General features: G+C 39.0%; 52 protein-coding genes (2 of these 52 cut by a window edge). 7 read left to right on the top strand and 45 right to left on the bottom strand.

The annotated features are described in order from the left end of the window. The 33 genes from JWR61_RS25530 to JWR61_RS25370 form a co-directional block, all read right to left on the bottom strand. On the bottom strand, positions 1-776 hold the 5' portion of the coding sequence (locus JWR61_RS25530; protein ID WP_301930494.1) for an FkbM family methyltransferase. It extends 40 nt beyond the left edge of the window; only the first 776 of its 816 coding nucleotides appear in the window; its start codon is at positions 774-776; its stop codon lies off the left edge, out of view. Positions 777-868: 92 nt separating this feature from the next. Further along, the gene (locus tag JWR61_RS25525) at positions 869-2,248 is read right to left on the bottom strand and encodes a hypothetical protein (RefSeq protein WP_301930493.1); all 1,380 of its coding nucleotides are present in this window, start codon (positions 2,246-2,248) and stop codon (positions 869-871) included. A gap of 54 nt (positions 2,249-2,302) precedes the next feature. After that, the gene (locus JWR61_RS25520; RefSeq protein ID WP_301930492.1) at positions 2,303-3,421 is read right to left on the bottom strand and encodes a hypothetical protein; all 1,119 of its coding nucleotides are present in this window, start codon (positions 3,419-3,421) and stop codon (positions 2,303-2,305) included. Further along, positions 3,414-4,439 carry a glycosyltransferase gene (locus tag JWR61_RS25515; protein ID WP_301930491.1) on the bottom strand — a complete coding sequence of 342 codons (1,026 nt, stop codon included), beginning with the start codon at positions 4,437-4,439 and terminating at the stop codon, positions 3,414-3,416. Before JWR61_RS25515 ends, JWR61_RS25520 begins: the two co-directional genes overlap by 8 nt. A 9-nt stretch (positions 4,440-4,448) precedes the next feature. Beyond that, positions 4,449-5,198, bottom strand: coding sequence for an FkbM family methyltransferase (locus tag JWR61_RS25510; RefSeq protein ID WP_301930490.1), 750 nt, complete (start codon positions 5,196-5,198; stop codon positions 4,449-4,451). After that, the gene (locus JWR61_RS25505; RefSeq protein ID WP_301930489.1) at positions 5,195-6,088 is read right to left on the bottom strand and encodes an alpha-1,2-fucosyltransferase; all 894 of its coding nucleotides are present in this window, start codon (positions 6,086-6,088) and stop codon (positions 5,195-5,197) included. The genes JWR61_RS25510 and JWR61_RS25505 overlap by 4 nt, the downstream gene beginning before the upstream one ends. Further along, positions 6,085-7,284, bottom strand: a complete 1,200-nt coding sequence (locus tag JWR61_RS25500; protein ID WP_301930488.1) for a glycosyltransferase family 4 protein — start codon at positions 7,282-7,284, stop codon at positions 6,085-6,087. The genes JWR61_RS25505 and JWR61_RS25500 overlap by 4 nt, the downstream gene beginning before the upstream one ends. Positions 7,285-7,387: 103 nt before the next feature. Continuing rightward, positions 7,388-8,296, bottom strand: coding sequence for a hypothetical protein (locus tag JWR61_RS25495; RefSeq protein WP_301930487.1), 909 nt, complete (start codon positions 8,294-8,296; stop codon positions 7,388-7,390). Between the two features lie 6 nt (positions 8,297-8,302). Next, complete coding sequence (locus JWR61_RS25490; protein ID WP_301930486.1) at positions 8,303-9,709, bottom strand: MBOAT family protein; 1,407 nt, start codon at positions 9,707-9,709, stop codon at positions 8,303-8,305. A gap of 133 nt (positions 9,710-9,842) precedes the next feature. Next, the gene (locus tag JWR61_RS25485) at positions 9,843-11,210 is read right to left on the bottom strand and encodes a glycosyltransferase (protein ID WP_301930485.1); all 1,368 of its coding nucleotides are present in this window, start codon (positions 11,208-11,210) and stop codon (positions 9,843-9,845) included. A 34-nt stretch (positions 11,211-11,244) separates the two neighbouring features. After that, the gene (locus tag JWR61_RS25480; RefSeq protein WP_301930484.1) at positions 11,245-11,700 is read right to left on the bottom strand and encodes an acyltransferase; all 456 of its coding nucleotides are present in this window, start codon (positions 11,698-11,700) and stop codon (positions 11,245-11,247) included. Between the two features lie 153 nt (positions 11,701-11,853). Next, positions 11,854-12,798, bottom strand: a complete 945-nt coding sequence (locus tag JWR61_RS25475) for a glycosyltransferase (RefSeq protein WP_301930483.1) — start codon at positions 12,796-12,798, stop codon at positions 11,854-11,856. 32 nt (positions 12,799-12,830) lie between these two features. Continuing rightward, positions 12,831-13,583, bottom strand: coding sequence for an FkbM family methyltransferase (locus JWR61_RS25470; RefSeq protein ID WP_301930482.1), 753 nt, complete (start codon positions 13,581-13,583; stop codon positions 12,831-12,833). 42 nt (positions 13,584-13,625) lie between these two features. After that, entirely contained in the window at positions 13,626-14,345 is a 720-nt protein-coding gene (locus JWR61_RS25465) for an FkbM family methyltransferase (protein WP_301930481.1), read from the bottom strand. Beyond that, a complete protein-coding gene (locus JWR61_RS25460) occupies positions 14,345-15,271 on the bottom strand; it encodes a glycosyltransferase family A protein (RefSeq protein WP_301930480.1) in 927 nt (308 codons plus the stop codon). The genes JWR61_RS25465 and JWR61_RS25460 overlap by 1 nt, the downstream gene beginning before the upstream one ends. Then, positions 15,268-16,314: a glycosyltransferase gene (locus tag JWR61_RS25455; protein WP_301930479.1), complete on the bottom strand. Its 1,047-nt coding sequence runs from the start codon at positions 16,312-16,314 to the stop codon at positions 15,268-15,270. Before JWR61_RS25455 ends, JWR61_RS25460 begins: the two co-directional genes overlap by 4 nt. Next, a complete protein-coding gene (locus tag JWR61_RS25450; protein ID WP_301930478.1) occupies positions 16,311-17,150 on the bottom strand; it encodes a glycosyltransferase family 2 protein in 840 nt (279 codons plus the stop codon). The genes JWR61_RS25455 and JWR61_RS25450 overlap by 4 nt, the downstream gene beginning before the upstream one ends. A gap of 21 nt (positions 17,151-17,171) precedes the next feature. Continuing rightward, positions 17,172-18,053, bottom strand: a complete 882-nt coding sequence (locus JWR61_RS25445; protein ID WP_301930477.1) for an alpha-1,2-fucosyltransferase — start codon at positions 18,051-18,053, stop codon at positions 17,172-17,174. Between the two features lie 22 nt (positions 18,054-18,075). Next, entirely contained in the window at positions 18,076-18,867 is a 792-nt protein-coding gene (locus tag JWR61_RS25440; RefSeq protein ID WP_301930476.1) for an FkbM family methyltransferase, read from the bottom strand. Between the two features lie 95 nt (positions 18,868-18,962). Then, positions 18,963-19,946, bottom strand: a complete 984-nt coding sequence (locus tag JWR61_RS25435; RefSeq protein ID WP_301930475.1) for a hypothetical protein — start codon at positions 19,944-19,946, stop codon at positions 18,963-18,965. Positions 19,947-19,984: 38 nt separating this feature from the next. Beyond that, positions 19,985-20,773 (bottom strand): glycosyltransferase family 2 protein, encoded by a 789-nt coding sequence (locus JWR61_RS25430; protein WP_301930474.1) that lies wholly within the window; start codon positions 20,771-20,773, stop codon positions 19,985-19,987. Between the two features lies 1 nt (position 20,774). After that, a complete protein-coding gene (locus JWR61_RS25425; protein WP_301930473.1) occupies positions 20,775-21,602 on the bottom strand; it encodes a DUF5672 family protein in 828 nt (275 codons plus the stop codon). A 38-nt stretch (positions 21,603-21,640) separates the two neighbouring features. Further along, a complete protein-coding gene (locus JWR61_RS25420) occupies positions 21,641-22,450 on the bottom strand; it encodes a glycosyltransferase family 2 protein (protein WP_301930472.1) in 810 nt (269 codons plus the stop codon). A 1-nt stretch (position 22,451) separates the two neighbouring features. Next, a complete protein-coding gene (locus JWR61_RS25415) occupies positions 22,452-23,768 on the bottom strand; it encodes a glycosyltransferase (RefSeq protein ID WP_301930471.1) in 1,317 nt (438 codons plus the stop codon). Positions 23,769-23,791: 23 nt separating this feature from the next. After that, on the bottom strand, positions 23,792-24,757 hold the full coding sequence (locus JWR61_RS25410) for a glycosyltransferase family 2 protein (protein WP_301930470.1): 966 nt from the start codon (positions 24,755-24,757) through the stop codon (positions 23,792-23,794). Positions 24,758-24,826: 69 nt separating this feature from the next. Next, positions 24,827-25,564: a hypothetical protein gene (locus JWR61_RS25405; protein ID WP_301930469.1), complete on the bottom strand. Its 738-nt coding sequence runs from the start codon at positions 25,562-25,564 to the stop codon at positions 24,827-24,829. Continuing rightward, complete coding sequence (locus JWR61_RS25400) at positions 25,561-26,829, bottom strand: polysaccharide ABC transporter ATP-binding protein (protein WP_301930468.1); 1,269 nt, start codon at positions 26,827-26,829, stop codon at positions 25,561-25,563. The genes JWR61_RS25405 and JWR61_RS25400 overlap by 4 nt, the downstream gene beginning before the upstream one ends. Before the next feature lie 507 nt (positions 26,830-27,336). Further along, complete coding sequence (locus JWR61_RS25395; protein ID WP_301930467.1) at positions 27,337-28,215, bottom strand: FkbM family methyltransferase; 879 nt, start codon at positions 28,213-28,215, stop codon at positions 27,337-27,339. 130 nt (positions 28,216-28,345) lie between these two features. Next, positions 28,346-29,191, bottom strand: coding sequence for an FkbM family methyltransferase (locus tag JWR61_RS25390; protein ID WP_301930466.1), 846 nt, complete (start codon positions 29,189-29,191; stop codon positions 28,346-28,348). 94 nt (positions 29,192-29,285) lie between these two features. After that, positions 29,286-29,924, bottom strand: coding sequence for an alpha-1,2-fucosyltransferase (locus JWR61_RS25385; RefSeq protein ID WP_301930465.1), 639 nt, complete (start codon positions 29,922-29,924; stop codon positions 29,286-29,288). Between the two features lie 388 nt (positions 29,925-30,312). Beyond that, entirely contained in the window at positions 30,313-30,477 is a 165-nt protein-coding gene (locus JWR61_RS25380) for a hypothetical protein (RefSeq protein WP_301930464.1), read from the bottom strand. An 85-nt stretch (positions 30,478-30,562) separates the two neighbouring features. Continuing rightward, the gene (locus tag JWR61_RS25375; RefSeq protein WP_301930463.1) at positions 30,563-31,441 is read right to left on the bottom strand and encodes an ABC transporter permease; all 879 of its coding nucleotides are present in this window, start codon (positions 31,439-31,441) and stop codon (positions 30,563-30,565) included. A gap of 229 nt (positions 31,442-31,670) precedes the next feature. After that, the gene (locus JWR61_RS25370) at positions 31,671-31,898 is read right to left on the bottom strand and encodes an AlpA family transcriptional regulator (protein WP_301930462.1); all 228 of its coding nucleotides are present in this window, start codon (positions 31,896-31,898) and stop codon (positions 31,671-31,673) included. A gap of 557 nt (positions 31,899-32,455) precedes the next feature. On the opposite strand from JWR61_RS25370, the gene JWR61_RS25365 reads away from it, so the two are divergent. Continuing rightward, the gene (locus tag JWR61_RS25365; RefSeq protein ID WP_301930461.1) at positions 32,456-33,094 is read left to right on the top strand and encodes a DUF6266 family protein; all 639 of its coding nucleotides are present in this window, start codon (positions 32,456-32,458) and stop codon (positions 33,092-33,094) included. A 139-nt stretch (positions 33,095-33,233) separates the two neighbouring features. On the opposite strand, the gene JWR61_RS25360 is transcribed toward JWR61_RS25365, so the two are convergent. The 9 genes from JWR61_RS25360 to hutU all read right to left on the bottom strand — a co-directional run bounded on the left by JWR61_RS25360 (position 33,234) and on the right by hutU (position 50,271). Then, positions 33,234-33,800, bottom strand: coding sequence for an acyltransferase (locus JWR61_RS25360; RefSeq protein ID WP_301930460.1), 567 nt, complete (start codon positions 33,798-33,800; stop codon positions 33,234-33,236). A 272-nt stretch (positions 33,801-34,072) separates the two neighbouring features. Beyond that, positions 34,073-35,182: a glycosyltransferase family 4 protein gene (locus tag JWR61_RS25355; protein WP_301930459.1), complete on the bottom strand. Its 1,110-nt coding sequence runs from the start codon at positions 35,180-35,182 to the stop codon at positions 34,073-34,075. Next, positions 35,175-36,962: an asparagine synthase (glutamine-hydrolyzing) gene (asnB, locus tag JWR61_RS25350; protein ID WP_301930458.1), complete on the bottom strand. Its 1,788-nt coding sequence runs from the start codon at positions 36,960-36,962 to the stop codon at positions 35,175-35,177. The genes JWR61_RS25355 and asnB overlap by 8 nt, the downstream gene beginning before the upstream one ends. A gap of 613 nt (positions 36,963-37,575) precedes the next feature. Continuing rightward, entirely contained in the window at positions 37,576-38,148 is a 573-nt protein-coding gene (locus tag JWR61_RS25345) for a UpxY family transcription antiterminator (protein ID WP_301930457.1), read from the bottom strand. A gap of 184 nt (positions 38,149-38,332) precedes the next feature. Further along, positions 38,333-40,744 carry a polysaccharide biosynthesis tyrosine autokinase gene (locus JWR61_RS25340; protein WP_301930456.1) on the bottom strand — a complete coding sequence of 804 codons (2,412 nt, stop codon included), beginning with the start codon at positions 40,742-40,744 and terminating at the stop codon, positions 38,333-38,335. Between the two features lie 17 nt (positions 40,745-40,761). Beyond that, on the bottom strand, positions 40,762-41,589 hold the full coding sequence (locus JWR61_RS25335) for a polysaccharide biosynthesis/export family protein (protein ID WP_301930455.1): 828 nt from the start codon (positions 41,587-41,589) through the stop codon (positions 40,762-40,764). A gap of 200 nt (positions 41,590-41,789) precedes the next feature. Further along, positions 41,790-42,044: a PID-CTERM protein-sorting domain-containing protein gene (locus JWR61_RS25330; protein ID WP_301930454.1), complete on the bottom strand. Its 255-nt coding sequence runs from the start codon at positions 42,042-42,044 to the stop codon at positions 41,790-41,792. A 1,405-nt stretch (positions 42,045-43,449) separates the two neighbouring features. Continuing rightward, positions 43,450-48,174 (bottom strand): autotransporter-associated beta strand repeat-containing protein, encoded by a 4,725-nt coding sequence (locus JWR61_RS25325; protein WP_301930453.1) that lies wholly within the window; start codon positions 48,172-48,174, stop codon positions 43,450-43,452. 417 nt (positions 48,175-48,591) lie between these two features. Beyond that, positions 48,592-50,271 carry a urocanate hydratase gene (gene hutU, locus JWR61_RS25320; RefSeq protein WP_301930452.1) on the bottom strand — a complete coding sequence of 560 codons (1,680 nt, stop codon included), beginning with the start codon at positions 50,269-50,271 and terminating at the stop codon, positions 48,592-48,594. Positions 50,272-51,195: 924 nt separating this feature from the next. Between hutU and JWR61_RS25315 the strand changes: the two genes are divergently transcribed. Beyond that, complete coding sequence (locus JWR61_RS25315) at positions 51,196-51,804, top strand: sugar O-acetyltransferase (protein WP_301930451.1); 609 nt, start codon at positions 51,196-51,198, stop codon at positions 51,802-51,804. Next, positions 51,794-52,192: a hypothetical protein gene (locus JWR61_RS25310; RefSeq protein ID WP_301930450.1), complete on the top strand. Its 399-nt coding sequence runs from the start codon at positions 51,794-51,796 to the stop codon at positions 52,190-52,192. The genes JWR61_RS25315 and JWR61_RS25310 overlap by 11 nt, the downstream gene beginning before the upstream one ends. A 255-nt stretch (positions 52,193-52,447) precedes the next feature. Here the strand turns inward: JWR61_RS25310 and groL are convergent, their stop codons facing one another. Together groL and groES are read right to left on the bottom strand one after the other, a co-directional pair. After that, the gene (gene groL / locus JWR61_RS25305; RefSeq protein ID WP_367881826.1) at positions 52,448-54,091 is read right to left on the bottom strand and encodes a chaperonin GroEL; all 1,644 of its coding nucleotides are present in this window, start codon (positions 54,089-54,091) and stop codon (positions 52,448-52,450) included. 83 nt (positions 54,092-54,174) lie between these two features. After that, positions 54,175-54,456, bottom strand: a complete 282-nt coding sequence (gene groES, locus JWR61_RS25300; RefSeq protein WP_290337198.1) for a co-chaperone GroES — start codon at positions 54,454-54,456, stop codon at positions 54,175-54,177. A gap of 283 nt (positions 54,457-54,739) precedes the next feature. On the opposite strand from groES, the gene nusB reads away from it, so the two are divergent. The 4 genes from nusB to coaE all read left to right on the top strand — a co-directional run bounded on the left by nusB (position 54,740) and on the right by coaE (position 57,391). Next, complete coding sequence (gene nusB, locus JWR61_RS25295) at positions 54,740-55,672, top strand: transcription antitermination factor NusB (RefSeq protein ID WP_301930448.1); 933 nt, start codon at positions 54,740-54,742, stop codon at positions 55,670-55,672. A 108-nt stretch (positions 55,673-55,780) separates the two neighbouring features. Then, positions 55,781-56,215, top strand: a complete 435-nt coding sequence (locus JWR61_RS25290; protein ID WP_301930447.1) for a DUF1573 domain-containing protein — start codon at positions 55,781-55,783, stop codon at positions 56,213-56,215. A 36-nt stretch (positions 56,216-56,251) separates the two neighbouring features. Further along, on the top strand, positions 56,252-56,593 hold the full coding sequence (gene yajC / locus JWR61_RS25285) for a preprotein translocase subunit YajC (RefSeq protein WP_290337201.1): 342 nt from the start codon (positions 56,252-56,254) through the stop codon (positions 56,591-56,593). Positions 56,594-56,770: 177 nt separating this feature from the next. After that, the gene (coaE, locus tag JWR61_RS25280) at positions 56,771-57,391 is read left to right on the top strand and encodes a dephospho-CoA kinase (protein ID WP_301930446.1); all 621 of its coding nucleotides are present in this window, start codon (positions 56,771-56,773) and stop codon (positions 57,389-57,391) included. Positions 57,392-57,513: 122 nt separating this feature from the next. Here the strand turns inward: coaE and JWR61_RS25275 are convergent, their stop codons facing one another. Beyond that, positions 57,514-57,671, bottom strand: the 3' portion of a protein-coding gene (locus tag JWR61_RS25275; RefSeq protein WP_290337203.1) for a pyridoxal phosphate-dependent aminotransferase. Its footprint extends 1,033 nt past the window's final position; the window shows 158 of its 1,191 coding nt (coding positions 1,034-1,191); its start codon lies off the right edge, out of view; it ends in the stop codon at positions 57,514-57,516.

Genomic DNA, 57,671 nt, shown 5'->3' with positions numbered 1-57,671 from the left:
ACAATCTCAGTTAATCTTTTGCCCTTAATGTCAAATAAGTGATACCCCATATCCAATAAAAACTGTTGTGCTGCACCCTTTTCAACACCTGCCCATTCCTCTGCCCAGTGCTCGAATTCGAATAAAATATTGTCAACTTTTTTATTTAGCAAGAGTTGCTTCATACCCTTAAAAACAGATAATTCAAAACCTTGTACATCAACTTTCATCAGGTTAATACGCGTTAAATTTCTTTCGATGCAAAAAGTATCTAAAGTAACCGAGTTTACAAAAACATAATGATCGGTAAATGTGGGCGCTAATGAACCTTCTCCATACTTGTCAGTTTCATAAAATTTTGTTGAAAAATTATCGCATTCATAAACAAGGTTATTATGAAGCTCATAATGGTGAAAATTATTCTGCTGAAAATTTAATTTTAAATACTCAAAAGTAGTTGGAGAGGCTTCAAAACCGAAGTACTTTACGTTCTTCTTTTTTTTAATGACCGGCATTCCAAGCGCGCCAATATTAGCACCTATGTCAAAATAAATATCTCCTGGCTTTAAATGATTTTGTAAAAACGCAACCATGTCTTTTTCATAAATCCCATTAAATAATAATTCTACACCCAGACTTTCAATTGTATTAGGTATGTTATATTTTATCTGTTGATGCGCTTTCAGTTGTATTGGAGTATCCTGATTGATCAGTTTTTTAAAAAGTATCCTGCCCAGGCTTAGTTTTCCTTTAAATGCAGGCAATTGTCTGTAAAACCGAAGAAATAGATTTGGCATTAAATTCTAGTGTTAATTCAGGATGATATTCCCCGGTGATTTGCAAAGTGCAGGTGCAGGCGTGAAGATAATATAACCTCGCTTTTTAAAATTCAGGTTGCCTGCACATCTGCCGGACTTTTGATACGTTTAAATTCGTACTTCCAAAATTGTATTACCACATATACAAGAAAGGTTGACTTTACCAGATGCCCGAGCGAAGTTTGCAACTCACAATCCGCCCTGATGGGATAATAAAAAACCAATGGTACAAATAAAAGCAATACAGGGTAATTGAAGCTATGTTTATAGAAATTGTTCAATACCGTACTGAAAAAAAGACCTAAGAGGAACATAAAAAAACAACCTCCTATTATTCCAAAATTGATGTAAGCGTCCCCTACTGAACTTAAACCCATAGATGTCCCCTGCTTAAGTTGCATACCAGAGTACTTCATAAAAATGGTACGGTCCCCGGCATTTAATTTATTGGGGGCTAATATTCTTGGTAAAAAAGCAGCTTCCAGTATTTGGTATAATTCAGCCCCTTCTGCATAAGGAACTCTTTCGGGAACATTTTTCATTACATTGGTTATAATGAACCCCTGGTTAATGCGGACATTGCTTTGTGCAAGACTACCAAAATCGAAAATTCCATTTTTTTCCTGCTTGCTATCATACACTTTCTCAAAAGCGTCCAGGCCACTATTGCCTTCTCCCCAGGCAGATTTTCTGTAGTCCCCTTTTAATTGCTGTATAACTACAGATACTAAAATAAAACCAACCGCAACAGATGCTTTTACAACCATATTCGGTTTATATTTTATTGCCACTACTGACCCGATAAATATGACCCAGGTCAATAAATCATGAAACATAGCCTCACCCAGTGATGATATAACAATGGAGCCAAAAACCAGTACCAACAATCCGGTTTTAAGTTGCTTGTTGCTGAGTAAAAGCATAAAAGCCCCTACAAATTTAAAGCTGCTCAACAGGTAAAAAACAAAACCCAAATCTGTCGAAAAGTAACTTGATATGATACTTGATACAAAACCTATCCCAATAAACCAATACGCCATATCACCAGACGAATCTACAAAATCTGCGATGGCTTTCTGATTCAATTGTTCTCCTTTAAGCCTGCCTGCAGTAACGTGCAGTCCCCAAATAAAGCAAATTACGGCAGGTAAAACATAAGTAAAATAATCAGTTTCAGGTATTTTCATCTTGTATGAAAATGACTGGTATGCATCCAGTCCGTTATAGGCAAAAGTGGGGCCCAGCAACATTTGCAGGCACATCAATGCGCCGGTGAGGTATCGCAAAGGAAGTACCGACCCCATGGCGAAGAATAAAAGCAAGAATTGGTAAAGTGTAATACATAGGGCGAAATAACTTAACCAGCTAAGGTCAACCCACAATACCCTGATTATAAAAATAAGACCAAGGTAAAAAAACCATTTAAAATTGTTGTTGAAAAGAGATTCCATTGTTCAGATCAATATATACTGATAATTGCTTTCAGGAAATTTGTATTGAATCGTTCATTTGCAAAAGTCGGCAATCAGACATTCAAATGCCTCCTCACAAAAATAATGCGGTTCAATGAATTGAAGCCTGTCTTTATTTACTGCATCCTGCATATTAAAACCTTTTAAATTACTGAAGTCTACAGGTATAACTTTGGGATAAGAATTTACCGTTTTGTAAGGAAAAGTTCCTTTCATTACAAACGGAAACCAAACATCCAGCCCGCAAACACAATATTCAAATACTTTATTAGGAGCATTATAAACATAGTTAGAAATATGCCCTTTATACAATACTACACCCGCATCGTATTGCTGCAAAATACACGGTAATTCACCATAATTCACACCTTCTTTCAAAACAATATTATTTGTACCGGCAGATTCCAGAAATGCTTTTGCATCAGGGGTTATATTATAAGCATACACGTGCCAGGTAACCTGCCCGTTTTGTGCCAGCACCCAATTTGCAAACTCCTTTGTGTACATGGTATCCATACTCAAAGATCCTGTATATACAACTTTAACAGGTTCTTCCACATGTACTTTTGCCCTCTTAAACCAAGCGTGCGGAGGATAGTTTGGCACCACCTGTTTATTAGTAATTTTTATTGGGTATATGTCCGTTTCAAACAATTCCATCCGGTAATTATTGGTGTGAGACACCCATTTGGCCCGGGGATATAACCATTTTTCCAATCGGTGAAACAACTTCGTCAATTTCATACCACTTTGATATTCTGCCGGACTTGTATATTCATGGTAGTGAATAAACAGCTCAACGGTTCTATTAAAAAAACGACGGTAAAACCAGGCGGGAAAAGAAGAAATTGTCTCGTAATACAAAATCTTCTTAGGTCTTCTGATGGCCAGGTGTGAGATGCAACCAAAATAAAATAACATATAACTATGTAACCGGCTAAAGGAATTTATACCCTGTCCTGATTTACCTAATCGAACAATGCGGATGGCTGTATTAAAGGGTACAAATAAATCAAGCTCTTTAAAAGTACCTGTTGTTGTAAATACGGTTATTTTATTTTCGCCCGTATTTTTTTCCATGGTGCGAATAAAATTTTGTACAGGCGGATACAGTTCCAGCGGACTAAAATGGATGATAGTGAGGTTACCCAAGTTGCTTTTGAATTAGTTGCAAAGCCTGCACCGCCCTGTCTCTATATTGATAGCCTGAATTTAACGACCTCTGTCTTGCGTTATATCGAATGACTGCTGCTTCATTTGCCGGCAGGCATAGTAATTTATTTATTTGGACAATACAGTCCGCCACATCATTGTAAACAAATATTTCTTTTCCCGGCTCAAAGTACGTTTGATGATCTATCGTGTCAGGAGCCAGCTGGATGGCCCCCACCCCGGGCAATTCGAAACTACGCATGTTGTGCGTATCAGGATTGTGTAACCGCATTAAATTGAGTTGTACCCGGTACCGGTGCAAAGTAAGCCACAACTCATCACCGTATACCGGGCTATGGGTAAATATATTGGGATGGCGCACAAATTTTTCCCAGTCATTTCCAAACACATCTATAGCAATACCCCCAGCGGCAAGATGTTCTAAAAACAGGGCCCTGGACGGGTCGGGATTACCCAGGAAACAGGCCTTTAAAATCTCTTGTTGTTGTATACATTTTTCAAACAACGCCCCATCAATATCAAAACCAAAAGGGAGTATCTCCGTTGGTATCCCATAGAAAGATTCCATTTCTTTTTTTACAGCCGTGTTGTAAGTGAGGTGCATGTCAAACAGGGGAATAGACCTTGTTACATTTTTATTACCGCTGCCTTTACCGGTAAAAATGAAAGGGTTGTCTGCATTGTAATTTACCAGCTTAATATGCCGGTCTTTTGCCCATTGCAGCGAACCGGGAAATATTTCCATCCCTTTAAATATCCATATTACATCGGGCTTAAATGCTGTAACCGAGTGCTTAAACTTTTGATTAATGCTATTTAAAATCCCTGATAGCCCTGATTTAAAAACTAGCTTATTCAACAAGTTCTTTTGATAATAATCATAAAAGGAAGTTTGCGCAGTAAAATGAAATACTTCTACTCCATTTTCCCTCAGGTATTTTACGTAAAAATTTTCTATTGCATATATTTTATCAGAACCTACAACAAATAATTTCATGGTCAAGTTTTACAGCTTTCGATTACCTTTTAAAAATATTGCGTCACACCATGCAAGAGAGCCTTTGCCGTAAATAGGTTCATAAATATCCTGGATAAAATAATCGTATTGCTGCAGATAAGTTGATATATCATGAAGCAGGGGCTGATCAACATACTGCTGTTTAAAATAAGCCTCTGTATAAATGAGGTTTATCTTTTTTTCCTTTAGCATTTTTGCAGCTCCCCGTAAGGCAGCTAACTCGCCACCTTGTATGTCAAGCTTTAAAATATCAATTGTTTCAATTTTGTTTGTTGTGCAAAAATCATCAATTGATAAAACATCGACCACTATTACCAACTTATTGGCAACTTCTTTGTCTGAGCTTAGCCCCATCTTTTGAGGCTGCAATAAGGAATTGGTTGCGGTATTGTGATTTACAAAGAATTCTTTTGTCCCACTTTTATCTGAAATTGCTTTTTGATATCCTGTTACTGTTTCAATACCCGATACCCTGTTTTGCAGTGTAGTAAATGAGTCAGGAAAAGGCTCAAATGCGTATATCTCAGCTTTTGGAAAAAGAGCATGGTAACGAAGTACAGTATCTCCCACATTGGCGCCAATATCAACAATTACTCTGGTTCCTTGGCCCGTTATCTCCTGTTGCTTTAAAAAAGCGTCTTCTTTAAATGATGTTTTTTGTACAGACTGTAAGTACCCGGTTCCATGTATCTCAAACCCAAATTTTCTACAAAACTTATTGATGAATGATTTATTCATATTATGTTCCTTATTTGTTCAACAAGCAATTGGTCTTGTATGTCCAAAGCCCCTTCAAATAACATAGCATTATTACTCTTTGACCTGATTATTGTATTTACGTGTGCCGGATGTTTGATAATAATGGCTTGTGATAGAAAACATGCCCAGTAACTAAATGTACTGGTGGCGGAAGTTACTATAAGTTTGCTTTTGCTCAGGAGGATAAGATCTGCTATGTCACTGTTTCCTTCTATCAAGCTGATATTTTGAAGTTTAAAAAGCTCTTTGAATTCGTGGGCAAAACCATCAGTAAATACACTTACCGGTAATGCTGAGCCATGTATATTTCTTATCGTTTTTATAATCTGTATAAAATGAGATTCCGGGGTACGGACAATGCCAACCTTATTAAAATCTTCCCCTTCTTTCAATTTCCTGAAATCACCCATTCGTATATGGATGCCAATACATGGAGCAGCATGATTCTTTATTTTTCCATACACTTTTTGAGAGACCAACTTTTTGAATAGAGCAACTACAAGTTGCCTGTTTTCCTTCAGTCCATCAAAATAATGATCCCAATGTGGCATTTCTGAAAAAACATATATACCAGCGTTGGCTGCCCCATCAATCTTTTCTACTGAGGGTTCAATTTGCTGATTGTTTTTATACTTCTTTAGCTTCCATTTATCAAACTGTGCTGCGAAAATATTTTTCTGGAATGTAAAAAAGCCACTGTAATTTCTTTTTACTTTCTCATTGCGTAAATAAGGGCCAATCTTTAGCTGGTGATAATTGGTTACTATCACAGGCAATCCGTTTAGGTGTGCAAACGTGTAGGCCTTCATCAATGGAAACAACTGATTGCCCAATCCGGCTTTCGGTAATTTACAGACAACTATACTCATGAAAGTTTCGGCATAGTTTGTATCTGTGCAATCAGTTTTTTTAGCACCGTGTAATGCGCCTTGCGCTGAAAAGAAACTGCGATATCATGGCTATAGTTTCCAAATGTTTGCCGCAGCTCTTTATTGATACCCAGTAGTTGTATTTTTTCTGCCAATTGGGAAATCTTTCCAAATTCAAATATCCATCCGTTCTTATCTTCCTGTACATCATCATCTTCACCATAACTTCCGCACCTGTCGCTTAAAATTACCGGGCATCCCATATAAATCGCTTCGCTGATGGCTATTGAATGCGGTTCTACCGAAGCCGGATGAACGTATATATCTGATGCCGCATAATAGGCAGGTAATTCCTCAATGTTTACAAAGCCGGGGAAATATATTTTGCTGTGCAGCAAACCTCCTGCTTTCATTTCCCATGCTGCTTTCATTTCGCCCGAACCCAAAATAAATAAGTGATAATATGCGCCCTTTGTTTCCAGTAGTTGAATGGCTTCAATTAAATGATCCTGGTTTTTCCAGGGGGATAGTTTTCCAACTACTATCAGCACAATGTCATTTTCATCAATACCGTATCGTTGCCTAATGGTATCACGCAGCGATGCTCTTAGGTCGTACCTCTTTTCGTATTGATTTACATCTATAGGAAAATGCATGCGTACAAACTTATTACTGGGTGCACCATACTTTTTATAATATGCCTCGTTGGCATTTCCAACAGTAAGAAAGAAACTGATCTTTCTAAAATAACGGCGCAAATAAAAATATTTGAGTAAGTCCTTCAGAGCACTTCTTTTATGCCGCAATTCGCTATCACCAATAAATGCTAATAGCACTTTATTTTTTACAGCCCACCTGTAAACACGCCTTTGCAATTTTTGGAAATAGCCATATACAATAACAATATTTGGCTGATATAATTCCAGTTCCTTTTCAACCGAAGGGGCATCCAGGTTACCATCCGGCTGAATAACCGCTTCTCCGTTTAAAAATAAATGATCAAATTTATCCAGTTGCAGGTTGCCCCACACTATCTCCCGGCCAAAATTTTTATCCGTATATTTTTTATACCCCAGGGCTGAACCAAAAAATACTCTTATCTGTGCCTGTTCACTGGCTGCAAAACTTACATACTGCGGACAAAAATGTTGTATTGGATGTGATACCACAATCGCTATTTTCGGTAGTTCTTTCATTGACTATTTTCTGCGACCAACTGTTGGTTCATATTTATTTTTTGCTGAAAAGATGCAGATACCAATGGAAGGATTGTGTTAAAGCAAGATCAATAAACTTCAATCATTGTTTCTTTTGCCTTGGCATTGTTAACTTCGATTTTAGGTAAATCGTATATTTTAATGCGCCATCTTTATTTAAATGAAGCCCATCACTAGTTTCAAATTTGCCAGAATCGGGTATTGGAATATATTCATATTTCGACGCAGGGAAATTCATATAAAAAGTTTGACGCACCAGCTTTGCTCTTGGCAAATTATTTAACTCTTCAGCAACAGGCATTTCATAAAATACAAAATTTACTCCCTTCTTTTCCAGCTCATTTACATACGATTTTAAATTGCTGAAACATTCATTAACAAATTTCGTATCAGGCAACTTTGAATATTTATCGACCTGCATCTCTAACATTTTAGCAAATAAGCCGTCCGAACTATTACCTCCATTTACCACTTCTGAATTTATTGGCGTCAAATGAAAACGATATTTAAACTTCATAACCATTCTTTCTGTAAAAGATGAGTTAACTAGTGTTCCAAGAATTCCGATCGGTTGTTTATCAGCTCTCAAAGAAACGAAAGCACTTTTTGAATAATAATGAATGGGAGAATTTAAAGCATCAGTAAAGTCTTTGCTCTCTTCATGTAAAGCAACATTCATTTCCACGAATATATTTTTAGGTAGTCTGGTTTTGTGTGTAAGTATACTCAATCCATCATAGATGCTTAGTCCGCCAAATGAAAGACTATAAGTACTAGGAAAACTATCCCTTATTAATTTGGTAGTCAATGATGAACCAACCAACACATTCTCGTAATAATTTGTATCACTGAATACAAATTTTTCAGCGTTAATAGTATTTGCCTGCCATTGATGTTGTGATGCAGACCACCATACAGGCGCAATGAAACGCACAAACACAGAATAAAAAATGAACAATGCTATTGCTATAACAAAGATCCTTTTAATCATATTGACTTAAAACTGAAAATAAATAAACGCTCCGGATGAACCACTGTTGACAATAATTAAAAAGAGCATAATACCATAGGGAATGAATTCAACCTTTCTTACGTTTATAACAGAAGATTTAACTTTCAATAAATAAAATAAATGATAAAATAACACCGGAGATGAATAGAGCATAATATAAGACATTAGCTGGGTGTCATCAATACTCCTGATGTTATTACCAATGGACTTAAAATACAAAATAACATGCTGAAAGTCGGGTAATTTAAACAGCAACCAGGCTAATGTAACAAAACTAAAAATCAGTAACCCTTTAAATATTTGGGTTACAATGTTCGCTTTGATTTTTATTTTTTCATTAGTAAACCTTTCCACCACTAAAGCAGCACCGTGAAAACCACCCCAGACTGCATAACTCCATGCAGCTCCATGCCAAAGCCCACCCAGTAACATTACAATCATGATATTTATACCGGTTCGTAATTTCCCCCTTTTATTACCGCCCAACGGGATATAGAGATACTCCATTAAAAAAGAGGACAACGAAATATGCCATCTTTTCCAAAAATCTTTAAATGATGTGGCGATATATGGAAAATTAAAGTTGTCTTTAAAATTGTATCCAAAAAGCTTTGCGAGTGATATTGCTATTAAAGAATAGCCTGCAAAATCAGCAAATATCTGGCACGAGTATCCAAATAACATTGTTAAAAGTGTCAGCGAAGAATATCCCTGAAAGTAAGGAAAAGCAATCCAGAAAGTAAAGTCCTTCAAATTGTCGGCTACTACCATTTTAAGAAAATATCCGAGTATCATATTTTTTACTACACAATTCCACTGTACATCCTGAATGCTTTTTCTCCCGATCTGAGGAATAAAATCATGCGCTTTTACTATCGGGCCAGAAATCAGTTGAGGGAAAAATCCTTTAAATAGAAGCGTCTGCTTAGCGTGAAGCAGGAATGATTTTGGAACCAGCAGTTCGCTTTTTACATATTTCTCTTTGTATACATCAACAACCAGGCTGATGCCCTGGAACGTGAAGAAAGAAATACCAATTGGCAATGGCATTGCAGCAAGAAATTCGCCCAAGGAACCCGGTTCTTTGAAAAATGTTTTGGCAAATAACGGGCTGTACTTAAAAAATAATAATATCGTCAAGTTGAGCGACACACCAGCAATGGCAAATCGCTTTTTATGTTTCACATCTCCGTATACGATGTAATAACTGGAAACAATATTAATACCTACAGAGAGTAATAATAACAATACCATTACCGGTTGATTGTAAGCGTAGAAAACTAAACTTGAAACGATTAATATTGATACCTGGAACTTAGATAAAGCAGGCAGGTAATAAAGTAAGAAAGTTGCAGCGACGAGACAAACAAATACAAAACTCGTAAATAGCATAATTTATAAATTAAGAAAATCACTGCAAAAAATCCAAATAGTAATTCTCTTGTAATTGGGTGTCTCTAAAACCAATTGCTAAAGCAGCATATATTTATGCGGCCATTTGCCAACCGGTTAAAGAAAAATTAATTCATTTTACTCCCGGTAGTTCACGCTCAGTCAAAGCAAGATTATTTTCAACCTGAAATAATATTTTCTGATAAAGCAACATGTGTTGCACAGCCAATTCACTGAATGGCTTTGTTGAAGGAATATAAGCTTTGGCAGCATCAATAATTGCCGGGTTATTAATGAGCATCATCAATTTTTCTGTCAGTGATGCAACACTTTTAAAATCAAACAGCCAGCCATTCATGCCATCCTGAACCTGTTCCGCATTACCGTATACATTGGATGCCAGTACCGGTATGCCTGCGGCAAACGCCTCCTGTATCACCAGCGGGCTCATTTCAGAAAAAGTAGATGGCAGGCATAACAGGTCATAACCACCCAGCATTGTTACTACAGCTTCAGATGGAATACTTCCCATCCAGTACACATTCTTCATGTTTTTGGAGTAGCTCCTGCATTGAACCGCATATTCGTCTTCGGTAACAGGACCAAAAATGTTTAAACTAATTTTATCCGGAGGTAATTGCTGCATTGCTTCTATTAAAAGATGCACACCTTTATACTTGCTTACCCGGCCAACAAAAACAAGCTTAACGGGTACACTTGCCGGTGTATGTTCAGCGACCACAGGAGATTCCTTTAAGCCCTGGGGCAGATATTGAATCTTGTTTGCGGGCACTCCATTCTCTTGAAGGATGTGCTGGTACCATCGTGTAAGCGAAATGATAGTATCACTAAGCCCGGCAAGTTCAGTTAGTATCTGTTTTTTTTTGTCCACTACAAAAGGAAATCCTAACGCCGTACCTAAAGAAGAATTGAGCTTGCTTGTATCAATCCCCGTTGCATACAGCAATTTTGCACCAGTCTGTAATGCAACAGACTTTATGCCCGTGATGGCTCTTGCCTCGTAGACACATGCCGTACATCTAAAGGTTCGGATAATTCCATCACAAGGTTCCTGCTGTTTATAAATCAAATTGCCGGTTTGACAACTATAAGTAGACAAATGACACGTAAGCAAAATTTTTATTCCCATTGCCGCCGCTGCCCGTACATGATAAATACCAACACCTCTTCCGGCCGACAGTTCCTGAAAATGTAAAATATCCGGTCTTTCCTTTTCAAGAATAGCTGTATACAATGCAAGCCCGTCAGGTTTAGTATTCCCTAAAATCATTTCCCTGTTGCTGGTACTATTTTCTGCGTACTGTATTACTTTTATCCCTTTGTAAGAATACTCTTTAGTTTCATCGCAATCAAAATTGGGTATAAGCACCAATACATTCAAACCTAGTTGCTGCAGATGATGGGCAAGATTATAAGTGTACACTTCAATACCTGCCAGACTACCCGGCAAAAAATGATTGAGTGAAAAGATGATCTTCATTTAAAACAAATCTGTATTAAGATTGGCAAACAAACTATTCATTTATCTTTTTTGTAAGAAGACTTTGTTGATTTATAACAACCATATTAGCCTCAACAGATTTATAAATTATGCAACCTGCACCAATCACCGCATTATCACCAATTGTAACCCCTTTTAAAATCACCACATTCGATCCTATCCAGCAATTGTTTCCAATACTTATACTGCCGGTTGAATATCCCTGCCTGGATATTAATTTGTTGCTATCGCTGTAATGATGGTTATGATCATACAAACAAACATTTTCACCAAACTGGGTATCATGCCCTATCTCAATTTCCTTCAAACAGGTAATAGAACAATTGTTATTAAAAAAGCAATTATTGCCGATGATTAAGTTGCCATTGTTCCCCATCATGATATGGAAATTATCCCTGAAACGCACTGCCTGATCGATTACAATAGTGGTATTTGAAATATCTGATTTAATTGAAAAACCCTTACCCATTATAATACCCCCTTTAAAAACAAATCTTTTTTTTGAAAGCTGATACAAAGAAGCCATTCTGAAACTGCAAAGAAGAGAATGGTATCCAGATTGTACTTTACGGATTGCTTTAAAAATATAATACAACATGGTATTGAAATAATGATAATTAACTCAGGACAAGATGGCTTTTATTCTAGCAAAAAATGAAAATGGAATGCCGAGGTTTATTGCAAGAAAATAACCAAAGGTTTTAACAGATGGGTTTAATAAAAAATCCTGCTTTAACCAGTAAGCGGCTTTTGGGAATTTTAACTGATACAAATACGCGGCCGAATGATGGATACTTTTTTTGATCTTCTTTTGTCGTGCAGCGTCTCCATCTTTATAATAACGGTAAAGTAAGTCTAATTCTCCGGCGATACTGTTAGCATTGGTAGATTCTTTATTGGATAACGAGGTTCCATGTATTCTATATTGGGCAGTATTCCCATGCATATAAATCACTTCATGATGTTCTGATAATTTTATCCATAAATAATAATCCTGTACCTGAACGGTATCGTCAAAACCACCCACCTCTTTTGCAGAATGAGTTTTAACTAAAACCGAAGAATTGGGAATAAAATTAAAATCAAATAATCTCTCATGTACAAATCCTTCTGGCATATTTTTTTCATCGTACCCTACCCTACTTAAATAATCATTATTAATAACTTCACCACCTTCATCTATAATACAGGTATTTGAATAAATAAGAGCTGCATTGCTGTTGCCTTCCATCTTATCCACCTGTATTGCTACTTTATCCGGTAATAAAATATCATCTGCATCTAATACCTGAAAATATTTTCCTTTAGCACTTTGTAATACTAGGTTACTCACTTTTGCGATACCAAGGTTCTGTTCATTTTTTATAAAGCTGATAATTTTAAGCCCTTTATATTGTTTAATCCAGTCTTCAATAACTGTAACAGAATTATCTGTTGAATGATCATCAACAATAATAACTTCTATATTTTGATAACTTTGATCTTCAATGCTGTTTAAAGCATGAACAATATAGTTTGCATAATTATAATTGGCGATGCCAATTGACACTAAAGGATTAGACTGCATATTCCTTAAAAAAATCTATGTGATTTGTTAGCTTAAACAGCAATTAGATTTTTCTTAAAATGCATTTTTAAAAAGAAAAACGAAATTGTTTTGTACCAATAACTATTTAAATACATTTCATCGTTCTCCTGCTTCTTAACCCTGTAAAAACCATTTTCTTTCATAAACTTCTGCACATCATTTCTTAACGGCTGATCTTTATAAAGCGGAAGATCAGATACCTCTAACCAAATTGCTTTTATCTTTTTAATAGATTTCCCAGCTCCTGCCAGTACTTTTAATTCTGCCCCCTGAACATCCATATGTACAAAATCGACAGAGGCGATTTTCCTGTCATTTATAAAATTCTCCAGCGTTTCCGTTGTAACTGATATCGTATTCTCAAATTTTAACCAGGGCACTATTTCGTTCACTCTGCCTGGTGGCAACAATGAACTTGACTTATTGCCAAAATCCCATACTTCGTCATTCTTTTTATCTGATGGATGACCGGAAGAAACATAAAAATCCTGTTGCCCTTTTACATCGGAAAGTGCGATATTTAATAGCTCTGCATTTTTTACATTGTAACGCTCGAAATTTTCGAGAATTATTTTTTTATTCTGGGATAACGGTTCAAAAACAAAGATGGAAGACTTAGGAAACAATTTTGAATACCTCACAGAATCCTCTCCCTCGCATCCGCCAATATCTAAAATAGTTATTGGTTCATCATTCTTAAAAAGTTTTAAGAGATCACGCTTTAATGGAGATTCAGAAAGTATAAAACTATTTCTATCGTACATAAAATTTCAGAATAATATTTTTCTTGTTCTTATAAGAATAAGTTAGAACAGACTTTGTTTTACAAAAATTGAATTAATGGAAGTATCCGCATAACAGAAATATCCTTTTGCTATTAAAAAATCAATCGTTGCCTGCTGCTTTAAAATAGTACGATGCTCACTAAATTCAATCGTTTCTACACAGATTACCTTAGGAGCATACTTCCCGAAATCAATGCTTTTCAAAATGTCAAAATCAAGCCCCTCAACATCCAGCGACAAAAAATCCAATTCAATTTTGTCAAAATATCGGTTCATCAATTCGTTGATATTGATCAATTCAATTTGCTTTACTTCATTGATTTGTATATTTCCATTTTTGCTGATTCTTTCCGCTTCTTCTCTTGAAAAAGTATTCAGCGCTTTTGAAGACATCAAATAAAAATCAGCAGTTTCATTACCTGTTTTAAATCCTACTCCTTTATTAATATTAATATCCTCAGGTCTCATTTTTTTTATAAAATCAAAGAGTACAGGATCAGGTTCTATATTAACGCCCCTGCATCCCCGTTTATAAAAAATATACGTATTATTGAAATTATGTGGATGATGAGCTCCTATATCCATAAAAGTTGGAACTTTAATATTTAATATCCATGTAAGCAGAAAATCTACGATCAAATCTTCACCGCATTGCGAGTAACTTACTTTTTGAGAGAAATACGACCGGTCATAAAATTTGTTATAAATCTTTTTTAATAAATTCCCGATAAATAAGTTCATTATTTGTTTTTAAAGCTAAAAAGTGAAGCAAGTTTTTTTGTAATCACTAAATTATAAATTTGGGCCATAATCATAAACAACTCCTTTACGCCAAAGCCTGCTTTTCGCCAAACCTCTTTTATTTTTTTTGCATCTCCCGTTTCTTTATAATAGATCAATAAATTCACAAGAAACTTTTTTTTCTCTGTTAATAACAATTCTTGCCTTTCAATGCCTGAGAGTGCTAACTCCGGCAAGTCAAGAACATCCTTGAAGTACATATAATTGTTAATAAGATAACTATCCTTTCTTGCAATTTCCTGGTCGCCATGCAGCCGGTAATTAAAATAAAAATAAGGTAATAATAAAGCATCGCCATTTGCGGCGGCTTTTATATTATAGTAAGAATCACCGGCTGGTCCATAACAAACCGGGAAACCTCCTATTTTTTTAAAATGGTGTTGCCTGATCACCGTTCCTCCGGGGCCGACATTTAAATGGCTTGATAAAAAAAAATGTTTTCGTATGTTTTCTTCAGGATGCAAACATGTGACCGTCTTAACATCATCCTGTCCATACATAGTAGCAAACTGTGCTGATGGAAATTTATCAAACTGTGTTACAATATATTCGATAGCATCTGGCTTCATGGTATCATCAGAGTCAACCGCCATTAATAACTCTCCAACAGCGTAACTCGCAGCTTTGTTCCTGTTGGGGAACTGTTGAAGATTATATTCGTTTACGTAAACTTTTATTCTTGAATCTAACTTTTCATAATGCCTCGCAATTTCAACAGTTTTATCGGTCGAACAATCATCAACAATAATTAGTTCAAAATTATGGTACACCGAAGCCAGCACACTTTCAATGGCTTCGGCAATGTACTTCTCCCGATTATATGCTGTCATTAATACACTCGTCAAAGGCCCATCAAATTCACTCATTTGTTGATATTCCGTTTCAAAAATGATCGAAGCACATTCTTAATACAGGGTTCAGCAACGTAAACAAACGAATAGACTGTAAGAAAATTCTTTTTCAATAATAGATATTGAAATTTACCGGATTTAAAGCTGCACGGTTCAGTAAGGTAAAGCTCAGGATTTAAATCTTTTAACTCTGTTCTGAACCGTAAAAATAATTTAAAAAAGCCGGCCCCCTTTGTTAGCGACCTTCTTATAAACAGTAAAATGGTAGCAATACAATTTTCTGACAGCTCATCTTTAAAGACTGATAGTTGCCCAGTCATTGCATTTGCACTGCAAAACGAAGCGAACGATTCAAAAAACAAATTATACTGTTTACCAAATCCAATGTTTGTGCTTGCTGTAATCGAAGAAGGTTGTATTCTGTAGTGGTAGTAGCAATCCTTTAAAATAACCGCACGAGTTACAAACTGCAGGTAAATAAGATTAAAAAGAATATCTTCCCACATGCTCATCTTTTCGTTAAATGAAATGCGATGCTTCCTGATGAGTTCCAATGAATATAGCTTATTCCAATTAGCATAATCGTATTTAAACCGAAGAAAATCCAGTAAAACTGTTTTGCTGTCCTTTGATATTTCAATTACGTCATCTTTCAAATGCAATCGCGGCCTGGATGATAAATTATTCTCTTCCATTGCAGCATTGCAGATTATTAGAACGCTGTCATGCTGGATTGCTGACTGGTATAGTTTTTCATACATAGCAGCTTCTACGAAATCGTCTGCATCAACAAAACCAACAAATCTTCCTTTTGCTATTTTTATACCGGCATTGCGGGCAGCACTTACACCTTTGTTTATTGAATCAATCAATATAATACGTTCATCCCGCTGACTATAATCCCGCATAATATTAATGCTTCCATCAGTAGAACCATCATTAATGATGACAACTTCTATAGCTGTTAAAGTTTGGTTAAGAATCGAAATAATGCACTGCTCAAGGTATTTTTCAGCATTAAAAACCGGAACGATTATAGACACGATTACGTCTTTCAATGTTTAATACTCTTGATTAACTGGCTTAGGGAATGTGTTAAAAAATTGACACTATGGGTATTGTAAAAAATGTCAGCAAACAATCTCAATGCTTTTGAATATTCTTTTTTATGCATCTTATACCAGCAGTAGAAACTCAACCGCCCATATATTTCCCTATTTGAAAGGTGAGGGGAAAAGCTTTTTAGCATTACTGTTTTAAAGTTGTTCCAAAATGGTTCATCAATTTTACCGGTGCTATAACCGGTGGTGTTATAAAAAGCAATTGGCAAAACGATATGTTTTGCTACAATCCCGGGATTGCAAAAGAAACGGATGTTGAGGTCATAGTCAGCAGCAATCAAATAATCAGTATTAAATGAGCCAAGCTTTTTAAATAAAAGGGCTTTATAAAATACACGTTGGTGATTTATACACATGTGTAATAACCTCAAGTATCCCCATTCATCCGACTCCTTATCTCCACCAGGCAGTAAAACTACATCACCGTAAACAATATCGTTGTCAGATTTTAAATACCCTGCAACTTCTGATAACACCTCTTCGTTGATCAACCTATCATCACTGCCCATAAAATAAATCCATTCGCCCTTTGCAATTTGTATGCCTTTATTCATGGCATCGTAGATCCCATTATCTTTTCCTGAAACAAACCGAACATCCATTATACTTAAAAAAGATTGCACAATATTAATTGTATTGTCAGTTGACAAACCATCTACAATTATTATTTCAACATTCGTATACTGCTGCTGCGCAAGACTATTAAGGCAATCAAAAATTGTTTGGCCAGCATTATATGTGGGTATAACTATTGAAATTTTAGGGCCTTTCATTTTAATGCCATCGAAATATTTTCATGGAGCAATTTTAAATCCCTGTTCTGTGATCCTCATATCCAACTCTGTAATATGCAGCAAGGGTTTATTACCATAAAATGATGCCCATGAAGAATAAGTACTGGGGGGCCCTATTATCAGATCGCAAAACGAAAGAGCATATAAGTCTTCAATAAAATTGTTATTAGTACATACAATACCAAACTCTTCAAAATCAGTTGAGTTTATCTGTCCATCTGAACACAATAAAAACCCTACCTTTTTATTGCTAAAAGAAGGAAATGCCTTTACCTGCCTCATAAATGAAACATAATCCGCGTTTGAAAACAACCATTTACCCTTATTAAATGTAGCATAGTCTCCTTTTCTCAAATGCACACCTACTACAACATCATATCTTATATAGCATTCCTGCTTTAGGGATTCCACATTGTCTACATATTTTTTATTGGGTGTAAATATTTTTCTGAGTGTATTTGCGTGTTTTTTAAAGGAGCTATTATCTATAAACTGCCATCCATCCACCAGAACAATATTGCTTCTGACAGTCTTCAAAAACTTTTTTTGAGAAAGATCATAGCCGTCAGCCTGTGGAGCATAATCGAAAAAATTCAGTTCCCTGATAAAAGGATAATGGCGATTGTGTTTTTCGAAATATGCTTTTGATAAATTCGCATACTTTATCAGAAGTCGGTCCTTTTTCAATGTCGTTTCAAAATCAATTATTCTCCACCTGGCATTACAAGAATGAACGCAAACATTTTCATTAAAATAAATAATATACTCCGCAAAGCCAAGGTGTAACAGTGAATAGTTATGCTCAATCGCATTTGCAATAAAAAAAGATGATTGCCATAAACGATTGGCCAACTGCCCTTCCTTTGCAAATAATAATACCATTTAGAATTAATTAATCGTCGATTTAATCATTGTTGAATTTGATGTAGATATCTCCGAAGCCTGTTTGCAAAAACTCATTTGATTTTACAAGTTCAATACCCCGGTCCGCTTCAATCCATTCATTCAGGTTAAACTGCATTGATTCTTCTACTGCATAATTAAAGGTATAATCTCCCAAACTTTTTAGTTTTGATAAGATAGGTTCTAATTTATGGGCCAGTTCCGGGGTAGTATACTCAAATGAAAGAATTCGAACTTTTTGGCTTAATCCATTTATGACTTCTAATTCATAACCTTCTACATCAATCTTAATAAAATCAGGCATTCCATAGTCATTGATTAAATCATCCAATGTAATAATTTCAACCATTTCTGCTTGCTTCCATTCAGTATTTTTAAATCGTCCCGCCTGCGTGGTTGCAATAAATTCTTCTGAGAATGAACTTAAAACCGATTTATCGGAAATATAAAATGGCTTTACTGTTCGCTCATCGCCCACCCCTTTTTGCAAAATCTTAATACTTGGATAAAACCTTTTCAAATGATCACAACATTCCCTTTGGGGCTCAACTGCGATAATTTTCTTAACTCCCATTTTTAATATCGGGCCAATCCTGTTGCCATAATTGGCGCCTATATCGAAATAGGTATCGCCTTTGTTAAGGATTTGTTGGTAAAACGTTTTCCTTGCCAAAAAAGAAAAACTTTTTTCCTCATCGTTGATAATCTTACTTGTTGCATAATTATATCTTACTTGTAAAAGATATTTTGAAAACCGAAGGGGTAAAATTTTCTTTAAAAAAGTCAATTTCATTATAAAATATTTATGGACTAAACTATCAATGTATTGAATGATTAACGAAGGTGATTCATACCTGCTAATATTGCCTATGCTTTTAGGTTCTTTATTTAAACCTTATTGAAATTGCTTTTCCGAAAGAAAGTAATAATTTTCAATACCCGTGAGTTATTTAAAAAATCACTCCTTAAAATTCTATATAAAGAATCCCTTCTGTAACTGAACCATATTTTTTTTATAAAATCATTTTCATACTCCATATCAACAGAAATTGCCGGCGGTATTTTTAACGGGAAACTGATAGGACTTAACTGCAGTTCCGAAACAGGATGTCCCGGATGAAAAGTATGTGTTGCTGAACCGGAAAAGCCAATATTTTTTACCAGGTTTTTTGCTGGAAATACAGAAAGCTTGTTGTAATACAATTGGGTAAAAATCCACTGATAATCCCAAGTGTCAATTTTACCAGCAGCCGTTAATGTGAAATAGTTGTTCCAGTATTTGATCCAGTTATAATCCACGTCAAATAAATTATCCTGCAATTTCCTTTGCAAAAAAAGTTTTTTTAAAAAAGTATTCTTCCATGTTTCCAGTTTATAATCTACCAGTATAGACGCCCTTCTCCAGGTTGCCCATCCCCACATATTCATAAACTTTGAAAATCCAAAAGATTGCTCTTCTTTGAATGTATAACCCAGGTTAGTTCCTCCGATAGAAATAATGCGTTCATCATCTTTGTATTTTTCTAATAGTTCCTCGCAATAATAAAAAAAACTTTCATCAGGAAGGCAATCATCTTCCAAAATGATTCCTTGTTCCACCTCTGTAAAAAACCATGCTATGGCTTCGGAAACAGCTTTGCGGCATCCCAGATTAGTATCTCGTATTAAAGTTTTTACGCTGCATTTCCAATCTATATTGTGTACAATTTCTTGTACAGCATCACACAACTCTTTTTCGCCTCCCTTCTCTTTCCTCGGCCCGTCTGCTGCTATATACAAATGCGCCGGTTTAATTTTTCGTATTGCTTCAAATACAATACTTGTTTCCTGTGGCCTGTTGAAAACAAGCAATAAAATGGGCGTTTCAAACATTTAAAATTGCATCGTATCTATTCGAAAAAACTGGCTCATTATCTAAAAGTTTTTTTTAACCGACCGTATTGCCGGTTTAGATTTTTTGCCAGTATCATTATCCTATGCTTCAACATCAATGTAAAATCATGGTGCTCCGTGTACAGCAATTTTAAATACCCGGGTGTTATATTATTCCAGGCCTGCTGCATTTGCAGTTGGTATTGAGATTTGTTCTCACCGCTTACACCATCCAGTTTAAAATACACCAGTTGTTTATTGATATGCGAAAATAGCTTTCCATAAATAAAGCATTTTAAAAAGAAGGCATAGTCTGCCGCCAGGGCATAAGCCATATCATATTTACCGATCTCAGTAAACAATGACCTTTTTATAAATGCGGCCTGGTGGTTAATAGTATAGATTTTCCAAAAATCAAGACTTAATGCGGAAGGATATTCATGATCTTTTATTTCATTATCTGCATCTTCCAATAAAATATTACCATAAAAAATATCCGCAGTCGTCGCTGTTGATACTTTGCTAAATTCCAACAGCACATTTTTATCCGGTAAGTAATCGCCACTATTTAAGAACATAGTATACTCTCCTGTTGCTTTATCTATACCCTTATTCATGGCATCATAAATACCATTGTCTTTTTCGGCAATCCAGTAAACGAACCGGTCTTTATATTTCTCTATAATTTGCTTACTTTCATCAGCAGATCCACCGTCAATAAGAATGTATTCATAATCGGTAAAGGACTGGCCAATTACAGATTCTATTGTTTTATGCAAGCCTTTACCATTGTTATAGTTGATGGTAATGATGGAAAGTTTTGGCATCTTATAATACTGATTGTTCCCTTACCGGAATGAACTGTTTCCAAAATTCTGGCTCATGCCTTTCCCATGCGTGACAGCCAAATGGTAACTCCCCCTTATTCCTTTTAAATAAAAATGCCGGGTTTGCGTCAAAGCTAAATTTACACGCATCATCAATGGGTGCAACCCGGTAATCGTCAAATGCTTTAGCCACCGCCCTAGTCCAGTAAAAATCTTCATTCAATTCGTTGTCAAAAAACAACTGGTCTAATTCACTAATTGATTGAATATGGAAATATGTTTTTAAGCCGGATAGAATTGTTGAAAAGCGAATCAAAGCCTGCAAGCGGCTTTTAAACCAAAACGTCCGAAGACTCTTTAAGTAATGGATTCTTTTTAAAATGCGCAGACAGCTTTGCACATTTCTTAATGAAAAGCCTGAATTACCTACCCCAATGATGTTGTTTGATATTGGGGATGCCAGCCCTTCGAACCAGGGTGCACCAATATAATCAAAGCTCCTTTTCCACCAGTATTGCAACTCATTCTTAAAGACGAATGCATCCAGTTCGTAAGTAAGTAAATACTCATACTCTTTAAACAGCTCATAAAAAAAAGTACTAACCTTTAGCTTATTGTACTCCAGCAAACCGGATTGCCATACCGGTGGAATACTTATCGTCTTAAACCCCGCAACCGTGTCTTCGTATTTCTTTAAGTCCATATTATCCGGTGCTAAAATTATAATGGGATATTGATTTAAAATATTGAAGCATTGTTTGAAGGAAAACAGTTCGCTTGCCGACGGATTTGGATTGTAAACTGGTATTACCACAACAACAGGTTGCATAAAAATAGTATTGCCTTTAAAATAAAAACCTTTTATCCCTAAAGCAATTGTTTGTTTGGTTTTATTATTTTGAAAATATTTGTGAGCATGCTTCGCAATTTAATATGAATACGATATCCCTTTGTTCTCTTAACCAAACTAAGTTCATTTCTTACCGAGCAGAATAATTCAAAGTCATGCATAAAAGCAGCAAAGTGCTGTTGCATTACTTCTTTTCGTGCAATCATAATTTTTTCCCAACTGCCCTCTTTAAGGCTGATCCCGTCTGTATTACAATACGTGATGAATAAGTCGATGTGCTTATAGGTACTGTTAAATTTATAAATCGCCAGCAAAAAAAAAGTCCAGTCCGAATTCATTTCATAACGTTCGTCATACAAACCCACCCTGTCAAATAATTCCTTCTTTATAAACGAAGCCTGGTGAGGAAGCGCATTATTGATGAAGAATTCAAAACTTAGTTTAGCAGGATACTTCCCCTGATATTTTACAGGATCCCATACAACATTGCCGTATATTATGTCTTCTGCAGGGTTTGTATCAAAAACATTTTTTAATACGGCACTGTCAAAGAGATAATCGCCGGCATTTAAAAAAAGCAGGTACGCTCCTTTTGCCTTTGCGATCCCCTTATTCATTGCATTAAAAATACCTGCATCTTTCTCGCTCACCCAATAGGTTATTTGTTGGGCATATTTTTCAATCAACTCCGTACTGCCATCATTGGACCCACCATCAATAATTATGTACTCGTAGTCAGTGAAGGTTTGGTTTAATACACTTGGTATCGTTTTAAATAAACCATTGTGGTTATTATAGCTGATGGTGATGATAGATAGCGCGGGCATTTTAATTTAAATTCTTTGCGAGTATTTTTGTATAAAGCTTCGCATATTCTGCTGCAATAAGTTGTTCGCTGAAATGTTCCCTTGCATAGCTAACTATGAAATCCTGATCGAATGCTTTTTTATTGGTGTGGAATTCTTCCATTGCATTTGCCAATGCGCCGGCACTTATTTCTTTTGCGAGCATCCCTGTTTTGTAATCAACAATATGCTCTTTTATACCCCCTACAGGAAAGCCAATTACAGGTGTACCACAGGCAAGGGACTCAAGCATTACATTGGGTAAATTATCTTCACGGCTGGGAATAATGAATGCATCTGCCATGGAATAATAATTCCTCAACACGTCATTGTCCTTTATACTGCCCAATAACCTGACGTCTAACCCCTGCACTTCTAAATACTCACAGTTACCCAATACCAATAAGGTGATATTAAGGTGTTTCAAATTACTTAACGCATCAACCAATATATCAAATCCTTTTCTATAGATCTTTATTGCATGCGCTACAAATAAAAAAACAACATTGCCTTCTTTAATATTATTTTCCTTTCTTAAATCCAAAGCCCTTTGTGGCGAAAAAAAAGATGTATCGATCGGATAAGCAATACAGGTTCCGCATATATTTTTGAATGTACTGCTTTGCTTTGCTTGGTTGTATAACCAGTCCGTTGGTGTAACAAAAATTAAATCCGATTTCCTTTTTTTTATAGCCCGGCTTTTTAATGCGGCAATTTGTTTGTCAAGTTTTTGGGCAACGCTTTCATTCCTTTCTTCATCTTCTTTATAATGGAATAAACCCTGGAAAGGATTCATATCATGCAATGTCCAGACAACCGGCTTTTTATTATTACTGAAGAATAACGGATAATCTACCATCCCCGCGCCCACCCAATGCATATGGATGATATCGGCGTTTTGCACCACTGGGTTTTTAAGAATGTCATACTCGGCAAACGGTATTGTAGCAATTTCACAATTCAATAATGGTTCCGTAGTTTTAAAAAGCTCCGTAAGCAGTTGCCTTATTGGTTTCATGGTAATACCCAAATGCTTTTTTATTCTAAAACGAATGCGGTTTTTTTCCCTTTCAACAAACCCCGGTATTAGAGGATATTGATGGCCTGAAATATCCTGTACCAACACGTTCTTATATGCTGCACTATGTGCTGTATGGGTAGTTAACATAGTGGAATCGATACCTGCTTTTAATAAGCATTCGTTAATGCGGTATGCAGCAGTCCCTGCTCCACCATCCAGGTAGGCAGTTAAATGAACTATCTTAAATGGACGCATTTCTTCATCATGGCCTTTTGGCATTTTTAATTTTGTCTTTATAAGATTTATTCCTTTAAGTAATATACCTTTCGCATCGTGCCATAATCCGGCATATTTAAATGCTTAATGTAAATTTTCTTTACAAAATGTATTTTCAATTTTATCATAGCCCATTCCCTATAGTTCCAGTTTAATTTTAAGAAGTGAATGGCGTCTTTTGTTACATCCACATACCCTTTTTCCAAAGACAGATTCGCTACCCAATAGGCAAGACCATAGAGCCTTCTGTTATAATCAACCTGCCCAGACATTAATGGTTTCAAACTGCGAAAGAGCCGCATATGTGATTGTAGATGTTCTTTTGAAATCGAAACGCCTCCAATACTTTCTAATCTGCTATCTCTTCTTACATAATTATCTACTTTCGAAAAATATAGAAATTTTAAATTATTTAGCAGCGCCCTAATATGCAGTTCCCAGTCCTGCCAGGAAAGAATGTCTTCGTTCCATAGTCCCAGTTTTAAAAAACTTTCCCGGCGCCAAACTGGTGCCATTATAAGCCAAGGTATATCTAAGTTTAAAAACCTTTCAATCACATTTTCAGTGGTAAAAACATTTACCAACATATTGGTATCATCAATCCGCTCTTTAAATTCTACGGTACTAAAAACCAAAAAATCACATTGGGAATGTTGCTGAAACTTTTCAATTCTGCCAGCAAGGCAGTCTGGCGAAAGGAGGTCATCTGAATCAAGGAAAATAAGAAAGGCTCCCTTTGATTTTTCAATACCAGTATTTCTTGCTCCGGGGGCGCCTTTCTTTCGTTGGTTGGTGAGCAAGATAAATCTGCTGTCTTCCTTGACCTGACGTTCAATATTTTCATACGTATTATCCGTTGAAAAATCATCTACAATGATACATTCCCAATTTCGGTAGGTTTGATTTTGAACCGTTAATAAGGTTTCGACAATTATACCTTCTCTATTAAAAGTGGGTATAATTATCGAAACCAATGGATCGCTGCTTAACATAAATCAGACGCTGTTCGGTTAAAATATCTAAAAGAGTTTTGTAATGCTTTACTTCCATTTACCCATTGTTTACATTGAAATGGCAAAACGATACTTTTCAGTGGCTATTACCAATTGTGATTTAATACCAACATAAGTATTTATATATGTCTTTATTCCTTTGCTCGCAAGGTTTTCTAATAAATCCTGCGCCGTATCTTTTTCTCCACTTCTGTTATAATCATCCATAATGATAATAAACTCATCGTTCTTTGTAAGCCGATCTGCAATATGACATATATCGTACCTCGAAAAATTTGTTGAACCTAATGGACCATCAATGAGATACAAGTCATAAATACCCGTTACTTTTTCTTTGAATCCCTGATAAACATTTACAGGACAATTTTTAATAATTTCTTTTGTCAAAGGAAGATGAATAATTTTTGAGGATGGAGATAAAATAAATTTATCCTCAAATTCAATCATCCATTGTGCATTCTGCTCTATAATTAAATGCGAGCTTTCCATCAATTCAAAATTGAGGAAGCTGGAAACTATTTTTGACGATTCTCCCAAACCGAATTCAATAATCCGGATTGGTTTATAATCAGAAAGTACCTTTACCAATACATAAAGAAAAGAATAATTAACTGCCCATCTACCAGGAGAAATAGCTATATTATTTAACCATGGTTTATTCTTAATGGTATCGTGAAAAATATTTGCCCATTGTAATTCTTCTGTTTGCAAAAGAAGCTGATCGTTTTGTTTTTTTAATTCCACTTGACCTTTTCGAAATTCATCAATAATCTTTTTTACAATCATAAAACAACATTATATTTTAAAAGAACATCACCCTGGTTAGCGGGTACCATTTTACCGGTCCTATAATAATCCTTTTCTGTCACGGTAAATTCCATTACTTCTGTTATCCAGTCAGCAATATCACCATTTGTTTCGCAGTACAAATTGCAATTATAATCGCCAGGTGCCAGTGGAAAATTAATAATTGAAAAACTTATTTTACCAGTAGATAAGTCCGGGGCATACCCAAGTATATCAGAACTAAGCCATCCGACTCTATCCCCTTTAATATTGTTAATACCTATATCAATTCTGCTATTGTTGATTTCATGATCCCCATTGAGGGAAAATTCCAAATCAAATTGTACCTCTGAAAAAGTATCAACAACATTATAAATATCTGAACTGGTCATCTTTATATTCCCTTTTTGAAATCGAAAGTTTCCATTACCACTTCGGTCTGTTATTTCTGCAAAGGGAATATCTTTTTTCTTCACCCCTGCAAAATACTTACTAATTATATATCCGGTTTCGCCTATCTCTTTTATTGTTCCATTTGATAATAAAATAGTTGACTTGCATAAATTTTGGACTGCTGTCATGTTGTGACTTACAAACAAAACAGTTCTTCCTTCTCTCGTACTTACATCTTTCATTTTCCCCAGTGCTTTTTTTTGAAAATCAGCATCCCCCACTGCGAGCACTTCATCTACAATCAATATCTCTGGCTCAAGGTGGGCGGCTACTCCAAATGCAAGTCGAACATACATTCCACTGCTATAACGCTTTACCGGAGTATCTATGTATCTTTCGACACCTGCGAAATCAACAATTTCATCGAACTTTCTTTTTATTTCCTGCTTTGTCATTCCAAGAATAGCACCGTTTAAAAAGATATTTTCCCGTCCGCTGAGCTCCGGATGGAAGCCGGTACCCACTTCAAGCAAGCTTGCCACACGACCTTTAATTTTTACCGATCCTGTTGTCGGTGACGTAGTACGGCTTAAAATTTTTAGCAAGGTGCTTTTCCCTGCTCCATTGCGCCCAATGATACCTATAACTTCTCCTTGAGATACATTAAAATTGATATTTTGCAGTGCCCAAACATATTCACTAAGACCTTTGGTTAACCGATTGTTTTCCTCTCCAATTTTTAAATAAGGATCGTCTTTTCCTCTTAATTTGTGCCATGTCCTATTTAGGTCATGTACGAACGACCCGGTACCAACTGAGCCCAAACGGTATTGTTTTGAAATATTTTCAACTCTAATAATAACTTTACCCATAATTCTTTATAGCTGATTTATTGAATCCAATTTGCAATTTCAACCGTTAATACAGATACTTAAACAATACCAACCCCGCCTAATATTATTAGTGCTAGAATTGTACATTTTTATTGGCTGAAAAATAGTCTAAAAGCGTGAAGAAAATAAGCAAAACAAAACCTGTAATCTCAAGTAACATAAAAAACTAACTGGCAACTAATAATCAATTATTTTGAACCGCCAATTTTTTTGGTTACAAACCAATAGAGTACAAAAACTATTGGTAAAAACAGCAAAGTTTAAAAAGTTAAAAAGAATTTTGCAATCCGGGGAATGTCTATTTAAATATCAACAGGCAAACAATCTATGCAATGGCAAACAAGATTTTACACGTTGCTTCCTTATACACTACTTTGCCAATACATCTTATTCTCCAGCCTGATATAACTCTTGTTACTCAGGCTTGTTAAAAAAATAATATGCATAGAATGACGGATATATCTGACAGCTTCCCCTTTTTTCAGACTAATAGTTCGTATTTTTTGTTTTAAGAGAAATATCAATTTTATTTAGTCCCGGATAATGATTTGACCTTGCTACAATCAATCCGTCCAAAGAATAAGTATCATACTCGTCGGCACTGCAAACAATAGTAAAATCATGAGCTTTTAAAAAGTCAATACAATCGTAGTGCACTTTGTTACCGTGGGTTGAAATAAACATATAGCCAACCTTTTGGCTTGTGATAGTATGCAGGGCTCCAAGTAACATGTCATATTCATGGCCCTGAATATCTGAATGCAGGATATCAATAAAATCAATTTTATTTTCCTTAACGTAGTCATCCACACAAATGATAGGGATACCTTCAAGACTACCGGCAGCCTTAGCTACAAATGCATTAGTGAATTTGCCTTTAACTTTATTAATCCTAAAATTATTGATACCAAATATAATATTAACCTTGTCTGGTTCAACAAGGAAGTTTTGTGCGTTTTTAATATTTTTGTTAAACCATATTGAATAAAATGACCAATATGCCCCCAGTTCAATCATTGTTGCACCGGCGGAAATTTCTTTTAAAACCAAGTCAAATGCATACTCTTCCTGAGGCTCATGTACTCCTTTATTTTTGTATAGCATTTGTACAATTGGCTCTCCGTAATATCCACCCATTGTAGTAGTAATACCATTATGCATAATCTGCTTGCCGTTTTTAACCAGCCCTGCTTTAGGATGTCTTATAATCATGCTATTATCCGGGCATTTAATAACATCCCTTATCCTTACCTCCCATGCTTCATCTAAAGAATTTGACAAATAGATCTTATCAAAAAGCCCAAGCGGAAGAATATATTTTATCTTAAACTTAATGAACCAGTGTGCCGCAAGTATTTTTTTCACTAACCGTATCTTTTGAAAAGAACCGATAAAACTATAATTTATATACATATACAAACTGTGATAAAACTTTATTGATGCAGAATATTCTTTTTATATCAATAGTTTCTAACTATTTCTCATTGATTAGGATTCACTTGCCAATAAATTCATTCCATACATCTTCCTTAACGTACCAATCGTCAAAAAAACTTATTGTTTCAAAGACTCGTCTATAGTGATTACTACGTAATAGATTAAATATATTATCTCTATTTGATGAAAAATTATGTTCTACAGTAATAATTTGGATGTTGTATTCTGAAAAATCGAAAGACTTTAGGATATCATATTCTGACCCCTCAGTATCAATTGATAAAAAGTGAATTTCTACTGGTGCATTGTGAAATTTCAAAAGGTCAGTCAATGAAATAGTGTCTACAATATATGCCTTTTTATTTTTCCTTTGCTCAGCAAATAAATCATCATTGGCGTACCCATCAATGGTTGATAATTCTGCTATATCTGTTTCATAAAAAGTTAGGCTCTCCCCCGTTTTTGTCCATACACATCTGTTATCGATAATACAATTTCTATTTTTTCTTAATTGCTGTTTCCAAGATTTTCCGGGTTCAGCCAGTATTCCCTTCCACCCATAATCTTTTTCCAGTAAATAGGTGTTACTGAAATCAATGCCGTCTGCCGCACCGAATTCTATAAAGAACCCGTTTCGCTTATCCCGCAAAATATATAGAACAAACAGTTCCTGCAGCAGCTGTGACTTTGACTCAAGTAATTTATCTCCACAATAATTGAGCAAATTTAAACTGGATTGTTGCTCTTTGGTACCGTAACTATGAGTTATTACATAAGTTAATCTGTTAAATGCAAGTTTTAAGGCTGCCTTTTCAGTCTCTAGTTTCTTAAAGGCCTTTTGGTTTGCCAATTCTAATCCCAATAAATTGAAACTACTTTTTATTAAATTTTTAAAGCTTTTCATACGTTTGTGAAGGATAAAGAATATTAATGTTTTTTTCTTTTTATTAAAATATTAAACCTGAATAAAATATGATATGAATATTTGGCGTTTTATTTTATAATAATATCCATTCATCTGGAATATTTTCCATACTATCAACTTCCAGGTTCAGCCATTTTTTAGGTGCTATAACTATTTTGTCTGGATTTTCATTTAGCCATGCCCCCCACCAGCTAAAAGAACTGTTGGCAATAATGTTGTGTTTGCAATGCTTCATCAGTTCCATATCAAAATAGCTATCCTCATCTTTGTTAAAGCTTATAACGTCAAATAAAAATTCAAACTGCATATTTTCTTTTACCCAGTCCGGTTCATCGGAAAATATGAATAGTTGAACGGGCCCAGCTTTTAGGGCTATCTGTTTTATAGCCGCTTCATAATAATCTTTAGTCAACATGCCATGATGGCCTGTAAGGGCATAATCCCCTCTGCGAAAATGCACTCCGACTGAATTGGTATTTTGTATTTTGTCCAGAGAATGTTTGTTGGTGACATTCATGTCTTGTTTAGGTAAAAAGTCTTTTATCAACACTTCCCTGATGTCTTCAAAATATTTATAACTTGGAAAAAAGCCTTCTAACAAGATATTGTCTCCTGCTTCTAATATTGAAGGATCAAATCGAGAATATTCTTTTTCAGAAATGTTTTTTAATTTGAATGGATTGATAATTTTAAAATGATCTGTAAAGCGCAATCGCCATAGTATTTTTTTAAGGTCTGCAATCTGATATTCTGTATGAAAATTGTTCAAACTGAATTCCCTGAAAAACTGTTTGTTCCTGTAATTATCAAACCACGACAGATCAACCCACAAAGGACTTTTATATTTGATACTCATATGCCGACCAAGGGCATACTGTAGCATTTGATTGCCTAACCCACCCATTATTTTTACAACGATCATAGAACAGTTAATTGAAGCAAATTCAAACTTATAAAATCTCTGGCAAAAATTGGTTTATTCCAGTTATTGGATATTCTTAGAAAACCCTTTTTTTCACAAAATAAATATTGCCATGGCCTTATCCTCCATCTAATCGCCTTCTTAAAAGCCAGTAAAATCATACATAATATATCCTCTCTCAAGCATAAATCAGGCCCCTCTTTTTCAGGTCCTCCAGAAGTAATTTCATATCACCCACCGGCCTTTTATCTGTACCTGGAAATTCGGCATCATTGTGTTGATGATATAACTTTTTGATTTCGTATCCACTGAGGGCTATGATTTTCTTGATAAGATTTTTCATTATTTTCTTAATTTCTTTATGCCTTCGCCCAAATCGGCACTGCGTGTTTCTTTAAATACAAGTGTGGATTTATTATTGAGGTTTCCTAAACAGTGTCCATAAATGTACGTTCAACCTTGCTAAATAGAAGCAACCCCAGAAACACTATTACGGCTATAAAGCATCCACTATATAATAAGCCAGTCAGGTCAAGACTACCTGTTCCGAAAAGTGCATACCGGAATGATTCTACAATGGGTGTCAGCGGATTCCAGGCAATCCATTTGGCAAATGATTTGCCCGCAATGAAACTCATTGGATAGGCTACTGGTGTGGCATACATCAGCAATTGAATAGCGAAGCCGATCAACACGCCGAAATCCCGGTATTTGGTAGTAAGCGATGAAATGATAATCCCAAGCCCAAGCCCAAGCCCTGCCATCATGATCACCAATAGTGGAATCAACAACCAGCTGGCGCCGAAATAAAAATGTCCGGTCTTAATGCCAAACCAAATCATAACTACCAGTAATAGTAAAAACTGGATAACAAATTTTACGATATTGCTCATAACCGTACTAAGCGGTATTACCAGCCGGGGGAAATAGACTTTACCAAAAATACCAGCATTTGCCACAAATGTGTTACTCGTGGCAGTTAGACATGCACTAAAGTAGTTCCAGATACTGATCCCGCTCATATAAAATAAGACCGGGCTTATTCCATCCGTTGGGATGTTGGCTATTTTACCAAATACCAGCAGAAATACGATGGTTGTAAATATGGGCTGAATAAAATGCCAGAGCGGGCCCAGAATGGTTTGCTTGTACTGGGCTACAAAATCCCGTTTTACAAAAAGCAATAAAAGATCCCGGTACTTCCAAACCTCTTTTAACTGCAAGTCAAAAAGTGTCGCTTTAGGTTTTAATACAAGATCCCAATGTTCGGGTTCGGCAGGCAGTTCGGTATTGTGGGGTGTTGACAAAGTAAAAAGTTATAAAGCTGAAGACTAAAGGCTGAAAGCTCAAGGCTTAAAGCAGAAGGTTGAACGCTTAAGGCTTAAAGCCAATGCTCGTTAATTTAATTGGTTTTGGAATTTTTTTTAACAGACGGTGTTAAGCTGAATGTGCAGACTGTTTTGTTACTATATCGATACAGAACGGCAACAGAACGGTTGTGGTGACTGTTGCAAGTGATGACTAAAGCAGCAATGCTCACCTCTTTGATTTCTTCTTTGGCTGTGTTTCCATGAACTTCTCTATTGCCGACAAATCGTAATATTTTTTACCACCCAAAACTACGGCAGTCACTATTTTCTTTTTCTCCCAGTTGAACAGGGTGGTCCTGCTAATTTTTAAAATCTGTCTAAGCTCGTAGGCGTCAACCCATCTTGTTTGAAATGGCCGTTGTACTGGTACGGGCAGCTGTTTTTTTGTAGGCATCGGGATGCATTTTCTGGTTACTAAATAGGGTAACTGAGGAAGATTTTGTAACCGGCGACATTACCGTTTACAAAAAACAATGCATCAAGATAAAAACTATTTTAAATATTTACAATATTTTTATATTATTTATTTTTAATGCCAAATTTATGGCACGCTATTAAACTACCCCCCGACATTTGGAAGCTCCTAAAATTGCCTCGTATCTGCTTCGGACCTGCTTCGGGAATGCTTCGGGAATGCTTCGGGAATGTATTTCGGTGTTTTGAACCGGTTTTGAATGAATTACCCGTGACCTGCAAATCAAATTTATCGTTCTGATGTACAGGCTTCGGCTTATTGCCAGCAGCACTGTTGTTCAAAACTGTTCATAATTGATTAACTGTGTTCAGCTTTGTTCTATATTGTTTAATTCTGTTCTAAATTGTTCACTTGCAAATAACTACATATTAAATATCTACCAACCCCGTTATAGTGTAGAACAACTGTGTGCCATTTACACGATCGGGTAAATAAGTATGCAGTATTTTTTAAAATTCAAAAACCCAATTAAAACTATGGGAAAATTTTCAAAAGGAATCCTTGGCGGATTCTCAGGCAAAGTAGGCAATGTAGTCGGTGGAAACTGGAAAGGTGTCGACTACATGCGAAGTAAAAGTTCTTTTAAAAATCTCAATCCGAGCGATGCCCAACTGGCGCAGCAGCTGAAATTCGGGATGTGCATCCGTTTTGTGCAAAGCATGAGCGGGTTGCTTGAAATGACTTTTAACAACTTCGCCGTTAAAAAAACAGGTGTTAACAGCGCCCTGAGTTATACGCTCAAAAATGCTGTTACTGGTGTGTACCCCATTTTCAGCATTGACTATGCCAATGTGCTGGTGAGCCGCGGCGATCTGCCGAACGTGCTGGCACCGGGCGTTATGATGGGAGTTGGCAGCCAGCTTGTTTACAGCTGGACGGACAACACCGGCGTGGGCGTAGCGAAAGCTACTGATAAAGCCGTTCCGGTTGCTTACTGCCCCAGCCTGAACCAATGCATCTACCTTACCAGTGGTGCAGACCGTAGTTCACTAACTGAAACTCTTAACCTGGCTGCCTTTAGCGGCAGGGCGGTAGAAACCTACCTGGGTTTTATAAGTGAAACAGGGTTCAACATCGCCAGCAGTTTGTACACTGGTTCTGTCCTGGTATCCTAATCCTATGCTGAAAAACCAGCCAGCATTACTTTGATGCGCTGCCTTACCGTAGCGCATCATTTTTTTTTAAAAGCTGAAACCAGTAAGCCGAAAGCTTAAGGCTTAAAGCTTAAGGCGAAGGCAGCAGCCGTTTATTCGATTATGCTTTTTTAACTGTTTCGTTTTTTAGTTCGTATTGCTCGCCGCTTTCAGGGCAGGTTGCTTTTCCTTCGGGTGAAAAATGCAAAGTATGTCCGTACTCACTTACCCAGCCTTTTTGCCGGGCGGGGTTGCCCATCATCAATGCGTAAGGCTTTACCGGCTTGGTAATTACAGCCCCGGCGCCAATCATACAAAACTCACCGAGCTCATTGCCACAAATAATGGTTGCATTCGCACCTATACTCGCTCCCCTTTTTACCCATGTTTTTTTAAACTGGTTTTTGCGTTCAATGGCGCTGCGTGGATTGATAACATTGGTAAATACCATCGATGGCCCCAGGAATACATCGTCCTCACAAACCACGCCGGTATATACCGAGACATTGTTCTGCACTTTTACTTTATTGCCCAGCACCACTTCCGGCCCGATAAAAACATTCTGACCAATATTGCAATTACTACCCACGGTACAGCCACTCATCAAATGCGTAAAATGCCAGATGCTGGTACCGTCGCCGATGTTGCAGCCTTCTTCTACTATTGCGGTATCGTGTTTGAAGAACATTCTTAGTTATAAGTTATAGGTTATAAGTTATAAGTTTTTGGTGTTTACTGCTCGGAGTGCCCATACTTTCAAATCATTTCAACGCTTTTAAAACATTCAGTTTAATAAAGCAACCTCCGCACTAATAATCGTGTTAATCAATTCAATCCTATAAATCATGTTCAGACAATTGCAGCAGGTTATAAGTTGTAGGTTATAAGTTATCAATTTTGGAGCCTGTTGGTCGGAATAATAATCCTGGCAATAACATTCATACCAGCACGTAACAAAAATTACTGCAGCACCGCCTTCAACTTTTGTTTGTATGCTTCAAACCCAAAATAACGTTGCACCTCTTCTGTTGCCGGTGTTACCTGTTTGTTGCCGCTTAATACTGCTTCAATGGCCTCCGTTATTTGTTGCTGGTTATTCGGATCTACCAATATCCCCAGTTTCCCGTTTTGCAATGCATCTACTGAGCCATCTGCATTGCCTGCTATTACCGGTTTGCCGTAAAACATGGCTTCAATAAATACGATACCAAATCCCTCTTTCTGGCTGGGCATGATATACAGATCGGCCAGGGCGTAGTGCGCTGCGAGTTCTGCGTCGGGGATGAATCCGGAAAAAACAATATTTTGTTGCACCCCTAATCTGCTGATTAAGGCATCCAGCCTGGCTTTTTCCGCGGCATCGTATTTACCTACCAGCAGGTATTTTATGCAGGGGATGCTTTTCTTTAAATCACTCACAGACCGAATTACCTGTTCGTAGCCTTTATACTGTTCGTTGTAAGCCATCCGGGTGAGTGTTAAGACCACTTTATCAGCGGCTTCAATTCCATACCGTTCAAGCAATGGTACAGGTTTGCCGCCGGTTAACGGAACGGGGAGAAACGGATCCAGGCAATTGTTCAGCACCGTAATTTTATTTTCAGGCATATTGTTTTCAACGATCAGTTTCTGCTTTGTAAACTGGCTAACGGCCAGGATCAAATCACATTTCCGTAAGGCCATCCGCTTCCACCAGGGAAAGGCCTGCCATACTTCGATGCCGTGCGCCATTAATACCAGCTTTGTTTTCGGCGAACACAATTTAATAATATATCCTATCAGCAATAAGTTTACATGGCTTAATAAGATGCGCTCGCAACCAAATCCCTTTTTGAAAACGCAATTAAAGAACCGAAACCGGTTTTTACCAAAACCCCTGAAGATGGTAGCGGGAAAATAAGCTGTATTGATATCCGCTGACTCGTCATACAACGAATAAATTGTTATCTTTTTAGGGACATCCTGCTCAAACAACTCGTTCATGGCTTTGCCGGCGACCCTGCATACTTTTTCGATACCCCCAGTGGCTGAAAAAACCCTAAGCGTAAGAAATAGCGTGGTATTATGCATGCAGCTGGTGTTCCATTAAATAGATAGTAAAAAACTGCGACCAGTGCAGGTTGCCACGGGTAAATTCCTTATGGAACAAGGCAGTCTTTGACCCCGGCTTGCCATCGGCATAGCGGTTGTTACCCAGCCATTCTTTAAACGGAAAAGAGAAGCCCATTTTGGGCCGGTTCCAGACTGCTGCAGGAATCTCCTCCTTAAAACTATCGATCAATAATTGCTTGTTAAACGACCCCGGATATTTGATATTGCTGCACAGTTGCAGTACAAGTTTCAGAAAATTGGCATCCAGAAACGGCACCCTGATCTCTACCCCGTGCGCCATACTCATTACATCCGCATCCCGCAGCAACTGGTTCTGCATATACAGGTTGGTCTCCAGCCAGCTTGCCTGGTTTTTGGGTGTTAAATTAGCAATGTCGGGCACCTGTGGTTGTTGCTGCAAAATGTCCCAAACGGCTGGTTCCGGCATATCCAGGTAGGCTGCTATCTCTGACGGGATAAATTGGCCCCGTAAGAACAAATACATACCCACCGAACCCGGTAAACTTAGGTAACAGAGCCGGCGCAATTTTCTTAATCCCGGCAGCCTGCTGTTTCTTAACATTGCCGGCGGCAGGTATTGTTTTACCTGCAATGCGGTGGCAATACGGTTAAATGAAGGATAACCTCCAAACAGCTCATCTCCGCCAATACCAGAGAGCACCGCTTTTAAGCCTTGCTGCCTGGCATATTTACTGATAAACCAGGTATTGATGCCATCACTACAGGGCAGGTCCATTGCCTGCATGATCGCCGGCATATCTGCATGAAAGTCGGCTTCTTTTAACAGGTGCTGGTGTTGCTGCCCTTGTAAGCCAAGCTGTACCATATCCTGGTATTTTTTCTCGGAGTACAGCGCCTCGTCAAATACAAGAGATATTGTATTGAGGTTTTTGATTTCTTTATTGGCCAGGCTGGCAATGATACTTGAATCCAGGCCGCCGCTTAAAAAAACACCGATGGGGGCATCGCTCAGCAAATGCCGTTTTACCGAAGCAGCCAGTGATTGCTGCACCAGTTCGATGGCCTGCTGACGGTCGTTGATTTGCTCTACGTAATTAAAGCGGTTGAATGGCTCCTGGCGGCATTCGCCGGACTGCACATTGTAATGCAGGAACCAGCCTTTTTTCAACGGTTGTACTTCTTTTAACGTAGTAACCGGTTCGGGCAGATGGCCATATGCCATCAGGTAAACCTGCCAGTGCGGGTTAGTCTCCTGCAGGTAAGGCAGTCCTTTAAAGGCCCTTACTTCCGAAGCAAAAGCCAGCCCTTCTTTTGTATGTGCAAAATATAGCGGCTTGATTCCTGCAGGATCTCTTACCAGGTAGACAGCACCTTTTTGATTGTCCCAGAGGGCAAAGGCGAACATGCCGTTGAATTGCTGAAAAGCGGCTACGCCCCAGTGTGCAAATGCCGCCAGTATTACTTCCGTATCGCTGTGCGTGGTAAAGGCAGCCCCTGCTTTTTGCAGCTTCTCCTTTAACTCCAGGTAATTGTATAACTCGCCATTGTAGCTGATGGTATAGCGACCGTCTCCATAACTCATCGGCTGGTGCCCGGCAGCAGACAGATCAATTAAACTCAATCGCCGGTGCCCCAATACCAAATGGTTATCCACATCGGTAAACATCCCCTCATCATCCGGCCCGCCGTGCTTTTGCACCGTACACATCTCCTTTACTACTGATTCCATTTCAGCAACAGGCATGGAGGGGTTTATAAGGCCGGCGATTCTACACACTTTTTGAGTTATAAGTTATAAGTGATAAGTTATAAGTTGTTCACGTTGGAAAGCTTCCCTTTTAGCTGTCCATTGCTGTTTCTAAGAATTAACCTGTGAGTTACAAGTTAAGGGAACAAAAAAGTTATAAGTAGTGAATTAACAGCCGAGTTGCTGCCCGTTCGAATGGTTTCAGCCGATCCGCCGCGACGGATTGACTTTTTTTATGTCGTGGACAAAAAAGTCAGTAGGTAGCAACATTTTAATAAAAGCATTAGCCAAAATATAGTACACCTTTTACTTTACTTTGACTGTAACAAGCCTAACAATAGAATTACCAAGGCTGAAAATACCATGCACAATAGTTCAATAATGCTATACGGCAGCAACGGGCTGTATTCGTTTCTGCCTTGATTTTTTTTTGTTACTTTTTTTGTGTCAAGACGAAAAAGTCATAAGTTATGAGTGATAAGTTATAAGTTGTCCGGTTCGGGGTCGACTGCAGTATCAGTAAAATATTTACATCGACAATTTGTTTTCCCGGTGAACTTAGGTCAAGAATATCTCTTGTCTGCAGCCGACTCTTTCGAAATGAAGAAACTTATAACTTATAACCTACAACTTATAACTGTCTTCATAACTGTTCTAAATTTCGTTTATCAAACTGCGCACTCAACTGCAACCCCATACTCTCAATCCTTACCCTGGCCTTGTTACCCACCAGTTCTACCAATATACCCTGGTAATTCATCAACACCCCCGTTTTAATACGCACCGTACTGTTTACTTTCAGAGAAAGATCGGTGACTTCCACATCCGTAAATTCATTTAAAAACTTGCGGATGGTTTGAATTTCATCTTCACGGATGGTGGCGGGCTTGCCCAGCCAATAAACGTAATTCAGTACACCATTTACTTTCCGTATATCCCATTTATCCTCCTCGCTCACTTTTACAAATACATAGCCTTTGAACACCGGTTCCAGCACTACCTTTTTGCGGTCGCTCCACTGCCGGGTAACCTTATTGATGGGACAGTAATTTTCAATGCCCTGTTCATCAAGCAATTTGGACACTTTTTTCTCCCAGCGGGGCTTTGTATAGAGTGCATACCATTGTCCGTTATTCTCCGTCATCGCATAGCTTCGCTTAGCCTCAGTCACATTTGTTTGTGAAAAGCTGGTAATAAATTTTTTTAATCCTACCATTTTGCCATTCTTTAACTGCGAATTTTAATTGCAATTAAAACAAGGCTTCCGTATCAGTTTCCCCCTGTTTTCAGCAGGGACAAAAGGTACGGCATCTGTTAAATGTATTGGAGGATGTGAAGAGGCTGGAATATGTAAATATAAATCAAACAAATGTTAAGACTTTACCTCTCTCACAGTTCCACTATCTACCGTAGATGATTCGCTTTATCTTACGCCCCCAGCGTTTGATGTTGAAAAAGCCGGGCTTCGCATCGTCTACTGCATATCCGTAGCCATATCCATATCCGTAACCATACCCGTAGCCATACCCATACCCATATCCATATCCATAACTCTTGCTGATATTGCCGATATTGATACCGCGTTTTTTAACCCCATTAAAAACAAGACACATGTTGTTGAACTTTTTTGCTTCGTTCAATTGATTGATGGTCCGGATAAATACTTTTGGTGTACGGTCATGCCTGATTACATAGAGTGTAACATCACAAAAGTCTTTTAATAATAAGGCATCTGTCACCGGGCCTATTGGTGCAGTGTCTAAAATAATATAGTCATAATCTTTTTTTAATTTTTCCATCAGATCGGTAAACCCGGGTTTAGCGATCAGTTCCGTGGGATTGGGTGGTATTACACCCGCCGGAATAATAAATAAATTGGCGATGGAAGAGGCATGTACCACCTGCTGATAGGTCGCTTTGCCGACTATATAGTTGGAGATGCCCGGATCACGGGTAATCCCCATGAGGTTGCTCAACTTAGGTTTGCGCAAATCCATTTCCATCAGGGCCACTTTTTTACCTGTGAGTGTAAGACTGATGGCAAAATTGATGGCAATAAAACTTTTGCCTTCACCTGAAATACTGGAGGTGACCAGCATCGTCTTGTTCTGCTCGTTTAAGCCGATATAGGCGAGGTTAGTGCGCAAAGCCCTGAACTGTTCAGCAATTACGGTTCTTTTACCTTCCATAATTACGACAGGTGTTTTGGTGCTTGCCTGTACAATTTCTCCCGCAAAAGGCACAGAAGTCTTTCCTTCAATTTCATCACGGAATAGAATCCTGCTTTTAAACTGCTCCTTCATCAGCACCAAAAAAATGGCTGACAGCAGCCCTACAATAAAACCTGTTAAATAGAAATTCTTAGCAACCGGGCTTACTGGCCCATACGAGTTTGGTCGTTCAATAACTCTCAAATCTGAGGAAGTGGATGCAGAGGAAAGTGCTGTTTCCTCTCTTTTTTGCAGCAGATAAGAGTAGATGGTATTTTTTACTGCCTGCTGGCGGCTGATTTCAAGTAATCCTCTTTCTTTTTGCGGTACCTGCGTCAGAAGCCCGTTATTTAAACTTATTTTGGCAATGATATCATTTTTGACGGTTAATAAATTTGCCCTGATATTATTGATATTCTCCAGTATATCAATTTTTAGACGACGCACTTTTTCAGTGGTTTGTAAGACCGGTTCACTCTGTTCCCCGGTGATGCTGATGGCATTGTCACGGTCAAACTCGGTTTGATACAACTGACCAAGCAGAGCACTAAGTGTGGCATCTGTCACCAGGCTCAAAGAAGGAACAGTGCCAGTTTTTTTGCCTTTGGCTTGAATATAATTTTTAATATCATTGAGTATTTCCAGCTGCAGATCAATTTCACCCTTTTGTTTATCCAGTTCCTGCACTTTGGTGAAAAAAAGTTCTGCCTGCGAGCCTACTGCATATAAAGATTCTTTTGCTTTAAATGATACGATATTTTTTTCCACACTATCTAGCTGGCCAATAACTAAATGAAGCCTGTCATCAATAAAAGTGAGTGTTTTGGAAGCGATCTGGTTTTTATCTTCAATACCCTCCCGGTTGTACACCTCAAATAATTTGGTCAGGATCGCTTCACCTTTTAAAGGTTCAGGTGTTGAAAAGGAAACATTTAGTACAGTAGATACATTGGATAGTGGTGAGGCACCAAGAGCTCCGGAAATTCCGCCGGAAACGGCTGCAATGGGCCTGAGAAGCACAAAATAATTTTTGCCTGTAACAGCTTTATTGTAGTTGTTGTTAATTACAAACCGATAGGTTGTCCCACCAAGATTTACTGTGGAATCAAACGCTACCGTCTGGTTATTGATTGCTACTGTTTTGTTTTTCCAGTCTATCGAAAAAAAGAATTTATTGTAGGAAAAAATGCTGTCTTCGTTCAGGGCAACAAAACTTAAGGGAGAGTTTTGTCCATATAATTCTTCTAATCTTACCTTGCCCTGGTTGTAAACTGTAGCATATAAATTTAGTTCTTTTACCACCTCCTGTACAATACTGGCAGATTTTAATACCAGTATCTCATTATCAACAATTTTTTTTTCACTAAATATATTAAGGGCATCCAGTACCTTACTGTCACCGGAGCCTTTATTGGGATCTTTTAGTAATACTTTTGCCGTGGCAACGTAAATAGGTATCTGTGAACGCAGGTAAACATAGCTGACGCTCATAGCGATTGGAATAGTCAAGGCAAACAGGGGCCAGAAAGGCAGGTACTTTTGCAATACCTGGATAAGAATATTAACCTCTGGTTTTTCCTGAAATAATGGTTGTTCGCTCATACCTAATTACTATTCGGCTATCGTTTTATAATTCTGTCTAAGACGATTAACGTAATTGACAATACTGACACGAAAGTAGTATATAATTGTAAGTTCCGGGTTCGCCGTGCTTCCCTGTAAATTTTTTCTTCATTGGGATTCACTACCAATATGTCTTTTGGTTGCAGATAATACCAGGGCGATGTAAAAATGGAAGCATTTTCCAGGTTCAGGTGTTTAAATTGTTTGGCTCCATCAGTTTCCCGAATCACCATTACATCCTGCAAAGTACCGTTATTTGTAACACGGCCACTTAATGCTAGCGCATCAATTAAAGAAATCTTTTCTGTTGGTACATTCAGCTTCTGAGAACTGCCTGCCTCACCCATAATCGTAATAAAGTGGTTAGCAAAACTGACATTAACAATGGGATCTTTTAAATAAGGAAGGAGATCTTTCTCCAGCTTATTTTTTACCTGCTTAAGCGTCAGGCCTGCTACTGGTACTATGCCCAACTTATGTATGTTAATATTTCCTTCGCTGGTTACCAGGTAGCCTATACCTCCAGCATCTGATTTGCCACCTGTTGCCATAGTACCCATTGCAGAATTAAACAATGCATCCTCGGCGGGATTTAAACTGGAAATACTTAGATTCAGCAAATCTTCTTTTTGAATTTTGAGTTCAATATTGCTATCAATAAATCCCTGAATGGTTGTATCCTTTTTTATGTCTTTAAAAATGTAAGTGGGTTTGGTAATAGCACAGGAGGATAATAGAGCAGCTGCCAAAAATATACCCGCCATTAATTGTACACCAGTGATAAAAGTTCGTTTTGCAAATGGACAAAATGCAGGTATTTCCATAATGAATTCTTTAGGATGCGCAATAATAGTTAAATAATAAATAACTACCGGATGCACTATAGATTTTGTCTTGTGTTTTTTGACAAATGCAATCAAATTTCGCATAAAAAAATGACTGAGCCAATAAATTGATAGGGATAGGTTTCTTCATAAAAAAGGATGATAGCAACTATCATCCCCTGGCAGGCACACAAGCCGCCTTATGTCAATTGAACTGCTTTTTTATTGCGGTTATCTTTTACTTTTTTGGCCCCATACACCACACCGGCAGCAACTAAGTAACTAATGCCTCCATCAACCGGGCAAGGGGGAGAATCGGGTTGGTGTGACGGATCGGTCGGCAGGCAGTCATCAGGCGGCGGCAGAACATCCGTCTGCGCAAGCATCGTAGCCGGCAAACTGCTCATTACTAAAAACAGCGCGGATATCAGCCAAAATCTATATTTTATTTTCATGTACATTTCAGTTTTTCAATTCTACCTGCTCAGTCACAACATCAAAAATAACGATTGTTTTGGTATTATAGTTTTCACGCAAGCAATTAAAAGATCTTTTATTTTCCCCAGCTGTGGGAATCTTGTCGGTTCTATTCAGGCAACTGTTTGCCGGGGGCTAGTCTGGCGCTAAAGAAGGACTGGCAGGCAACATCCTGATAAAGATCCACTTCAGGCCGGAAACAATTTGCCTTCGCGAAGCCCGCTGGCGTCCCATGATCCCTACAAGGCACAACGAACTAAAATGGTTTTTATTACTTAGAGGAGCCCGAGCCAGCTTTAAGAAACAGTCTCGCAACGAGTGCTATCATTTTTGTTCAGGATAAAAAGAAGAAACAACGATTAAGTAAAAAACTGCTTGCTGAATACCAATCTCCCCAATCAAAGAATAAGGGTGTAACCTATACGTTGGCTGTAACAACCCTGACAGTAGCGTTGCCAATGCTAAAACTACCATGTATCAACGCCCAACAAAGCTACCTGTCAGCAACGGGCTGTATTCGTTGCTGACTTGACTTTTTTTATTATTTTTTTGTGTCAGGACAAAAAAAGTAAAGAAGAAGCGGCGATCAACTAAAAGACTTGCAACCTAAATAGGCAATCTCTGAATCAAAAAGTATAAACCCATTATCAAATAGCGCCGGGAATACACCGACGAGAATAACACTTTAAATCATATGTTGGCTGTAACGAACCTAACAGTAGTATTACCAATGCTGAAACTACCATGCACCAACGCCCAACAAAGCTATACGGCAGCAACGGGCTGTATTCGTTGCTGCCTTGACTTTTTTTTGTTACCTTTTTTTATGTCAAGACAAAAAAAGTAAAGAACAAGCGGCGATCAACTAAAAGCTTTCACGCAGGAATACCAATTTCCCAATCAAAGAATCAGGATGTAAACTATACTTTGACTGTAACAAACTTAACAGTAGCATTACCAAAGCTGAAACTACCATGCACCAACGCCCAACAAAGCTACCTGTCAGCAACGGGCTGTATTCGTTGCTGACTTGACTTTTTTTTGTTATCTTTTTTTGTGTCACGACAAAAAAAGTAAAGAACAAGCGGCGATCAACTAAAAGATTTCCCGCAGGAATACCAATATCCCAATCAAAGAATCAGGATGTAAACTATACTTTGACTGTAACAAACTTAACAGCAGCGTTACCAAAGCTGAAACTACCATGCACCAACACTCAACAAGACTACCTGTCAGCAAAGGGCCGTATTCGTTGCTGACTTGACTTTTTTTTGTCACTTTTTTGGTGTCAAGACAAAAAAAGTAAAGAAGAAACGGCGATCAACTAAACAACTTGCGACCTGGATACCGAATTGCCACTAATCAAAAAAATATCATCAGTGATCACCGCATTGTAATTTTCAGCATTTTAACCCGATTATCGGGGCCGACAATTTGCAATAACCCAACAGTAGTATAGGCAATGTCCTCAGGCAAAGAGATGGCCACATGACGGCCAAATCCATCGTAGTCAACTTTTCTTTCCATCATCAATTGCCCCGTTTCACTGAATATTTTTATAAGGTAGGCACCGGCGGGTTGATTCAACAAATGCAGATTGATAATACCGCCTGTTACCGGGTTGGGATATACAAGTATGTCTTTTTCTTTCTCCTGCCAGCGCAAAGCAACAGTACTGGTATAGGTCGCTGCACCATTTTGGTCAATGGTCTGCACCCGGTAAAAATTATCACCGGCTACGGGATTTTCATCCAGCACAGCATAGCGCAGTGGCATAGGTTTACCTGCAGCCTTCACCAATCTGAGGGTACTGAAAGCGACTCCGTCCAGCGATTTTTGTACTGCATAACGGGATATGCCGGTTTCATTTTCAACTTTCCATGATACCTTAATCGTTTGACCCAATTTTTCAGCACTGATATGGGTACTGGTTGTTGCCAGTGCTTTGGCAGACCTGGTGAATACAATGCGGAATCGATCAGGTGCGGCGCTGGATTTTTCCCCGGTGATGGTAAATGAAATTTGCGTATTTCCCTGCGTCTTGACTGGTGTACTTGCTCCGGTGTACCTGTCTGACAGGCGTGCGGTAACCAGGGGATCTATATTCGTTGCGGTGAATACAAACTGGTAACTACGGGCCGTAGTTCTGGTGAGGTTTAGTACCAGGGTATCAGTTACCGCAAAGACGCTTCGTCGCTCTACGGTGATTGATTTGTTTTCCCTGTATAAAGCAAGGGCTTCGCCGGGGTTAGGCATTTTTGCTGCATCATTGTAATCAATACCGTTATTGTAACCTTCGCTGTATTCAGCCAATATCCCATCGGCTAAAGTTGTTGTGCTATCGGTATTAAGCAAGTATAAATCTGTGCGCAAAGAAAATCCTGCTGGCACGCTGCCGCCCAGCGGGCGAAACACCGCGGGATTGCCGGTGCGCCATTTATCTGTCTCGTTAAATGCAATGGTAGCCGAAGGTGCGGACGCTTGTACAAAAAAAGCCTGGCCGGATTGAATGATGCTGTCCTGTTTGCCAACGGGGCTGGGTGGTGTTGCTATCCAGTTGCCCCCGGCAACAGTACTATAAGTCATCGCAATATAGCCGCCGTGTTGTGCATTCAGATTGGGATCCCAGGTGTAAAATATGCCGTTGTTGATACCCGGTGTTGCAGCCACCAGGCGGGATGCATACACTGGTGAAGCGTATGGATTGCCCACCAGGTAAAAGCTGCCGGGCGTTAGACCGCTGAATGTGAATGACTGATTTTTGATTAAGATTTTGCCGGTATCTCTCAGCACGGTTGCATTGGCAAAGGATGGGTTAAAAAGATTAACTGTACTCCGGTCGCCCCTGACAAAAATAAAGTAGCCCCGGTTATCCGCTGAGCCCGTAGTGCCGGAAATCAATTGGGTCCTGGTATTGGTGACTTCTTCCAGTAACTGCGTGGCGGCATTAAATGTTTTTAGAGAGCTGTTATTAAAGGGCGATGGATCTAACCCATTCACCGCGGGAGCCGGATTTTTGCCGGTTATAAATGTGCCGCTTTGGCTGGTTGCGAATCCCCGGTTTTGCCAGGAATTAAAAATAGTGCCGGTAGATGCATCCGCTGTAACAGGGGCAGTAATCAATCGCCAGGCACGTTTGGGGGGATAATATCTTTCAATCACAAACCGGCCATTGGTACCATAATTTATTTTTACGCCGGCAACATCAGGGATGGCCCCCACCCTGGCAGTTTTAGTGGCGCCGGATAGCAACGTAATATAATTTTCACCCAGCGACAATTCTGTTGAGGGTGTTGTAAGCAGGTTACTGATTTGAATGGAATCGGCAATGCTGGCGTTACCTGTGAGTGTTTTAACTCCGGTATTGTCAAGCAATAGATTATTATATGGCAAACCGGCAAAAGACTGGTTCCCGCCATTTAGCAGCACCGTGCCATTATTATGTGCAAATACGGGTGTGCCGGTTTTTATAAAATCACCAGATATAGTCAGTATACCTGCAGGCGCTGTTTTAATACCGGCTGAGCCAGCAATCACGAGGTGCTGATAAGGAATGGTATTGGTGATTGACTGGTTGCCGCTTACCTGCGGCGGATTAGACCGGGAGTAATTAACGGTGCTGCCCGGCTGTAAGATAACGTTCTCAATATTATCCCTTACAGCGGGCGAGTTTAACCCGGACAGCGGGCCGTTGAAGCCGAAGGCGTTGCCGCATTTAAAGGTGGCGCCGGTTTCCACCGTAACGGTTTGAATGCCGGAAGGGCCAATGATTGCATTGTCATTCATCTCAAACACGCTGCCGGCTTTTACTGTAAAGGTTCCGTTTGAACCCAGGGTAATATTACCGTTTGAGTTGCCGGTATACAAGCCGGTGGTTTCAATATTTTTATAGGTTTCACTGCGGATGGTTTGTCCGCTGGCGCTGTTGCAATCAAATTGCACCACGCCACCCGTCAGGTTGTAAGTGCCGCCCATGTGGGGTTGGGGATTGCCGGTACCTCTTAAAATCAGGCGGCCATTATCCATAGAAAGACTGGTTAACAGGTCTCCAAACACATGAATGCCCGCATCGACAGTAGTATTGCCTTTGATAAAAACAGTACCTGTGGGAATGCACGCATTGGCCAGTGTTTTTGTACCACCGTTGGAAAAAACGATGTCACTATAATCATCCCTTTTAGTGATCACCTGATTTCCTGCAAGGGCATACTCAACGACACTGCCGGGCATCAATGTAGTCGTAACCCCGGGTATGGCTCCATTGGTGCCGGTAAAGTTATCCTTATCACGATTGATAAATCTGCCATTGATCGTAACAGTGCCTCCATTGTCTAATATCTGGCTTTCGCCGCCGTTGTCAAATACTGCATTGGCGGCGACGAACAAATTGCCAGATAAAGTAAGGCTGCTGGTCCCATTTAATGCCAGTGTTCTTGTATCGCCAACAGTCACATTTTGTAAGCCAATGGCCGCTGGAATGGTTACTTTATTGCCTGTTGTGCCTCTTACGGTGAAGCCGGCAGCTGCATTGCCAGCAAGGCTACCGGCACCAATAATCAGATCCGCTCCATCCAGGTCTAGTAAACCTCCGGCACCAATCGTAAAAGTTCCGGCAGACAATTGCAGGCTGCCGTTAACGCTCCCGGTAACGGGCAATATAACACCGGCACTGTTATTACAAATCACAGTGAATGGCACATTTACCAGCGGCCATTCTTTTGCTGTTACTGTTTTGGCAGAAGTACCTGAATACTTCAGGCTACCAGCGGGTCCGTAGGCAATTTTTCCGCTACCTGTCAGCGTAACAGATGCGGCAGGAAAATGATCCAGCGTACCATTGATGGTAAGTGTAACTCCGTTGTCGATCGTGAGATTGCCCGCCACCAAACTGATATTATTGAGTGTTTGGTTACGGCTTATTTGCAGCACGCCGCCATTTACCACTACATCGTTTGTTGCAGGAATGGTATTGCCCCCAATTTTATTTAACTGCAGGGTACCTCCGCCAGCCGAGAGCATTGTTGTACCGGTAAAAGTATTCGCACCAGTCAGTGTTAGTATACCAGCGCCTTTTTTTATAAGGTTTCCGGCACCTGATTTGTCAGCGATTGTGCCGCTGATCGTGAGGTTACCTGCAGGAATATTTATTGCAGTTCCGGGTGCCGGGCCCAACTGAAGATTGTGTGCAAGGGTAAATGTGGCGTCTGTACGCAAAACGCCACCATCCATTACAATCACGTTCGCCGGATTGCCGAAACTACCATCGGCAGCAAAGCGAACTTCACCACCATTTATGTTTACCGGTCCGGAAAAAATATTGGCCGCATTGGTAATATCAAATAATCCGGTGCCATTGCTGTTGGCTGAAAAGCTGATACCTGCCGGAGCACTGTTGGAAATAATACCACCAAAAGATAACGTACCCGCGTTACCTATGGTGAGGGTACGGTTGGCATTGCCGAGATTAATGTTATTACTGAAAGTGAGACTGGCAGCAGCTGCAGCAGGTGCAGCAGTTTCTCCAAATTGTACATTGCCCCCAATGGTTATACCCCCGGGGTATTTTGCTGCAAGGGCCATATTTCCAGTTGAACAAAGTGTGCCTCCGTTCAGGGCGAGCGTGTTGCTTCCGGTAGCACCCATTGCATTGATACCATTTACTACCATGGTTCCTGCTGTCAGCGTAAACCCGCCATCGTAGTTGCCACCAGTGCCGAAAACCAGCGTACCCGTGCCTGTTTTATTAAAGCCCGTACCGGCAGTAGTTGATATAGCCTGGTTCATATTCAGGATAGCCCCGGCTCCTACTGTTATCGGAATGACCGTTCCGCCGGTACCTAAAGTACCCCCGTTCGTCCAGGCGGATACGTTGGCATTGGCGTTGATACCCGCCACAGTTATAGTTCCACCGGTTACTGTTGCGGGGTTATTGAAATAGATGATAGCGCCCCCGCTTGTATTTAACGCAGCGGTATACGGGCCTACGGGTGCTGTGCTCCAGACATTTCCGTTCAGGATGCCAGAAGCACCGAAATAATTGTTTGTCTGGCCTGAGCTGCAAATGCATAACTGCAGGCCAACTGCAGGGAGGAAAATATATGTTTTCATGACGACTTATTTTCACCGGAACAGGACATACGATTCCCCTGTAAAAAAGAGCGTTTTTTTACACAGCGTATGCTCAGGAACTTATCATGGAAGGGAGGTAGAGCAGCCGGATCACAATTACAGGTACACTATTTTATTCAGCAGATATATGGATTAACTTAAAAACGACGAGTGAATATGAGGTAAGAAATTCAGCCATGCGGAGTTTACCTCCTAAAACATTTGATGAACTGATATGGACGAACGGCTATAAAAATATAAATTATTTTGAATAATGTATATAAATTATAAAATATTTTTTACAAATGACATAATATGCCCATTCTGAAATTTATAACCAATTGATTTTTGGTGAATTAGCATGTCAGGGCTGATCAAAAAATAGTTGTAACAATGGAGAAGCAAGTTCGCCCACGGTTATTTTTCAAGGCGGTCTTTGATATCCAGTCCAAATTTGCGGCTGGTATCTTTCGCTACATCATAGCCTGCATCTGCGTGGCGGATTATGCCTAAGCCGGGATCGTTACGCAATACACGGCTTAACCGTACGGCAGCTTCAGGTGTGCCATCTGCCACTATTACCATGCCTGCATGAATACTGTACCCCATGCCAACGCCGCCACCATGATGGAGACTTACCCAGCTTGCTCCGCCGGCCGTATTTACCAAGGCATTTAGCACGGGCCAGTCAGCAATGGCATCACTTCCATCCAGCATAGCTTCTGTTTCGCGGTTAGGACTGGCTACCGAACCCGTGTCAAGGTGATCTCTTCCAATAACAATGGGTGCTTTTACTTTTCCCGTACGTACGAGCTCATTAAATGCAAGGCCGGCTTTTTCTCTTTCCCCCTGTCCTATCCAGCAGATGCGTGCCGGCAGACCCTGGAATGCGATGCGTTGCTGTGCCATTTTTATCCAGCGGGTCATGCTTTCATTTTCAGGAAATAATTCCATCATAACGGTATCAGTTACCCGGATATCTTCAGGATCGCCACTCAGTGCTACCCAGCGAAACGGGCCCATACCCAGGCAAAACAATGGCCGGATATAGGCCGGAACAAAACCCGGAAAATCAAACGCATTGGTCAGCCCCTTCTCCTGTGCCCTGGCCCTTATATTATTGCCATAATCGAAAGTAACGGCGCCGAGTTGCTGTAACTGCAGCATCAGCATTACATGCAGCTTCATACTTTGATAACTTAATTCAATATACTGCTGCGGATTTTGTTTACGCAATACATTTGCCTGTTCATTGGAGAGCGTATGCGGTACATACCCTACCAGCGGGTCATGTGCCGACGTTTGATCGGTTAAAGTATCAGGGATAATGTTTCTTTCTACCAGTCTTTGCAAAAGTGTAACGGCATTGCACAAAACGCTTATAGATAAAGCTTGTCCCTGTTGTTTTGCTTCCAGCGCAGCGTCAATGGCAGTGTCTATGTCCGTAATTTTTACATCCAGGTACCTGGTTTCAATGCGTTTATCGATGCGCCATTCTTCTACCTCTGCAATCAGCGCCACGCCTTCATTCATGGTAATGGCCAATGGCTGCGCCCCTCCCATTCCGCCGAGGCCCGCAGTAACATTCAACGTGCCTTTTAATGTGCCCCCGAAGTCTTTATTGGCAGCGGCGGCATATGTTTCATAAGTACCTTGTACAATACCTTGCGAACCGATATAGATCCACGAGCCGGCCGTCATCTGACCATACATGATAAGACCCTTTTTTTCCAGCTCATCAAAATGATCCCAGTCGGCCCATTTGGGTACCAGCTGGCTGTTGGAGATTAATACCCTAGGCGCATCTTTATGCGTCTTCAGCATGGCAACCGGTTTGCCGCTTTGTACCAGCAGGGTCTCATCTTCATTCAAATCTTTCAATGCTTTTAAGATCAGGTCAAGGCTCTCGAAATTACGTGCCGCCTTGCCGCGACCGCCGTATACAATCAACTCTTCGGGCCTTTCGGCGACTTCAGGATCGAGGTTATTCAACAGCATTCTGTAGGCTGCTTCTGCGATCCAGTTTTTACAGGTCAGTGTAGTACCAGTGGGCGTTTTATATTTGGCTGCGCTATATTGTGGTTGAATGGTTGGCATATGATTTTATTATTTCGATTTACTGTTCATACCTGCAAGCCCCTGATGGTATGCGCTTACTATAAATTGAACTGTGATGATTTGTTTCCTGTGTGAATACTCAAATTTACATTTATTTTTTTCGGGTTGAATGGTTAGAATAGTTTTACATTGAACAATACGGTCAGCGGTTATCAATCCCGCCCTGAAGAACAGGAACGCCTGGGAGCGGCAGATTAAAACGAATCTGCATACCGCCGTCAGCGGTTATAAACCCTGACGGCGGTTAATGAAAAAGGCTGCCTACCACTTTTAGCATTTATAAAACCCGTACGACCTGACTAGCCCGGTTGCAGTTAATCAATCAACGTATATCCGAAGATATCACTTAACCGCCGCCGGGGCCGGAAGCCGCCGTCGGGGTGTTTGAGAAGTGTAATTTAAAAGAATAATACACCCAGCACTGGAAAAATTCAGGGCAATAAAAAACCTCCACTTGGGAGGCTTTTCAGGAGTAATATTTAATTCAGGGCAAACTTAGAGACGGACACTGCTTTGGAATAGTATTGGATTTTTACTTTAGTAAAATTGGTTGATTTAAAGAAGCTAAATTGTAGAGAAGAAAGTATATTGAGGGTAAGTGTTTTTCGATTTTTATGCCGGTTGCTGCAGTTTAGTGAGAATAACTAAGCATGAATCAATGATAAAGAGCTTTCTAACAATTGCAGCACTATGATTTGTCTCTCAATAAACCTTAGCAGTATTATTTTTAGAATATGGTAACCTTATTACATTATTAGTGTTCAGAATATGGTAATAAGGTTTATCAGTTCTTTTGTTAATTTCTACTAAGGTTGTTAAAGACGAAGTTGTCAGATTTTCAGAAAGCTATAGCAGGCATTACCTTCAAAACAAATGACCACTCTATCAAATAAAAATACTCTTATGCAAAGTGAAAAAGACAAGATGTTATCCGGTAAATTATACAAGGCATCTGATGCAACGCTGACAGCAGAGCGGTTGCACGCCAAAGAACTGGTGTTTGATTTCAATAACCAGCGGCCCGCCGAAGCTGCTGCCCGGATACAAATTATCCGGCAATTGTTTGGCAGAACAGGTACTAATTTTTTGATTGAGCCACCCTTTCATTGCGATTACGGGTACAACATTTTTGCAGGAGATAATTTTTATGTCAATTACAACTGCGTAATACTGGACTGTGCCAAAGTTACGATTGGCAACAATGTTTTTATAGCTCCCAACGTAAGCATATTTACGGCCGGCCATCCCATTGATGCCAGTACAAGAAATGCGGAATGGGAATATGCTTTTCCTGTTACCATTGGTAATGATGTATGGATTGGCGGCAACACTGTGATCAACCCTGGTGTAACTATTGGCAACAATGTAGTTATCGGATCCGGCAGTGTGGTCACAAAAGATATTCCTGCTGATTCAGTAGCAGCCGGCAATCCCTGTAAGGTGCTGCGGCCAATTAATGAAGCAGATGCGTTGTATTATTTTAAACAACATCGCATTGACAATGTTGATTGACCAATATTATCGACATCCTTGCTTTAATCTTTTAGGATCACGCTTTTATTTGCAGCCTGAATTTTTTGTTTTTTATCAAAAAATAAGATATGATTTATGGAAGCAAATATTGTTGTCAAACCTTAGGCAATACGCACAGCTTTCTGGTTGTAGATTCGCCTCTACCGCCGGCGGGCTGCGTAGCCGCAACGCCGCCGCTTTTGCTTCTTTCAAAAATCCCGATAGCTATCGGGAATGCTGCGCATTTTTTGAATTCCGGAAAGCCGTCACTGAACCGAAAGAGGCATCTTTTGCAGCTACTGTGTTCAACCCGAAGGAAGGATTGAGGCGCTTACATTTATGCAAGTCTATTAAGCCTGAAACTTCATACGACCGCTTTCTGACATAAGTACGCTTCAAACGGCTCCGAATAAAAATTTAAGCCTTTTATTCGCAGTCTTAATTCTTTTGCTTCCTTTTTGTATCAAGAAAAAAAATGAGGACTAAAACATATGCCTAAGAACTTTGCCAGTGAATACCTGGTCTATAATTTTATTACAGACCGCTGACCATTTAATAATACCAGTTTGGCGTCAAACGTTTAAACAAAAAAATCCCCTCCAAAAATTGAAGGGGATTTTTTATATTTTGAAATGCGGTTGTATTAGTAACCTCCCATTCCACCCATATCAGGAGCACCACCATGGTTATGGCCTGCATCATCTTTAGGTTTGTCGGCTATTACACATTCTGTTGTTAACAACATACCTGCAATAGATGCTGCATTTTCAAGGGCAACACGGGCAACTTTTGTAGGATCAATTACACCAGCCTTAAACATATTTTCATATACTTCAGTGCGGGCATTGAAACCATAATCTCCTTCGCCTTCTTTAATATTCTGTACAACGATTGAACCTTCGATACCGCAGTTGGCAACGATCTGGCGCAATGGCTCTTCAATAGCACGGCGAACAATCGCAATACCAGTTGCTTCATCTGCATTCAGTGCACCTTTCAGTTTTTCCAAACCTGCAATGGCACGAATGTAGGCAACACCACCACCTGGTACAATACCTTCTTCAACTGCAGCTCTTGTAGCATGCAATGCATCATCCACACGGTCTTTCTTTTCTTTCATTTCTACTTCTGTAGCAGCACCTACATACAACACAGCAACACCACCGGCCAGTTTAGCCAAACGTTCCTGTAACTTTTCTTTATCATAATCAGAAGTGGTATTTTCTACCTGTGCCTTGATTTGATTGACACGTGAAACGATATCGGATTTTTTTCCTTTACCACCAACGATCACGGTATTGTCTTTATCAATAGTGACAGATGAAGCCTGGCCTAATGAAGTCAGTTCAACACCTTCCAGTTTATTACCCAAATCTTCGCTGATAACAGTACCGCCGGTTAAAGCAGCCAGGTCATTCAACATTTCTTTTCTTCTGTCACCAAAGCCTGGTGCTTTTACTGCAGCCACTTTAATAGTACCACGTAATTTGTTTACCACCAGTGTTGCCAGTGCTTCACCATCCAGGTCTTCTGCAATGATCATCAACGGACGACCACTCTGGGCAACTTTTTCCAGTACGCTCAAAATATCTTTCATAGCAGAGATCTTTTTATCATAAATCAGGATAAAAGGATTCTGTAATTCAGCCTGCATTTTTTCGCTGTTGGTAACGAAGTAAGGAGAAATGTATCCCCTGTCGAACTGCATACCTTCCACTACATCAACTGTAGTATCCGTACCTTTTGCTTCTTCAACAGTAATAACACCTTCTTTACCTACTTTAGCCATTGCCTGAGCAATCAGCTTCCCGATTTCATTGTCATTGTTGGCAGAAATGGTTGCAACCTGCTCAATCATTTTACTGTTGTTGCCAACATCTTTTTTCTGGGCAACCAGGTTTTCAACTACGGCTCTAACTGCTTTGTCGATACCACGTTTCAAATCCATTGGATTTGCACCGGCTGCTACCATTTTCAATCCTTCGCTGATGATGCTCTGCGCCAAAACAGTTGCAGTTGTAGTACCGTCACCTGCAATATCTGCAGTTTTAGAAGCCACTTCTTTCACCATCTGGGCACCCATATTTTCAATCGGGTCTTCCAGTTCAATTTCTTTTGCAACTGTAACACCATCTTTAGTTACCTGTGGTGCGCCGAACTTTTTTTCGATTACCACGTTGCGACCTTTTGGTCCAAGGGTTACTTTAACTGCATTAGCCAAAGTATCCACGCCCTTTTTCATTTTGTTGCGGGCTTCTATATCGAAGAATATCATTTTTGCCATAATACTTAATTTGAAAATTTAAAAAATTTGAAAATTTGAAAATGAGGAAGACAATGCTTTACTTTTTACATTGAGCCATTTTCGCTTTAAACTATTGCCAGTATATCACTTTCTCTCATGATGAGGTATTCAACACCTTCAAATGTAATTTCTGTACCGGAATATTTGCCATACAATACAGCATCTCCGGCCTTTACAGTTACGGGTTCGTCTTTTTTACCCGGACCTGCCGCCACTACAATACCACGCTGTGGTTTTTCTTTAGCTGTATCAGGAATAATAATACCTCCTGCAGATTTTTCTTCCGCAGCCGCTGGTTTCACAATCACCCTGTCATGCAAAGGCGTAATGTTTAACTTCTTAGCCATAATAATGTTGATTTTTTGTTTGTTTAAAGTAGATGCCTCGTTTATTACGGGCAATGCACTTGCACTAATTTTATACCAAACATGAATATTGGCATAGTTGTCAGTTTACAAGGATGATTGTCAGTAATAAGACAGGTATTGGCAGACATTTTTTCATAGGCCGGACAGTTTGCTGCTATAATAGCTACCTGTGTCGACCGCCGCTGGATTGGTTTGCCGCCGCTAGTTTGGGTTGCCAAATTTTAATCCCTTAAATTTGCCATCCAAATAAAGTTCTTTTAGCATGATCAGCAGACGAAATATACGGGTTAAGGTAATGCAGAGCCTGTACACAATTGACAGTATGAGCAATGAAGTAGCTCCTGCAGAGGCCGTTCGCCTTTTAAGAAAACAAATAGACCAGAGCCGTAAATTATTTGTTTACCTCGTTTACTTTGTAAGCGAAGTAGCCCGGTACTCCGAGAAAGACGCACTCAAAAAAGCATCCAAACATTTACCTTCCGAACAGGACCTGAATATCAATACCAAAATAGCCGGTAACGAGTTACTCTGGAAAATTGTGGAAGAACCTGGTTATGCGGCGGCATGTGCTGAAACCAAGCCGCAGCTGATGATGGATGAGGAATTGCTGAAAAAGACCTACCAGGCGCTGGCCCAGTCTGAAGAATACGCCGATTACACGGAAGCACAAAGCAGGGATAAGAAATCAGAAAAAGATATCCTTGAATTCATATTCACTAACCTGATGCTGCCCAACGAAAATTTCATCAGCCATGTAGAAGAACATTTTATTAACTGGGATGATGATGCGGAAATGATGAACATTCTGATGCTGAATTTTTTACAAAAGCCCGGCAGTTATAATTTCAATGAATTTGTAAGCAGGGAAAAGTGGGACTTTGCAAAAGGCCTGCTGGAAACCACGCTGGAGAAAAAAGAAGTGAGTATGGAATTGCTGAAGCCAAAGTTAAAAAACTGGGATGCAGACCGTATTGCCGCCCTCGACCTGATCATTATCCAGATGGGCATTTGTGAGTTTCTATTTTTTGAAACTATTCCTACCAGGGTAACCATCAACGAATACATTGATCTTGCAAAAGAATACAGTACGCCGCAGAGCGGCCAGTTTATCAATGGCATCCTGGATAATATTCATAAAGAGCTGAGTGCAGAAGGAAAGATTAACAAGAAGACATTTAAGAACAGCACGCTTTAACAGTTATAAGTTATAAGTGATGAGTTATAAGTTTTTACCGATTTATTGACGCCTAACTTTGCTTCCGGCTTTTTACCATTATAGATATAACTTTGCAAAAAACTACGAATGAAAAAATATGTTTTGTTCTTTTTGATAAGTACCAGTATTGTTAGTTGTGATGTGCGGAGAAAAGATAAGGTGGCAGATGGCATGGCTTCAATGGCGGAGATGGCCGCGATGGATAGTACCACTGTACAGATTATTGACACCGCTTACAATTTTGGTACTGCCACTGAAGGAGAAAAAGTATCCTATAATTTCAGGTTTAAAAATTCAGGTGACAAACCTTTGATAGTTACCAATGCCCATGCCAGCTGTGGTTGTACGGTTCCCGAAAAACCTGAAAAGCCTGTAATGCCCGGTGAAACAAGTTTTATAAAAGTTGTATTTAACAGCCAGGGTAAAGTGGGACACAATGAAAAAACGATCACCGTAATTTCGAATGCCAACCCTGCGTTTCCTCCCTTAGTTTTAAGGGGAGATATCACAGCCAAAAAATAAAAAACATTTCATTTTTAATAATCAATTTCACAACACATGCATTCACTTAGTATTTTTTTGATGATGGATCCCCAGGGAAAAGGCAGCAGCAGTTTTTCTTTAATTTTTATGGGCCTGATGATTTTAGTTTTCTGGATGTTTATGATTCGTCCGCAGGCTAAAAAAGCAAAGCAACAAAAAACCTTTATATCCGATCTTAAAAAAGGCGATAAAGTAGTAACCATCGCCGGCATACATGGCACGGTTAATAAAGTAAACGAAGACGGTACCCTGAGCCTTGAAGTGAGCCCGGGCAGTTATCTTAAAATTGAGAAGAGCACAGTAAGTATGGAAATGACTGCAGCGATCAATAAGCCCGCAGCTGAAACAAAAGCATAGTCTCGTTCCCGGAAAGGGAATTAATACAGGAATACAATATTTAATTAATAATTTTAACCGGTCGTTTTACGACCGGTTTTTTTAGCTGCCGGCATTGTGGGAAATGCTGCAAATAAAAATACAGGCGCTTTAATTATCAATCATCTACTAAAAAATTATCCTTTAAAATTCCTTCACTTGATTTTAAAAGTTGGCATAACAGGTGGCATCGGCAGTGGTAAGAGCACGGTTGCAAAGATATTCGGGTTGCTGGGCATCCCCGTTTTGTATGCAGATGATGCTGCCAAAAAATTGATGAATGAAGATGAGCATCTTAAAGCAAAAATTATCGGCGCATTTGGCACAGATAGCTATAGGAACGGCACATTGAACAGACCATTCATTGCAGAGAAAGTGTTTAATAACCCGGCGCAGCTTACCTTGCTAAACAGCATTGTACATCCCGCTACCATTGCCGATGCGGACAAATGGATGCAGCAACAAACCGCTCCCTATGCCATCAAAGAGGCCGCCCTGATATTTGAAAGCGGCGCCGAAAAATGGCTGGATAAAGTAATCGGTGTATTTGCCCCTGCGCCCCTGCGGATACAACGGGTAATGCAAAGAGATGGTATAACCGAACAAGAGGTTACAGCCCGGCTAAACAAGCAAATGAACGAAGATGACAAAATGCGTTTATGTGATTATATAATCAACAACGATGAGCAGGAACTTTTGATACCACAGGTGTTAAAGCTGGATGCGATTTTAAGGGAGGAAGCCGGAAGCAAAAGCAAAAGGCTGAAAGCTGAAGGCTAAAGGCTGAAATCTGAATGCTTGTGCAAATACAAAGGCGGAAGACATGTCCATTTTGAGACTGTCTTCCGCCTTTTGTTATCTTTTTGCCTTAAGCTGTATGCTTTCAGCCTTCAGCTTTACGCTTATTTCAATTTAGCCAACGCATCAATAATCCGTACCCAGGCTCTTTCAATGTTTGTCATGCTGTTGGCGAAAGAAAAGCGAACACATTTTGGCTCGCCAAACGCATCCCCCATTACAGAAGATACATGCGCTGTATTTAACAGGTACATCGAAAAAT

This window comes from Ferruginibacter sp. (assembly GCF_028288465.1).
Classification (GTDB): Bacteria; Bacteroidota; Bacteroidia; order Chitinophagales; family Chitinophagaceae; genus Ferruginibacter.
This window is presented reverse-complemented; position numbering and strand designations above follow the sequence as displayed.

Coding starts and splice junctions, on each gene's coding strand:
- JWR61_RS25525 (WP_301930493.1), bottom strand. CDS start 2,248: ATGGAATCTCTTTTCAACAACAATTTTAAATGGTTTTTTTACCTTGGT.
- JWR61_RS25515 (WP_301930491.1), bottom strand. CDS start 4,439: ATGAAATTATTTGTTGTAGGTTCTGATAAAATATATGCAATAGAAAAT.
- JWR61_RS25510 (WP_301930490.1), bottom strand. CDS start 5,198: ATGAATAAATCATTCATCAATAAGTTTTGTAGAAAATTTGGGTTTGAG.
- JWR61_RS25505 (WP_301930489.1), bottom strand. CDS start 6,088: ATGAGTATAGTTGTCTGTAAATTACCGAAAGCCGGATTGGGCAATCAG.
- JWR61_RS25500 (WP_301930488.1), bottom strand. CDS start 7,284: ATGAAAGAACTACCGAAAATAGCGATTGTGGTATCACATCCAATACAA.
- JWR61_RS25495 (WP_301930487.1), bottom strand. CDS start 8,296: ATGATTAAAAGGATCTTTGTTATAGCAATAGCATTGTTCATTTTTTAT.
- JWR61_RS25490 (WP_301930486.1), bottom strand. CDS start 9,709: ATGCTATTTACGAGTTTTGTATTTGTTTGTCTCGTCGCTGCAACTTTC.
- JWR61_RS25485 (WP_301930485.1), bottom strand. CDS start 11,210: ATGAAGATCATCTTTTCACTCAATCATTTTTTGCCGGGTAGTCTGGCA.
- JWR61_RS25480 (WP_301930484.1), bottom strand. CDS start 11,700: ATGGGTAAGGGTTTTTCAATTAAATCAGATATTTCAAATACCACTATT.
- JWR61_RS25475 (WP_301930483.1), bottom strand. CDS start 12,798: ATGCAGTCTAATCCTTTAGTGTCAATTGGCATCGCCAATTATAATTAT.
- JWR61_RS25470 (WP_301930482.1), bottom strand. CDS start 13,583: ATGTACGATAGAAATAGTTTTATACTTTCTGAATCTCCATTAAAGCGT.
- JWR61_RS25465 (WP_301930481.1), bottom strand. CDS start 14,345: ATGAACTTATTTATCGGGAATTTATTAAAAAAGATTTATAACAAATTT.
- JWR61_RS25460 (WP_301930480.1), bottom strand. CDS start 15,271: ATGAGTGAATTTGATGGGCCTTTGACGAGTGTATTAATGACAGCATAT.
- JWR61_RS25450 (WP_301930478.1), bottom strand. CDS start 17,150: ATGAAAGGCCCTAAAATTTCAATAGTTATACCCACATATAATGCTGGC.
- JWR61_RS25445 (WP_301930477.1), bottom strand. CDS start 18,053: ATGGTATTATTATTTGCAAAGGAAGGGCAGTTGGCCAATCGTTTATGG.
- JWR61_RS25440 (WP_301930476.1), bottom strand. CDS start 18,867: ATGAAATTGACTTTTTTAAAGAAAATTTTACCCCTTCGGTTTTCAAAA.
- JWR61_RS25435 (WP_301930475.1), bottom strand. CDS start 19,946: ATGTTTGAAACGCCCATTTTATTGCTTGTTTTCAACAGGCCACAGGAA.
- JWR61_RS25430 (WP_301930474.1), bottom strand. CDS start 20,773: ATGCCAAAACTTTCCATCATTACCATCAACTATAACAATGGTAAAGGC.
- JWR61_RS25425 (WP_301930473.1), bottom strand. CDS start 21,602: ATGCAACCTGTTGTTGTGGTAATACCAGTTTACAATCCAAATCCGTCG.
- JWR61_RS25420 (WP_301930472.1), bottom strand. CDS start 22,450: ATGCCCGCGCTATCTATCATCACCATCAGCTATAATAACCACAATGGT.
- JWR61_RS25415 (WP_301930471.1), bottom strand. CDS start 23,768: ATGCCAAAAGGCCATGATGAAGAAATGCGTCCATTTAAGATAGTTCAT.
- JWR61_RS25410 (WP_301930470.1), bottom strand. CDS start 24,757: ATGTTAAGCAGCGATCCATTGGTTTCGATAATTATACCCACTTTTAAT.
- JWR61_RS25405 (WP_301930469.1), bottom strand. CDS start 25,564: ATGATTGTAAAAAAGATTATTGATGAATTTCGAAAAGGTCAAGTGGAA.
- JWR61_RS25400 (WP_301930468.1), bottom strand. CDS start 26,829: ATGGGTAAAGTTATTATTAGAGTTGAAAATATTTCAAAACAATACCGT.
- JWR61_RS25390 (WP_301930466.1), bottom strand. CDS start 29,191: ATGAAAAGCTTTAAAAATTTAATAAAAAGTAGTTTCAATTTATTGGGA.
- JWR61_RS25380 (WP_301930464.1), bottom strand. CDS start 30,477: ATGAAAAATCTTATCAAGAAAATCATAGCCCTCAGTGGATACGAAATC.
- JWR61_RS25370 (WP_301930462.1), bottom strand. CDS start 31,898: ATGCCTACAAAAAAACAGCTGCCCGTACCAGTACAACGGCCATTTCAA.
- JWR61_RS25365 (WP_301930461.1), top strand. CDS start 32,456: ATGGGAAAATTTTCAAAAGGAATCCTTGGCGGATTCTCAGGCAAAGTA.
- JWR61_RS25360 (WP_301930460.1), bottom strand. CDS start 33,800: ATGTTCTTCAAACACGATACCGCAATAGTAGAAGAAGGCTGCAACATC.
- JWR61_RS25355 (WP_301930459.1), bottom strand. CDS start 35,182: ATGCATAATACCACGCTATTTCTTACGCTTAGGGTTTTTTCAGCCACT.
- JWR61_RS25345 (WP_301930457.1), bottom strand. CDS start 38,148: ATGGTAGGATTAAAAAAATTTATTACCAGCTTTTCACAAACAAATGTG.
- JWR61_RS25340 (WP_301930456.1), bottom strand. CDS start 40,744: ATGAGCGAACAACCATTATTTCAGGAAAAACCAGAGGTTAATATTCTT.
- JWR61_RS25335 (WP_301930455.1), bottom strand. CDS start 41,589: ATGGAAATACCTGCATTTTGTCCATTTGCAAAACGAACTTTTATCACT.
- JWR61_RS25330 (WP_301930454.1), bottom strand. CDS start 42,044: ATGAAAATAAAATATAGATTTTGGCTGATATCCGCGCTGTTTTTAGTA.
- JWR61_RS25325 (WP_301930453.1), bottom strand. CDS start 48,174: ATGAAAACATATATTTTCCTCCCTGCAGTTGGCCTGCAGTTATGCATT.
- hutU (WP_301930452.1), bottom strand. CDS start 50,271: ATGCCAACCATTCAACCACAATATAGCGCAGCCAAATATAAAACGCCC.
- JWR61_RS25315 (WP_301930451.1), top strand. CDS start 51,196: ATGCAAAGTGAAAAAGACAAGATGTTATCCGGTAAATTATACAAGGCA.
- JWR61_RS25310 (WP_301930450.1), top strand. CDS start 51,794: ATGTTGATTGACCAATATTATCGACATCCTTGCTTTAATCTTTTAGGA.
- groES (WP_290337198.1), bottom strand. CDS start 54,456: ATGGCTAAGAAGTTAAACATTACGCCTTTGCATGACAGGGTGATTGTG.
- nusB (WP_301930448.1), top strand. CDS start 54,740: ATGATCAGCAGACGAAATATACGGGTTAAGGTAATGCAGAGCCTGTAC.
- JWR61_RS25290 (WP_301930447.1), top strand. CDS start 55,781: ATGAAAAAATATGTTTTGTTCTTTTTGATAAGTACCAGTATTGTTAGT.
- yajC (WP_290337201.1), top strand. CDS start 56,252: ATGCATTCACTTAGTATTTTTTTGATGATGGATCCCCAGGGAAAAGGC.